The sequence below is a fragment of the Lactiplantibacillus paraxiangfangensis genome, assembly GCF_036246185.1.
Taxonomy (GTDB): Bacteria; Bacillota; Bacilli; order Lactobacillales; family Lactobacillaceae; genus Lactiplantibacillus; species Lactiplantibacillus paraxiangfangensis.
This window is the reverse complement of record NZ_BTPW01000019.1, coordinates 1-57,258: the sequence shown is the minus strand read 5'-3', so window position 1 is coordinate 57,258 and position 57,258 is coordinate 1. Positions and strand designations below refer to the sequence as shown.

Sequence of the window (57,258 nt, the reverse complement as noted above, 5' to 3'; positions counted from 1 at the left end):
TAGCCAATTGCGGCATGGTCGTCGGATTATACCAAACGTGTTCGTTGGCACCATCCGTTTGCTTTGCAATCGTTGTGCCAACTTCAATGACTCGCGTACCGGGTTCTTTATTAACGATGAGTTTTTGCATCCAATCATCGTACCCAATGCCATTGTAAATAATCAGCTGCGCTTGGCTAGCTTTTTTTGCCGTTGCAACGGTTGGTTCAAAGCTGTGGGGGTCAAGGCTGGGACGGTCAATGACTGACGTCACGTTGCCGTATTTACCCGCAACTTTTTGTGCCGTTTGTCCGTAAAAGTCGAGACTCGTAATAATGTTGATTTTGCCATCAGTGGTCTTCGGTGCGGCGGTCTTAGACTGACAGCCGGCTAACAAGACGCTGATTCCTAGTAATAGGCCAAGGTAGCCCCATATTCGACGGTAAGCCATATTAAATCCCATCCTTTTTTAAATCGTAACAATTACTATTTACTTTAACGAAAAAACGGGTTGCCGTCAAGTGTTAAGATAACGTTTAGAAGTCGTCGTTAGCGTACCCGTTACCAGGGTAACCTGCTAAAATAGTTATACGACTAAAACAAGGGAGGCGGCGTCGCACATGATTTTTACAATTGTCATTTTAATTTTGTTAGGAACAGCCATTTTTCGGGGCTTTCACCGTGGCTTTGTTATTGAGATCCTTCACCTGATTGGGACCATTGCGGTACTGATTTTTGCCCGGTTACTTTACCAACCGCTTGCCCAAACGATTAGTAGTATCTTGACGAGTCTTCATCTAATTGAAACTTCGATTGCAAGTAACCTGATTATTAATACCATCGCGTTCTTTATTTTAACGTCGCTGGGGTGGGCCGTTGTTCGGCTATTGTCCCGAGTTTCACGGAGCGTCACTTGGTTGCCCGTCATCAAGCAAGTTAACAGCATTGCGGGTGGCATCGTCGCCTTCACGCTTTCCTATCTCATCATCTTTGTTTGCCTATCACTGGCTAATTTATTTAATACCGAATTTATCCAGACTCAAATGGATCAGTCACCGCTCGCAACGTTTATTGTTAAGAAAACGCCGGGATTGACTAGTCACTATTTGGGAAACTTGATCAAGTTTGAAACGGGCACTCAAGACTCATAACTAATTCAAAAGTAAAAGCGGCTGGAAAATAATTCCGGACGCTTTTTTTTATTAAAATTAAAATTTGAAAGCTAAATTAATTCCGGTTGCCACTGATGGCATGCGGTCGTGGAACCGGGCCTAGCCTGAGGAGCGGTCTAGCCCCTCGTCTGAAACAGTTGCAAAATGCGCAACTGTTTCAGACCGTCCGTGGTCTAAGGCCGGAAATTCACCGGTCAAAGGCCACCTTCACGACCGATTCCATCAGTGGCAACCTCCGATTATCCGACAAAAATAACAATAGTAAGATTATTGTTAGTGGAGTCCTTCATAGCACCCAACTCTGTCTGGCGGAGCGGATAATTTAAGAAAGACTATCGTTATATAAGGGTGCGGATCGTGATTTTAGATTTTTCAACCTTCAGATTGGAATCTAAAACGTTTCTGGTATGAGTCGGGGTATTTATCGGCTTACTGGCGCGTTTCATGCTATGATTATAAGTAAAAATGAACTTGAGAGGGATACTTATGGGAATGATTCGAATTAACAACTTACGCTTCCATACGTTTAACGGCGTGTTACCAGAAGAACGGCGGAACGGACAGCAATTAGGCTTGGATATCGCCATTAAATATCCAATTGAAACTAAAGTTTTACATGATGATGTCCACGAAACAATCAATTACGCGGAAGTTCGGAATGTCACCGAACACTTTATTACAACGCATTCGTACAAACTAATCGAGTCGTTGGCTAACCATTTATTGGAGACTTTATTGGCTAGTTTTCCAACGGTTGATTCGATAAATATCAAAATTCGTAAATTTAGTGTGCCAATGCCAGGAATTTTTGATAATGTTGAAATTGAAGTTCAAGGGGCGCCCGATGCCAAGTAACGAAGAACGGGTCTACTTGAGTATTGGCTCCAATATTTATCCACGGGTCGCAAATATCCAGGAAGCCTTAGCGCGTTTACGGGCGCTTAATGCGGTTGACGTGCTGGCAACGTCACACTGGTATGAGACCGAACCGTGGGGTAATCGCGACCAAGCGAACTTCTATAACGTTTCGGTTGCGTTGACGACGACCCTGACACCGGATGAACTACTAGACCAGCTCCATGAGATTGAACAGGCGTTACACCGCCAACGATTGATTCACTGGGGTCCCCGAACGATCGACCTCGATATTATTTTCTGGGGAGCTAGGCAAATACATACGGCAACGTTAACGGTACCGCATGCACAGGCAGCCCACCGGAACTTTGTGTTGCTACCGACCCAAGAAATTGCGGCGGGTGACCCGGTCGTTGGTCCCCAAGTTGACGCGTTGATTGCGCAAAATCAAGATCAGAGTTGGATAAAAAAAGTGAGAAATGTGAGTGAGTTAGATGATTGATGAACAAAATAAAGCAAAGATTGAACACGCTGTCCGTGATATTTTAACGGCGGTAGGGGAAGACCCCGACCGGGCCGGATTAGTTGAAACACCTGAACGGGTGGCACGGATGTACGCGGAAGTTTTCGCTACTAAGACCGCAGCGCCGTTTGATAATTACAAGTTATTTAAAGTAGAAGATCCGACTGAAATGGTCCTATTGAAAGACATTCCGTTCTATTCAATGTGTGAACACCATTTGTTACCGTTCTTTGGGACGGTTCAAGTAGCGTACGTCCCACAGCATGACCAAGTGATCGGGTTAAGTAAGATTCCACGATTAATCGACTACTGTGCCAAACAACCGAATGTTCAAGAACGCTTAACGGTCAACATTGCAAAGGAACTTCAACGGATTTTAGACCCCGCTGGGATTGCGGTCTCAATCACGGCCCGGCACATGTGTATGGAGATGCGTGGTGTTTCTAAACCCGGTGTACATACCGAGAGTAGCTATTACAGTGGTCAATTTAAAACGAATTTAGATTTGAAACGCGAATTTTTACAACGAATTGCAAAGTAGGGTGATCGTGTGGACGCAGCGGCGGTAATGGAACAATACCAAACATTATTAGGACAATTGAATCAAGCCATGTTGGCAGATAATCATCAACGGGTGCCGTTGTTACGGAAAATTATGGTGCATTTAGGCCACCCAGATAATTATTTTCACGTCATTCACATTGCCGGAACGAACGGCAAGGGCTCGACGGGTGCCATGTTAGCCAGTATTTTGCGTGCACAGGGTTACCAAGTCGGGCGCTTCAGCAGTCCGGCCATTAATGATGCTCGTGAGCAACTTCAATTAAACGGGCAGTGGATCAGTCCGGCAGATTTTATTGATACTTACCAAGAGATCGTGCCAGTGTTGACTAACATGGGATTACAAGTGCACGACGTCTCGATTTTTGAATGGTTCTTCCTTATTAGTATGGTCTGGTTTCGAAACCAAGACGTTCAGTGGGCCGTGGTCGAAGCCGGCCTAGGTGGCTTGTACGATGCCACCAATGCTTTAGCTGGGCCCCAGTTGACAGTCTTTACCAAGATTGCGCTGGATCACACCCGAATTTTAGGGCCGACGATTAAAGCAATTGCCCAGAATAAGTCCAAGATCATCAAACCGCATACGACGGTCGTGACGTTAGCGGACCAGCATCCGGATGCCCTAGCCGTCTTAAAGACGGAAGCTTTGAATCAAGGGGTGCCGCTGGTAACCGCTGAACAATTGAAAATGACGACGACGGAAGAATCAATTGACGGCATGGTGGTAACGGCCCACAGCCAACTGTTCGACTGGTCGGATTTACACGTTAACTTATCAGGGACGTATCAGCTTCAAAATCTCAGCTTAGTTTTGACCGCGGTGGCCGTCTTAACTCGTCAGCACGTGACTATTACCCAGACTGCCGTGCGGACGGGGCTGCAGCACGTGACGTTACCGGGCCGATTGACGGTATTGCAACGCACGCCGTTAGTCATTGCGGACGGCGCACATAACCCGGATGGGATGGCGGCACTGGTCAAAAGTGTGCAGCGCCTACTACCGAATAGGGAGTTAATTTACGTGGTCGGCGTTTTGCGTGATAAGGCGTACCCTAAGATGCTCCAAAGTCTGTTACCAACTGCCAAACTTGTGATAACGAATACGCCGGCCAATCCTGAACGGGCCATGCCGGCGGACGAACTGGCGCAAGCCGCAACGAGTTTGGTGGGCGCACACGGACCAGAAATTATCGTCCAGCCGACCATTGTTGCGGCCTTAGACCTTGCGCAACAACGTGCCACGGAACACAGTGCCATTATCGTGACCGGGTCATTTTATGTCATGCGCGAATTACAACAAGCTGGCTGGAAGGGACTGAGCCAATGACGTGGTTAATTGCATCGAATAATGGTGGGAAGAGTCGGGATTTAGCAGCCTGTTTAGCCTATTACGGGTTGTCAGCCGAACCGTATTTTCAGACGCAACCCCGCTTAGAATTTCCAAGCGAAACAACCACCAGTTACGTGGATAACGCCGTGACGAAAGCGCAGTTTGCCGCGAACCGGTTAGGAGTTGCGGTGATTGCGGATGACAGTGGTCTGGAAGTTCCCGCTATGCCGGATTTTTTAGGGGTGACAACGGCTCGTGACCTTGGCGTTCGGGTAAGTGGCTTTGACCGTAATCAGGAGATTATTCGGGCAATGACCGCTTTACCAAACTCACAACGACGGGCCATCATGCGGGCAACGTTGGCCGTTGCGTGGCCCGACGGACGGGTCATCACGTCTCAAGCGACGATTACGGGCTACATCACATCCCATCAAATTGGCCGGTATTCGGGTGGCTTTGATTGGCTATTCTGGTTACCCCAGTATGGTCGAACCTTAGCCGAGTTACCTGATGCATGGCGGATTCCGCTAACGCATCGGGGCCAAGCCGCTCGCAACTTAATTCAACAACTGAACGAGATGAAAGGATCGGTGGAATAACATGCAAGTACAAGACATCACCAGTTCATTAGCACAAGCGAAGGATTTTACTAACGTGGCACTTAACGCTCAAGTTCAGCGCCAACAAAAAGTAATTTTACGTTTCAGTGACTACAACCGTGAGCAACAAATGCGGTTGGTTCAGCTTTGTCACCAGTTGGACGGGACCGTTCAAGCGAGTCCGGAACAACTGACCGTTTTGTTGGATCAAGCGGCGGGGCGGTTACTAGCTAAACGCTGGGCCGATTTCTTTGACGACCAACCAACCGTTCAAATTCAGTTGACCCAAATTATGAAGCAATATGATATTTTTTGGCAGGCGGGCGAGCACCGGTTTAATTTGACGAAGCGGCCAATGATTTATGGCATCATGAACATTACCCCGGATTCGTTTTACGACGGCGGTCAATATAAAACGATGGATGACGTGTTGAACCACGTTGGTGATATGCTTCAGGCCGGAGCGGATGTGATCGAAGTTAACGGTCAAACGACCCGGCCGGGTTTTAAAGAAGTGACCCCGGAAGTTGAATTGGAACGGACGTTGCCATACGTTCAAGCAATTAAGCAACGTTTTCCGGATGCGGTCTTAGCCGTGGATACTTATAAATACCCCGTCATGGAAAAACTGATGGCGGCGGGTGTTAGCATCATTAATGACGTTAACGCGTTTACTGATGATCCCCGTAAGCTGAGTTTGATGGCCGACAGTCACGTGGGCTTATTAACGATGCACAGTAGTCGGGACCGTGAATACCCCGATTTAACCAGTGGGATGCGTGCGTTTTTTGAACATAACTTAGCGACTTTGACGGCTGCCGGAATCGATATTGAGCGGATTGCCTTGGATCAAGGCATCGGCTACTCACAAGTCGCCCACGGGACCCAAGATTACGTGATGATGCGCAACATCGATGAGTTCAACTACTTACGGCGACCAATGATGGTGGCTATTTCACGGAAGGGCTACCTAGGATTACTCTTAGGATTAAAGAAGGAAGACCGGTTGCCAATGACCTTAGTGACCGAAACCGCGATGATGTTAAAGGGCGGCCGCATCATTCGGGTGCACGACATTGCTGAAACCAAGCAGATGGTGACCTTATTGGATCGCATCGAGAACGGTTACTGGTTGGTTAGCGACCATGATTAGTCCCACCGATTTTGATGATATTATGGCAAACGGCGCTAAGGACTACGACGCCTATTTCGGCACACCCACGTATGATGATCATGTCTTATTCGAACTGTTGATCATCGGTATTTTGCAAGTGGGACTAGGTTGGCAAGTTGCTGCGAGTCAGCTCCCAGTCTTACGGCAGCACATGGACGGTTTGCGCGTTGAGAAAGTGGCTGGTTATGAGGAACCGGAATGGGAACGGCTGATGGCGACACCGAAAGTGATGCACAATGGACGCAAACTGCGTGCCATCATCACGGACGCACGCGGCATCATGATGATTCAGCGGGGATTTGGTCACTTTAGCGACTATCTCTGGCAGTTTGTTGATGCCACGCCGTTATTAATGTCCGCACCGGATGACGAATTACCGCACCAGTCACCGCTCGGCACGCGGGTTGCCAAGGATTTACATCGGCGGGGCTTTACGTTTGTTGGCCCCGTGGTGACCCACATGTTTCTGCTGGCTGCGGGAATAATTAAGGTAAATTAAAAAAGAGGATGCGCTTGCACCTCTTTTTTTGTGGGAAAGTTAGGATTGCGTTGTAAGCGATGATAAGGCTTGTGGTACCCTAATAGAAGGAATGACAGGGGGTAGGACGGATGAAAAATGAAACGTGGGCGGTTCAACGAACGTTTATTTGGAACCTAATTAAGGCGGGAATCTTGGCGCTATTTATCGGTCAGTTTAGCGCCGCACCAATCATGATTTTCTTTACTTGGTACCACTGGTGGACGGTGCTACTGGGGTTCTTGGTCTATGCGCTCGAAGCCTGGGCGCTTTACGCGATTTATCGTCGTTATGCGCACACGCGGCGGTTAAAGTTACCAGCTTTAACGGCGAAACTCGCCCCACGCACCATTATGATGATTGGCGTTGCACTAATGATTTTAGTGCTGCTAGCATTGGGCAACGCGGCGTTAACGCACTGGTTACACCTGCCCGTTGCGGAGAATCAAGTCGCTATCGATCGCATGGTGAAAGTGCACCCGCTCCCCCTAATCATTGGGGCTTCGTTCTTTGGCCCGATGTGTGAGGAACTAAATTTTCGGGGGATTTTTGCGAACTATACCGTGTTTGGACGTTATCAACAGCGGACTTACACGGTGGTGGTGTACCTTGTTAGCAGCGTCTTATTTGGGTTCACACATACAGGGTTCAGTAATTTTCCTCAGTTTATTTATTACACCTTGTTTGGGATGGTCGTCGGGAGTACGTACTGGCTGTCAGGGCGCGACATTCGGGTCAATACCGTGACGCACATGCTCGGCAACTTGATTCTTACCCTGATTTGATAGTCGGTAATGGTTTGAATTAGCCGCTTGGTCGGGCAGAATCGGTTCACGACTTATCGAAAAAATTAGTGTTTTTCGGCGCTTCGCCGGCAGAATCAGTGGGCCATGGGGTCGGCTACAGACCGCACTTTGGCTGGGACTGTCCCCCCTAGCACATCAACACTACCCGACGGAGCGGATAATTTAGGAATGACTATCGCTACTGTTACGGTGTTGATAGCGGTTTTAGATTTTTCAACCTTTAGGATAGCAGTCAAAAAAGGCACAGGACAATAACAGCATTGATTGCTGCAATTGCCTGTGCCTTTTTAATTGGGTATAACTGACTAAATCGAGTCATCGGTAGTTTCAAAGTCCACCTTACCCAGCTCAACCTGGATCGTGATGTGGGTTAATGGAAATTGTGAGCTTAAATCTTTATTGAGTTTTTCCAGAAATTCGTTGTTACCATCGAGCGTCGAGCGGCAGAGGTGAACGGTCATGGCCGTTTCGGTCGTGCTCATGCCCCAGATGTGCAAGTCGTGAACTTGGTTGACCGTCGGCTGTGAAACTAAGTAGTCGTGAATCGCCTGCTGATCAACGTTGCTCGGTACCGCTTCGAGGGAGTAGTTCATGGCGTCACGCAATAAGCCCCACGTCCCAATCAAGATGACGATGGCAATTAACAGTGAAACAACTGGGTCAAGCCAGTACCAACCGGTTTGTAAAATAATGAAACCCGCAATCACAACGCCGACCGAAACGCCGGCATCCGCTGCCATGTGTAAAAAGGCGCCCTTGATATTGAGATCGTGTTTTTGCCCCTTCATAAAGAGGAAGGCGGTAAACCCGTTGATTAGAACCCCTACGGCAGCCACGATAATGACGTCCCATTCAGCGACGGGGCCGGGATGCGATAGGCGTTGCAGCGCTTCAACGGAGATGGCGCCAATGGCCACTAACAGAAAGACCGCGTTGAAGAGGGCGGCCAAGATCGAAGAACTCTTATAGCCGTACGTGTATTTTGCGTTAGCACTTTTTTGGCCGAGCCACAGTGCTAACCAAGAAATAAGTAAGCCTAAAACGTCGCTGAGGTTGTGGCCGGCATCGGCGACGAGGGCTAGCGAACCGCTAGCAAAGCCGTAACCAGCTTCCAGTACGATAAATGCTGAGTTTAATAAGACGCCAATTTTAAAGGCGTTCGTTTGTTGTTGGATTTGATGACTGTGCGCCATACTTAACACCCGTTTCTTAAGTGAGTCTAACAATCAGGACTCATGATTGTTTTTTTATATATGAGTAGATAAACATATGAATGATTGCTCATGTGTATTGTAACACGCTAATTAGCGGATAACAACCTGAACTGGGACCTCCAAATGGCATGAAAATAAGGGTTTGTTTTTCATCAACGGGATACCTAGTTTTAATGACTAGATGTATTGATATCAACACGATATGATGGTATGCTAATTACAATAAAAACATGAGGTGATTAACATGAAGCAATCCTCGCGACGTTATCAAATTACAAATGAAGTTTTAAACTCAGTCACTCACGGGATTGGATTGGCGTTAAGTATTGTTGGGTTTGTCTTTTTAATGTTAAAAGCTTATACGGATGGTAGTTCCATGGAGTGGGCGGCATTCATTATTTATGGTTGTTCGTTATTCGTACTGTATACCTGCTCGATGTTATTTCACGGGTTGTATTTTACCCGGGCACGAGAAGTTTTTCGAATCTTTGATCACAGCGGCGTTTACATCCTCATTGCTGGGACGTATACCCCGTACAGTTTGTTAGCGATTAAGGGCTGGTTAGGATGGACAATCTTAATCACCATCTGGGTCCTAGCAATTACCGGGATCGTCGTTAATGCCGTGTGGCCCGGCCGGTTGCGTAAGATTGAAACGGTGATTTACGTGCTGATGGGCTGGATGTGTTTAGCTGGGGGTAAACAGTTATGGACCAACCTTGGGGTAACCGGTTTTTGGCTACTAGTTGCTGGTGGGGTTGCCTTTACCTTGGGTGCACTGCTCTACAGCTTCCCGCACATTAAATACTTACACGTGATTTGGCACTTGTTTGTCATGCTCGGGACAACGTTAATGTATTTTTCGATTTATTTCTATATTTGATTAAAGGCTACAAAGCGATTTTTAAATAACCAATAAGCTATGTTTTGTGAAGACATCGAGTAATAACACTTGGTATCTTCACTTTTTTTAACCGATAAACTGGCCATTTGAGCTTGTAACAAAACTGTAATCAGCCAGGCGTCTCTTTTTGATTGTATTTTTGATAAAACTTCCGTAGAATGGTAGGACAACTGAAATTTTAGCGAGGTGATCAAAATGGCATACGGTTTATTATTTGGTGGCATTTTTATGGAAGTAGTCGGGAGCTTTTTCTTGAAGCGCGCGAATGGTTTTCGGAATTTGATACCCACGGTGATGGTGTTAGTCGGGTATTTTAGTTCGTTAGTCTTAGTAACTTTGGCGATGCAGCACTTACCACTCGGGGTGACGTATGCCATGTGGGCCGGTTTGGGGACTTTCGCAACCGTTGTTTTAGCGGTTGTCGTTTACCGCGAACGGCTCAACCTAGCACGGATTAGCGGATTAGTCGCAATCGTGCTGGGTGCAATCTTGTTAAACGTATAGGGGGAATTAAAAATGCGAGCATGGGTACAATTGATTTTTGCAATTGGCGTTGAAATTGCGGGCACGAGTTTGTTGAAGTTGTCCGCGGGGTTCAGTCACCCGTTTATCGGGATGGCGGGCATGTTGTTATACGGCTTAGCCATTTTTAGTTTCTCACGTGCGTTGAGTCAAATTCCGTTAAGCGTTGGTTATGCCATCTGGGCCGGCGTCGGGACGGCAATCACGGGACTAATCGGCATTGTTGTTTTCGGCGAATTGATGACCGCGATTAAGATTGTTGGCTTTTCAGCAATTATCGTTGGCGTTATTCTCCTGAATGCACCGGTTAAAGCCCCAACTGATGAGGCCACTGTGAGGCAATCTCGGTGGCGCACGCGGATTAACCGTTAGATTTTAAAACAATTAAATTTAAATCACAAACGCTTCTCAGAAATTTTTAGATTTCTGGGGAGTGTTTTTTCTTTGGTAAATTGCTGGTGACAAACGGGGCCAAATCAGATAAGCTGATTAAAAATAGTTGAAGAAGATGATCGAATGCAAAAACCAATGGCGCTTCGGCGCGGGGATCAAGTTGCCATCGTTAGTCTATCCAGTGGAATTTTAGGTGAACCTAGTAGTGCGCACCAACTTAAACGTGGTTTGATGCGGCTCAAACAGATGGGACTAGTTCCTAAAATGAGGCCAAATACTTTGCGGGGCTTAACCTACATTAAGGCCCATCCGGAAGCGCGGGCGGCGGATTTAAAGCGGGCTTTTTTGGACAAAGCAATCAAAGGGATTATTTGCGTTATTGGTGGCGATGATACGTACCGAATCGTCCCTGAGTTAATGACTGATCCTGAATTTGTGGCGGCCGTCCGCGCTCACCCGAAGTTGGTGACGGGGTTCTCTGATACGACCGTTGACCACTTAATGTTTTATCAATTAGGATTGCAGACCTTTTATGGGCCTAACTTCCTAAATGATTTGGCGGAGTTGGATACGGCGTTACTACCTTATACTGCGCAGACGTTGGCACACTATTTTGAGAATCCGGCTACGACGGCTATTAAAAGTAGTCCCGTCTGGTATGAAGAACGCACGGATTATAGTGCAGCGAGCTTAAATCAGCCACGGGTTAGCCATCCTGAACGCAGACACTATGAGGTATTGCGTGGCACGGGACAAATCAGTGGTCGACTGCTGGGCGGCTGCTTGGACAGCTTATATGAATTATTAACGGATTCCCGGTATCCAGATGAAGCTAGTGTTGCAAAGAAGTACGGTTTAATCCCGGCTCAAGCCGATTGGGTAGGAAAAATTCTTTTCATTGAGACGAGTAACGAGCGGCCGACACCGACAAAGTTCACTAAAATGTTGGTTAAATTGCGGTCGGTGGGGATTTTGGGATCAGTAGCCGCCATCGTTGTGGGCAAGCCACAAAACGAACAGTTTTATGAGGCGTATCGTGAAGCGCTACTCACCGAGACGGCTGGTGCGCAAACGCCCATTTTGATGAACGTTAATTTTGGCCACGCGTACCCCAGAACGGCCCTGCCTTACGGTGCATTGGCAACGCTAGATTTCGATGCCGGTACTTTTACGATCGACGAACCTTTCTTTGATGGTCCGGTGATGACGAATTAATGGCTGAAATCTGAAAATAAAGTAACTAAAGATTGAAAGTGCTAGAACCAGTTCAATCGTTGGCATGGCACGAACTAGCGCAAAAAAATTGTCAATCTTCGGCGCTTCGCCGGCAGAACCAGTGGGCCATGGGGTCGGCTACAGACAAAGAACGGTCTTCCGCCTCGCTTGAAAGCCTCAAAGAACGAGTCTTTCAAGTCGCCCCGCACTGTAACCTGGCAAAAAACGCCAGCAAACAGTGCCGACACGGCCCGCTGGTTCTGCCGGCTACGCTAAGATTGTTTTAAAACAAGCCGGTTAAGTTTGATAGTACCCTCAACATAGCTGGAGGTCGTCCGTGATGAATCTGGCGTGAATGTGGCGTTAACCGGTGATTTTCCGTTTTACACCACCGACATCTTGAGAGACGCGGTTTTTCGGCTCTCAAGTGAGGTTCATGACCGGTTTTTGGCTTGAACCGGTCGTCACGGCAGATGAAATCACGGACGACCGGAAGCGGGAAGCTTAACCAATTCTATTGGTGCTAACGTTGCTATATCAGTTAATTAGTAATTGTTTTTGCTTTTTAACTTTTAGTAAAGTAATTAAAAACAGGCTCGAATTACTGTGGTTGACAGTAGTTCGAGCCCGTTCTATAAGGACCTGACTTAAGCTTCTGGCCAGACGGTTTTAGCTGTATCGATGACGAGTTTTAATTTGGCCCATTGTTGCGCTTCACTCAGCTGATTGCCTTCTTCAGTTGATGCAAAGCCACACTGAGTGGATAACGCTAAGTTTGCTAGGGGAACCTTCTTGCTGGCCGCTTGGATGCGCGCCTGAATATCTGCAGGATTTTCCAGTTCGGGGAACTTAGACGTCACAAGGCCCAAAACGATTCGTTTGTGATCGTCGTGGTTCCAGATTTGGTCTAAAATTTCGAAACCACCAGCCCGTTGGTTATCATATTCGAGGAACAGGCCGTCATAGTTCAACTGGCCAAGGTACGGTGCAACGACGTCGTAACTTCCAGAGAAAAGGTAGGTAGATTTGAAGTTACCACGACAAATATGGGTGGTGACCGTCAAATCTTTTGGTAAACCGGCTAACGCTGCGTTAATAACGGTGACGGCATCGGCGGCCATCTTGGTGTATTGGGTGTGATCGGTTTGGTCATCGTTTAACTTGCTGATTAGAAATGCCCAAGTCGTGTCGTCCAACTGAATATAGTGACAGCCGAGGTCGTAAAAGTGTTGGATAGTTTCGTGATAAGCTTGCGCTAAGTCGGTCAAATAGTCTTCCCAGCGGTCGTAAAATTTGTTCCAGTTATCGCTACGGTTATCGCGGAAGAGCATCGTTGGTGATGGAATCGTCTGCTTGGCTAGGACGCCATCGGGAACGAGTGACTGTAAGTATTTGAAAGCGGCGAAGAACGGGTGATCTGGATTGTAGGCGATTTTACCAGTGAGTTCAGCATTGTCCGTTCTGGTATGGTCGCCTTTAAATTTATAACTCTTATGATAGTCATATTTACCAACGCCGGTTAACCCCCAGAGAAAGTCTAAGTGCCACCAGCTTCGGGAAAATTCGCCATCAGTGACGGCTTTTAAGCCTAACTTAACTTGTTCAGCGACGATCCGTTTGATTTCAGTTTGTTGAATGGCTAATTCTTGATCACGGGTGATTTCACCCGCGGCTAATTGTGCGTGGGCTTGTTTCAAACTTGCTGGTCGTAAGAGACTACCAACGACGTCGTAACGAAAGGGTGCTTGGATTGTAGTTGTCATAAATATCAAACTCCTTATTTTTAAATAGATTGAGAACGAAAAAAAGCGTCGTCCTAAATGATGTGATTCATCATTCAGGACGACGCTTGGCCGTGGTACCACCTGGTTTTAAGTAGCGCTAACTACTTACTCAAAGCGACTGTCAGAGTTCCAATCGCCAACTAGGTTAACGGGTAGTTAAACCGGCTTTGACTAACCATCGGCTCATCAAAGCGAACTGTTACCGAGACCATCTTCATTGGTTGCTCCGGTATCGTTCCACCAACCCGATACTCGCTGTACGGTTACACCAATTACTCATCTTTTAATCGTTCTCTAATTATTGATATTTATCTTACTGGTATTTTAATTGAAAGTCAAATTAAAGTTAAGGAAACGGGTAATCGTACCCGGTAAACTTATCATCATGCTATAATGCAACTAATATAACAGATGGGGGCTCACGATGGATCGAATTATTCGTTTTTTTAAGCGGGACGACGTCGATATGTATTTAACATTGGCGTTTCTTATTATCGTTATTTACTTAATGCGGGGCTTTGCGACCGTCATTTTACTGACAACGATCTTTGCATTCTTAGGGATTAAAGTTAGCCGGTGGTTGAATTTAAAAACGCACTTACCTTATTGGATTGCGGTCATTGTCACGTATTTACTAGTTATCGGAATTTTTGTTGGGGCGTTATCCTACGCGGCACCGACGCTAATCACGCAACTAAAAGTGATTCCGAATATGCTAACTAAGGCCATCACGAATCATCCGGTGTGGAATGCCAACATTGATAAATGGGTGAACCAAGCCATTCACAGTAGTGAACTGATTCAAAATGGTAAGTCACTGCTCATGACTGGGATTAAGGAGTTAGGGCACGTTGGGACTGGCTTTACCCACGTGATTATTGCGATCTTTTTGAGCTTCATCTTTTCCGTTTCGCGTGGTCGAATGATGGCGTTTGGCCGTCAATTTACGCATTCAAAGTTTAAAACCTTTTTTGGGAACGTCTACTACCTTGTCCATAAATTCGTTATGATTTTGGGCCGGATTATTGAAACGCAGTTAGTCATCTGCACGATTAACACAATTTTAATGACGATTGGGTTCATCATTATTGGGATGCCAAGTATCATGGTGCTGGCCATTATCGTCTTTATCTTAGGCCTGATTCCGGTTGCCGGGGTCTTGCTCTCGATGATTCCGTTGACCTTACTGGCATTTGCTTCTGGTGGGATCATGCGGGTCGTCTGGGTGGTTATCTTGGTCATCCTGATCCACGCGTTTGAATCATACTTCTTACACCCACGTTTGATGGCGGACCGGACGGATTTACCCGTCTTTGTCACCTTCATTACGTTAATCATCATGGAAAGTTTGCTGGGCGCATGGGGATTAATGATTGGGATTCCAATCGTGTCCTTCTTCCTCGACGTTTTAGGTGTCCAGGATTCGGAGCCGCACCGGGTGACGTCCGCGAATAAAACGAATAGTAAAGTGGAATAAACTGCCTTTGGGTATAAGTTTCGACTAGAATATTAAAAAAGTCGTTCAGGATTAGTTCTGAACGACCTTTTTGGTATTATTGAAATTATTTGTGATTAGTCTTGTAGCGTTTCACCGGCACTAGTAATCACCTTTTGGTACCAGTAATAACTGTCTTTAGGGTAACGTGCGAGTGACTTAGCATCCGTATCGTTACGGTCAACGTAGACGAAGCCGTAGCGTTTATCGTAGCCGTTTAACCAACTCAATAAGTCGGTAAATGACCAAGCACAGTAGCCGATAACGGGCACGCCGTCGTCCAATGCACCTTTAAGGGCCAGTAAATGTTGTTGCAAGTATTTGATACGGTAATCATCGTGGACTTGATGCTTTTCCGTCAGTTGGTCAAACGCGCCCAGACCATTTTCAGTTACGAAGATGGGGAGTTGGTACTTCTCGTAAATTTGACGAAAGGCCACTTGAAATCCGACTGGATCAATTTCCCAGCCAAAGGACGTCTTTTCCAAGTGCGGATTTTCAACTGAATGGAAGAGGAGCTTTTCAGGCGTAATTCCAGTTTCCGCGTCGCCAGCCATCAAGTAAGGGTCGATGTTGGTCAACTGCTTCGTGTGTGCGGGGGTCGCCATGGTTGGTGCCTCGACCGTCCCGCCGTGGTAGTAGTTAAGCCCGATGAAGTCGGGGTGCGCTGATTTCAATAGTTTGTCGTCAGCGGCCGTGACTTCGGGGGCAATACCGAGTGTTTGTAAGGTCTTCATAATTTTAACCGGATAAGTCCCCCGGCAGTAAACGTCCATCCACCAGTCGTTATTGAATTGGTTGGCGTTTACAGCTGCCAAGACATCGTTAGGGTCACTCGTTGCGGGGTAAACTTCCCCGTAGCCAAAGCTAGGCCCAATCAAGCCATTGGGAACCAGCTCGTGAAAGAGGTTGATGGCAGTGGCGTTAGCGAGGTTAACGACGTGATTGGCTGCGTACATCCGTTTAATGTCTTTGATATTAGGCGGATGGGAAGCCCATCGATAGCCCAGTGCGGTAAAGACGTTTTGTTCGTTGAAGGTGACCCAGTACTTAACATCGGCACCCAACCGTTCAAAAACGACCCGGCAGTACTTGGCGAAGGCCGTAACGACCTGACGCGATTCCCAACCACCGTATTTATCTTGTAAGGCTTGGGGCAGATCCCAGTGGTAGAGGGTGACAACGGGCTCGACACCGTGTGCCTTGAGGTCGGCGACCAGGTCGACGTAAAATTGAAGGCCGGCTTGATTGATCACACCATCACCATCTGGGATGATCCGACTCCAAGCGATACTAAAGCGATAGGCCTTTAAACCCATTTTTTGCATTAATTCAACGTCTTCGTGATAACGGTGATAATGATCAACGGCGATGTCGCCATTGGTGCCGTTTTTGGTTTTTCCTGGGATTTTAGCAAAGGTATCCCAGATTGAAGGGCCCTTACCGTCCGCGGTCGGGGCGCCTTCGATCTGGTAAGCCGCGGATGCGGCCCCCCAGAGAAAATCTTTAGGAAACTTAGTAGAAGATTCCATGGTAAAAATGCCTCCTTGAATGACTTGTTAACCCTAACTTAGCATAGCCATTCGACAAAGTAATTACCGAGATATACGTAAAAATATAACAAAATGAAACTAGCCTGATTTTAGAAATAGAAGTGCCGGAACTTTCCGGGAGTCACCCGTTCAGCACGTTTGAACATCATGATGAAGTAACTGTAAGTGTTAAAGCCGACCATTCTACCAATTTCCTCAACTGAAAGGGTGGGTCTGTTCAATAGTAACTCTTTAGCTTTTCGAATTCGAAGATCAATTAAAATTTGGTGGGGCGTATTGCCGTAATAGGTTCGAAAAGTTTCTAAGATATACTGGGTGCTGTAGTGGGTTACCCGTTGGAAATCCGTATTATCAAGGTTCTCGGTATAATGTTCTTGGATCAGTTCCAGGATCGGGGCGATAATCTTTTGGTAGCTTTGCTGATTGCGCGGATTATCCAACATATATTTTTTGAGCATCAGTAGGAAGCTGTAGACGAGTTCGGAAGAGCCGTAGATTCGAAACGGATCGTGGTTCTCGATTTCATCGTAGTGATTTTTGATAAAGTCTTTGATTTTCTCATCGGGTTGGGCCAAGTATAAGTAGTCATGAAAGCCCAGCGTCGTTGTAATCTCACTAACCAGGGCGCCACCAAACGTGAAGTAGCCGGTCCGCCATTCGGTGGTTTCATCAGAATTTTCACTATGGTAACGGTGCGCGATTCCTTGATTGATGAGGATGCCCTGACCCGGAGCTAACTTGAGAGTTTGATTTTCAATTTCTACAATCCCATTACTGCTGTAAGTCTGGAGCCAATGAACATATGGATAGCCTTGGGGACGGTTAACCGCCTCTTGACGCCAATCGTAGCCGATACTATCTAAGTAAAGAGGCAACGAACGGTCCTTATCTTTAAAACTATAGCGCATAGTTTCACCTTCAACTTGTGTTATTTAGTGAGCAATTTCTTTAATTACAATACCACAGGCCTATGGTATTGTGAATGTGTTGAAAGAAATTAGGAGTTGATGGAAATGAAAACGCTAACTAATTGGTTCCAGAATAAATTTACGCCAGCTTTGGCCAAATTCGGGAACATGAAATACCTCGTTGCTTTGCGGGACGGGATGATTATTACGGTGCCGTTCACGGTGTTTGGGAGTATCTTTATGATTATTGCCAACCTACCGATCAACGGCTGGGCTAACTTTATTAAGCCGATTCAGCCGATGCTTCAAGCGCCTGTTACCATGACGTTTGGAATCTTGGCTTTGATCGTTGCCGTTGGGATGAGTTACCAAACCTCTAAAGCGAACCATATTGATACGCTATCCGGGACGGCGATTGGGACGGTTGCCTTCTTACTAGCGATGTTGAATAGTAAGGGGACCATTGATCTCGCCGACCTCGGTTCTAGTGGGATGTTTACAGCCATTGTTATTGCAATTCTATCTTCTGAAATTATGCGCTTCTTCATTAAGCGTAACATTGTTATTAAGATGCCCGATGCCGTTCCACCGGCCGTTGCTAGTTCGTTTGCATCGTTGCTACCTGGTAGTGCTGCTTTACTAGTTGTTTGGATTATTCGGGTCGTCTTAAACATTCAAATTAACAGTGTTATCCAGACAATCTTCTCACCATTAGTTGTTGGTTTGAACAGCTTCTGGGGTGTTGAATTTATCCTCTTCTTAACGTTACTCATGTGGACCGTTGGGATTCACGGCAACAACGTTATTGGGGCGGTTGCTTCACCCGTTTACTTACAATTCTTAACGGCAAACATTAACGCGGTCTCAAACGGCCACGCTGCCACCCACATTACCGCCGATGGTTTCTTGAACTTCGGGATGAACATTGGTGGTACCGGTGCGATTTTAGGATTAGTCATTTGTATGTTATTTGCTAAAAGTCAGCGTTACAAGCAATTGGGTCGCTTGGGCTTCTTGCCAGCCATTTTTCAAATCAGTGAACCCATCATGTTTGGTTTCCCAGTGGTCTTGAACCCTGCGTTGATGATTCCATTTATTACCGTACCAATGGTCTTACAAGGAATCAGTTACTTCTTGATCAAATACGGTGTTATCGGCATGGTGATCGCACAAGTGCCATGGACAACGCCAACCATGATCAACGGTTACCTCATTACAGGGGGCGACTGGCGCGCACCAGTTTGGCAATTGATTCAATTAATCGTGAGTGTTGCTTGTTACTGGCCATTCTTTAAGCTCAGTGACCGCAAAGCTTACGCTGAAGAACAACAGTCAGCTGCAGATGCCGAAGCCATCGATGGTGTAAAGAATCCAGCTTAGTCAATAACTGATAAATTACAGTGCTTATCATAATCAAAAGTGGTATTACGGGAATAATTCCCGTAATACCACTTTTTTAATGTGTAAACGTCGGCAAAGACAGTTCTCTCAATCATTGGTCGTTATCGGAGGGTTCGGCGTGATAAGGTTTGCCTTTTTGGGGATGCATCGTGTGCCGAACGGTCAGACTAGTTAACGTTGGGTCCGTTGCCGGGGTTGTAAATAGCGGCGTCGTTTCTTCCAAGACGTCGCTGAATTCCAAACCGTACCAGATAGCCGGTGACGGCGTGATGTTTTGTAGGAGAACGCGCCCGCCGATTAAAAAGCGGTCCAGTTGTGGCATCGCCGGGTAACTTGCGAGATCCATCATCTGCTGATTTTGCACGACAAATTTGAAATCACCAACTAACCGGGGATGAATTGTTCCGTAAGCGGAGCGCTGGGCGTCAATGCTGTGATTATTAATTAAAGTCGTTACGATTTGGCGGAGGTAGAGGTTCACGTGTTGGGATTTACGAAACCCTAAGTTTAAGCGGACTTCAACAATGTTGCGGGTTCCTAACATGTCCACGCTGTAGTTACAGTCGTAGGGGCGGTTAGTTTCGTTAATTGTGATGAACCAGTAAACTTTAGCCCGCTTGGGACGCTTATCTAAAATGGAGTATAAAATGGACCGCTTGACCCGGTGCTGACGGTCGATTTTTGCTAAATAGACCAGGTTCGTGGCAAAGATTGGGATGCGGTCGTCGTGACTAAGTTGAATCAGTTGTTGGCGGTAGTTTAGAAGGGAAATTTGCTCATTAGCCTGGTTGTACTGAAGCCGTCTGCGGTTACCAAAGAACCAAATCACCATGATTAAGAAGATGGCTAGTGTCAGTCCGAGCGTCAAATAACCACCGTGAATGAATTTTGTTAAACTGGCCGTCAGAAAGACCGTCTCAAGTAGCCCAAAGCCCACTAGGAGGGTTAGCGACAAGTTACGGTGACCCCGCATGTGAATCCACTGGCTGAGCAGGATTGTTGTCATTAACATCGTAATGGTAATGGCTAATCCGTAGGCGGCTTCCATCCGCGCTGAAGTTTGAAAAATCCAAACGATGCCCAGCGTAACGGCACATAGGAGCCAGTTAATGGCGCCGATGTAGATTTGACTACGCACGTTGCTGGGATGCCGAATGAGCATGCGGGGCAAAAATTTGAGCCCGACCGCTTCATCCACGAGGGTGTATGAGCCGGTAATTAGGGCTTGCGAAGCAATAATGGCAGCTAGCGTTGCGACTACGATCATGGCAATCCGGAGGTTTACTGGAATCATTTCGTAAAATGGATTGAGGTTGGTGGCACTTTGCCACGCCGCACGGTTGTAGTGGCCGATAATCCAGGCGCCTTGACCTAAATAGTTTAAGGTCAGCGTCAGGTAAACAAAGGGCCAGGTCGCATCAATGTTGGCTTTGCCAACGTGGCCCATGTCGGAGTACAGGGCCTCCGCACCGGTCGTTGCAAGGAAGACGCTCCCGAGAATGAAAATACCCATTTTATTAGTCGGGCTAAACAGAACTTGCAAGGCGTATAGGGGTGAGAAGGCCTTAAGGATTTCAGGTGCTTGCCCGATGTTGAGTGCGCCGAAAACGCCGATTATGGTAAACCAGAGAAACATGATGGGGCCAAAGGAACGCCCGATGACGGCCGTGCCAAAGCCTTGAATCATGAATAGGATCAGTAAAATCACACTAACGGTTATTGGGACGAGTCGCGGGTGCTGACTGAATACGGCGAAACTGGCGATACCCCGCAACCCTTCAACGGCAGAAGTAACCGTCACGGCAGGGGTCAGCGTGCCGTCAGCCAACAGCGCAGCCCCACCGATTAACGCAATGAAAATCAACCATTTGGCCCGGTGACGAACGAGGGCGTATAACGCAAAAATACCGCCTTCGTGGTGGTTATCCGCACGTAAGGCGATTAAAACGTACTTGATTGTCGTAATTAACATTAAGGCCCAAAAAATAAGGGAGACGCAACCAATCACGTATTCGGGCGTGGCTTTCCCCAACGGGCCGTTATCGTTAATAATGGCGTTCATAACGTATAGTGGCGATGTTCCGATGTCGCCGTAAACGACACCGAGGGTAATCAACATGCCAAAGATTGACCGCTGTTGAACTTTTTGACTCTTCATCAGTTTACGACCTCCGCTGTTTCCCAATCAATAAGTGCCTCATACTATACTAGTCTTTAGTCGGGATTGAACAGTTAGCCACTTATAAACGGCAGTTTTTAACCAACTTTATGATGGGATTTGTAAGCTGAATGAAGTTTCAAAAAACATCAATTTTAGGATTTAAACCAATAAATGGCGGGGGGCCAAATCAGTGTGATAGCTGGTTTGGTCCCCCGTCGAAAGGTTGAATATTTAAGTGGATTACAAGGCGTTACTTAACGCCCTTAGTCTCGTTCTTAGTAAGTACCGTAGTCTTCTTGGCCATGATACCGTTAAGCTTAGAATGCTTGATTGAGTAGCCAAAGTAAACGCACATGCCGATTGCTAACCAGATAACGAAGCGTAACCACGTAACGGGCTTCAAGTTGATCAGCAGGAAGACGCAGCTGATGATTGACATGATGGGTACGAATGGGACCCATGGGGTGCGGAATGGCCGCCGTAAGTTAGGTTGAGTCTTACGAAGGTGTAGAACGGAAAATGAAACCAAAACGAAGGCGGTCAGCGTCCCGATGTTAACTAATTCGGCTAAGGCTGCGAGGGGAATAAAGCCACCCATGATAGCGGCGATAAAACCGAATAAGACGGTTGATTTAACGGGTGCGTCCGATTTCTTGCTGATGTCGCTGAATAAGTGAGGGAGCAAGCCGTCTCTAGACATTGAGAAGGAAATCCGAGTTTGACCATATAAGCAGACCAACATAACGGTGGTCATTCCGAGAATGGCACCAATGTCGACGATCCCGGCAATCCAGTTTTGGCCGGAGTAGATCAAGACGGCGGAAATGGGATGGTCGATGTACTTAGCAAACATCCGGAAAGGCACAACGCCAGTCATGATAGCGGAAACGGCAACGTAGAGAATGGTGCAAATGCCGAGTGACGTTAACATGGCGCGTGGCAAGGTCTTGGAAGGTTCCAACGTTTCTTCAACACTTGATGAGATGGCATCGAAACCAATGAAAGCAAAGAAGACACTGGAAGCGGCGGTAAAGACGCCTTTCATTCCGAAGGGAAGTAGTGGTGACCAGTTGGCGGGTTTGATGAAACGAGCAGCGGTGAAGATAAAGAGGACAACGATGGCAAGTTTGATGACCACCATGATGTTGTTGACCCGTTTCGTTTCTTTAACGCCCACGGATAATAGTGCGGTGATCAATAGAATGATGGTAAATGCTGGTAAGTTGAAATAGCTGGTGACACCTGGTGTGGAGCCCATTGCGGCGCTCAACGCTGCGGGGAGCTTTAAACCAAATCCGGCAATAAATGATTGAAAATACCCGGACCAGCCAGCGGAAACGGTTGAGACGGCGAAAAGGTATTCGAGCATCAGGTCCCAGCCAATAATGAAGGCGATGATTTCGCCCAACGTCGTGTATGAGTATGTGTAAGCTGACCCGCTTTCGGGAACCATTGCGGCGAATTCAGCGTAACATAACGAGGCAAAGAGGCAGGCAATCGCAGCGATAACGAATGAAATCATTAACCCGGGTCCGGCGGTCAGTGCCCCGGTCCCCGTTAAAACGAAGATCCCGGTTCCGATAATGGCACCAATTCCGAGCATGGTGAGGTCAAAAGTTTTCATTTCCTTGTGAAGGGGACTGTGATAGTTGGCGAGCATCTCATTAATATCTTTTTTACGAAGTAATCGGTTGTGTGATAAGTCCATAAACATCGCCCCAATTCGTTTTAGTGGTGCCTATTTTAGGCGGGTTCCGATAATATGTAATGGCTAATTGGTCTAAAGTCAAAATTTCTTTTAGGTGATTTCACTAAAGCGCCATTTAGCTCCGGAACAGCCGGGTCGGTAAAAGCGCGTGAAATTAAGCTTTGTAAACGGTGTCAAGTTCGTCATGCTAAATATAAAAAAATAGATTCCGACGGTTGTCGGAACCTATTAATAGAATGTTTTTTAACGATGCTTACGAAAATAATTGTAGGCAACTGCTAGTAGAATAATGATTAATAACAGGCCAACTGCGGCCCGGGGACCAGCCACTCGTTCCGTCATGTGAAACATCCGGATGGGGCCAAGTCCGTGAACGCCAAAGATTGCTAACATTGCTAGTCCTCCCTAATAAACAAGATTATTACTGTTTTTATATGGAAATGCAAAAATTACATTCGCAAAAGATTATTATTGCTATGGGTTCTGCGGTAAAATGAATTTATTATTAGAATAGGTGGGTGCCTTCATTGCAATATATTTTGCCAATTTTTAACGTCATCGTGATTATTAACGCGGTGGCAGCAGTTATCACGGTCTTTCGCGACCGGCGTGATATTGCGGCGACGTGGGCTTGGCTGTTAGTGTTGATCATGATTCCGGTCGCCGGCTTCGTTGCGTACGCGTTTATTGGCCGGAAGCTACCAAAGAACCGAATCTTCCGGTTGAAAAAAGAAACCCAGATTCGATTAGACCAGATGATCCAACGCCAGCGCGAGGAACTAGGGGCCGAATTAATGCCGGCCGATGCGGTGACGAGCTCGGTTCGCGGGATGGTCAGCCTGTTTCTGAATTCTGACGGGGCACTGTTAAGTCGTAAGAACCGGGTTAAAATCTTTACGGATGGTCACGAAAAGTTTCACGCTATGTTTCAAGATATTGAAGCGGCGCAAAAACATATTCATATTGAATATTATACGTTTTACAATGATAAAATTGGAAACGAATTATTACATTTACTTGAGCGTAAGGCGGCTCAGGGTGTGGACGTACGGGTACTCTATGATCCATGGGGTTCAATGGGGACGTTCCGGAGCTTTTTCAAGCATTTAGAAGAACTCGGCGGCCACGCACGGCCATTCTTGGGTGCGCATTCCGCAGTACTCGACTTCCGATTAAACTTCCGTGATCACCGTAAGATTGTGGTGACAGATGGTCGGGTCGGCTACGTCGGCGGGTTTAACGTTGGCGATCAGTACCTTGGTCGTGACAAGAAGTTCGGTTATTGGCGCGATACGCATTTGCGGATTGTCGGTTCCGGCGTATTCGAACTGCAGGAACGGTTTATTCGTGATTGGAACGCAACGGATGCGGAACACCGAATTGTCCCAACTTCTGAGATGTTTCCTGTAATCAAAGTGAAAGGGAACACGTCACTCCAAATCGTTTCGAGTGGTCCCGATAATGACGGCCAACAGATTAAAATGGGGTACATTAAGATGATCATGACCGCGCAACACCGGTTATGGATTCAATCCCCGTATTTAATTCCAGATGATTCCGTATTGGATGCTATTCGAATTGCAGCAATGTCCGGTGTCGATGTCCGGATCATGGTTCCGGACAAGCCGGACCACGCGTTTGTTTACCGGGCAACGCAATATTATGCGCGGGAACTCGCCGAAGCCGGCGTGAAGATTTACTATTACAATAATGGTTTCATTCACGCCAAGACCATCGTCATTGACGGTCAGGTCGCCTCGGTCGGTTCAGCTAATATGGATTTCCGGAGCTTCAAGTTGAACTTTGAAGTGAACGCCTTCTTGTACGATACGGATCTTGCCAAAGAATTAGAGGGCATCTTCTTACGTGATCAAGCGCTCAGTAGTCTAGTGACGGTTCAAGATTTCAAAGATCAGCCATTCTGGTTGAAGTTTAAGCAGACCTTTTCACGGTTGTTATCGCCGATTCTTTAGGTGCGTTAGTCAAATGGTCAAACTTTTAACCGGCCGCTTCCGGCTGCCAGCGCCGTCATCTGCCGTGGGACCAGCCTGAGCCAAAGTGCGGTCTCAGGCTTCACTTTGATGCTTCGAAAATACCGCAAATCATTAAAGCTGTCCGCGCCGTAAACCGGGAAATTCACCCGGTCAACAGCGCCTTCACGGCTGATAACGTCACTGGCAGCCTGCAGCTAGACAGCAGTTCTAAATTAAGATAGTCAAAGTTTAAGCGCCCTACTATCAGTAACAGTCCGTTACTGATAGTAGGGCGCTTTTTTGATGAATTGTTAGAGGTTTCAGACCACGTTTGGACTGGCTATGCTTCCAAATAAAGTGTCTTTAAGTCGTTGATATCAGCAATTGATAGGCCGAGGACGTTGTGCAAGTAGCCCATGCCACCGCCGTAGAGGTCGTCGAATACCTGAAAAACCATTTTTAAGTTGTCCGCTTCAACGGACATCGCCACGTTGAACTGACTTGCAAGGTCACCCGCGTTAGCCTTGGTAATGATCGTATCGGTATCCATACTGTCAGCGGCCATGAAGACGGCGTTAGTGAGCAGGTAGTCTTGCATGATGGTTTCACGTGGCACGTCCAGCGCCGTCATGATGAGGGCGCCCGCTACGCCAGTTCGGTCCTTGCCAGCTGCGCAGTGGAACAGGACGGATTGGTCCGGTTCGGTGTTGGCTAGTAAAGTGGCGAACAGTCGCTGCCAGACTTTCACGGGATGGCTATCGGTGACCATCTGAGCATAAGTTTGCGCGTTAAAGGAATCGTCGACCACGAGCCGCTTTATTAAGCGTTTGACGCGCCGGTCGAACCGCCGATTGTCGGCGAACGGGTAGACGGAGGTATTGAGGTACTTAGTGTGTTTAGGATAACGGTCCGGCGACATTTGCGCTTCGGCTTCTTGACGCAAATCGATATCGTAGCGAAGACCGTATTGGTCCAAATAAGCTAAATCTGATTTGGTTAAGAGGGACATGCCGCCGCAGCGGAGCAACTTCTGCCACTTGAGGGTCTTGCCGGCTGCATTCTCGTAACCACCCAGCTCACGGAAATTAATGCCGTGTTCCAGGCGTAAAACTCGATTATGTTCCATAAGTGCTTACCTCGATTAGTGATATAGCCTAATTATAACCGCTTTCATTGCGATTGTCAGGGAAAACAGGAGGCTTGGTCTAATTTACGAAACACAATGATAGAAAAAATACCGGATCAGAAATATTGGCTATTTCTGATCCGGTATTTTAATTTTTAAATTAAAGTGAGTCGCCGTTATAAATTGAGTTTCTAACGATGACGTAATCACACTTCGTAATCGCCTTGAGATCCCGACCACCGGCGTATGAAATGGCGGACTGTAAGTCTTCTTGCATTTCATTTAACGTGTCTGCCAAGTGTCCACGGTAAGGAACTAACATTTGTTTACCTTCAACGTTTTTGTGTTCCCCTTTTTGGGTCTCACTCGCTGAACCGTAATACTGTTTGTAAGTCTTACCGTCAATCTTAATGACGTTACCGGGTGATTCTTGATGACCGGCTAACATTGAGCCAATCATCACCATGGTCGCACCAAACCGAATGGACTTCGCAATGTCGCCGTTAGTCCGGACACCGCCATCCGCGATGATGGGTTTTCTGGCCGCCTTGGCGCACCAACGTACGGCGGCTAACTGCCAGCCCCCGGTACCAAAACCGGTTTTGATCTTCGTGATGCAGGCCTTACCAGGACCGACACCGACCTTAGTCGCATCGGCACCGGCATTTTCTAAGTCACGCACGGCGGCCGGCGTCGCAACGTTACCAGCAATAACGAAACTAGCGGGTAACACTTTTTTAATGTGCTTGATCATTTCAATCACACTGTCGGCGTGACCGTGAGCGATGTCAATCGTGATGTATTCAGGAACGGCATCGTGCATAGCCAGTTCATCGATAAAATCATATTCGGACGGTTTGACCCCGACGGAAATCGAAGCAAATAAGTTGTCCGCGTGCATGCTTTCCACAAAGGCCCGGCGAGTTTCAGGGGCGAAGCGGTGCATGGTGTAGAAGTAATCGTGACTAGCCAGCCATTTCGCGAGGTCTTCGTTAATAACGGTCGCCATGTTAGCGGGAACCACCGGAATTTTAAAGTTCCGGTCGCCCAATTTGACCGTTGTATCGGCTTCCGAACGACTATTAATCACACACTTATTCGGAATTAATTGAATATCATCGTAATCAAAAATTTCCATTGCCATAAGACGAGCACTCCCTTAATTAGTTCCAGATATCGTGGTCGATCACGTTAGTTTGTTCACGGTCAGGGCCGACTGAGAAGGTCGCAATCTTAACGCCAACGAGCTCTTCGATCCGCTTTAAGTAGTTACGCGCATTTTCTGGTAATTCGGCTAACGTCTTCACACCAGTAATGTCTTCGTCCCAACCAGGTAGTTCGTCGTAAACCGGTTTGCAAGCTTCTAATTCTTTCAAGCTAGCAGGGTAGTGGTAAATGGTTTCGCCGTTTAAATCGTAGGCGGTACAAATCTTGATCGTCTTTAAGCCGGTTAAAACGTCTAGGCAGTTTAAGCTTAGGTGCGTTAATCCTGAAACCCGTTTGGCGTGGCGGAGCACAACGCTGTCAAACCAACCAATCCGACGAGGACGCTTCGTAACGGTCCCGTATTCATGGGCAGTTTCACGAATGAAATTACCGACTTCGTCAAATAATTCAGTTGGGAAAGGACCGTCACCAACTCGAGAGGTGTAGGCTTTTAAGACGCCGACACAGTTGTCGATCTTAGAAGGGCCAACGCCACTCCCGATAGTCACGCCACCGGCAACGGGGTTCGAGGAAGTGACGTAAGGGTAAGTCCCTTGGTCGATATCGAGCATGACACCTTGGGCACCTTCGAAGAGGACGCGTTTGCCATTATCGAGAGCATCGTTAATGACAACGGAAGTATCGGTAACGAATGGTTTCAAAGTTTGGCCGTATTCGTAGTATTCTTCAAAAATATCATCAAATTTAAGTGGTTCCAGATCGTAAAGTTTGGTAATAATCTGGTTCTTTTCTGCTAAGTTCCGCTTCAAGAGTGCGGCAAAGGTATCCTTATCTAATAGGTCTGCGATACGAATCCCAATCCGTTCAGCCTTGTCCATGTAAGCTGGGCCGATCCCTTTGTTGGTCGTCCCAATCTTGCCGCTAGCTTTAGACTTTTCTTGGGCACCATCTAAAACGATATGGTAAGGCAAGATGACGTGCGCACGGTTAGAAATCCGGAGATTATCCGGGTTAACATCGTTGTCGCGAAGATATTGTAATTCTTCAACTAATGATTTAGGGTTTAAAACGACGCCGTTACCAATTACGGCAAGCTTGTCGTGGAAGAAGATCCCCGATGGAATCAGCCGTAATTTAAAAGTCTTACCATTAAATACGATGGTGTGGCCAGCGTTGTCGCCGCCTTGGTAACGTGATACCACATCTGCTTCCTGACTTAAAAAGTCCGTGATCTTTCCTTTACCTTCATCGCCCCATTGGCTACCTACTACTACGACTGATGCCATGTTTTCCACCTCATTAAAATAGTTTAATTATGAATGTTCAATAGCAAGAAGTAGTGAAACGTTCACCACTCCAACAGGAATGAGTATAGCAATTTTTATATCAAAGTGCAACTTTAAAACCGAATGTTCTTGTTTAGGGTTCTTTTTAATGTTCATAGTTAAGACGGGTTTGCTGAAATATAAGCGGTTTTATGACGTGGCTAACGAAAAATAAGTAAATGTTTTCATTGTTCGTCCCTACCAATAACTAAAGGAGTGTGATATAATAATGTTCGTGTTTTGTTAGTGAATAAGTGAATAGAAATGAGGATTTGCAATGATTGATCGTTATACGCGTCCTGAGATGGACAAAGTATGGTCGCTAGAAAACCAGTATCAAGCTTGGTTAGAAGTAGAAATTGCTGCGGATGAAGCTTGGGCAGCCTTAGGAAAGATTCCGGCCGAAGATGTTGCAAAAATTCGGGACAACGCTAAGTTTGACGTTGACCGGATCGCCGAAATTGAATCCGTGACGCATCACGATGTCGTGGCGTTTACTCGGGACGTTTCCGAATCACTAGGGGATGAACGTAAATGGGTCCACTACGGCTTAACTAGTACCGATGTGGTTGACACGGCGCAAGGCTACCGTTTAAAGCAGGCAAACGCAATTATTCGTCAGGACTTACAGGATTTACGCGCAACACTAGCACAACAGGCTAAAAAATATAAATATACCGTTGAAATGGGCCGGACCCACGGGGTTCATGCGGAACCAACGACCTTTGGGCTTAAACTAGCGCGTTGGTACTCTGAAATTAATCGTAATATTGAACGGTTTGACCACGCGGCAGCGGGCGTTGAAGCGGGCAAAATTAGTGGTGCGGTTGGGACTTTCGCCAATATTCCACCATTTGTTGAACAATTTGTCTGTGACAAGTTAGGGATTCGCGCACAAGAAATTTCAACGCAAGTGTTACCACGTGATTTACACGCGGAATACATTGCTACCATCGCTTTGATGGCGACGAGCGTTGAAGTGATTGCGACCGAAATTCGGGGATTACAAAAATCCGAAACGCACGAAGTTGAAGAATTCTTCAACAAGGGTCAAAAGGGTTCCTCCGCAATGCCACATAAGCGTAACCCAATTGGTTCAGAAAACGTGACTGGGTTGGCACGGGTTTTACGGGGCCACATGATGACCGCGTATGAAGACGTTCCGTTATGGCATGAACGTGATATTTCACATTCTTCCGCTGAACGAATTATCTTGCCAGATTCCACCATTTTAATTGATTACATTTTGACACGTATTAATAAAATTGTTTCAACGTTGACGGTATTCCCAGAACGAATGAAGCAAAATATGGATGCAACGTACGGCTTAATTTACAGCCAACGGGTGCTTTTGAAGTTGATCGATACGGGCATGTCCCGTGAATCAGCGTACGACTTGGTTCAACCATTGACTGCGAAGGCGTGGGATGAACAGCTTCACTTCAAGCCGTTAGTCGAAGGCAACGAAGAGATTCGCAAGCACTTAGACCAAGCGGCAATCGATGACGCGTTTGATTACCACTACCATTTGCGTCACGTGGACGATATCTTTAAGCGTTTGGGCTTAGATGATTAAGTCATAACATAAAAGAATTAAAAACCGGAGTACTAACTGCCAAGCAATGGCCGTTAGTACTCCGGTTTTGTGTTAATAGGTGTTAAGTCACTTATTTAATAATTTCTTTTTGAATCCGATCATCCGGGAGATCCCGTGGTGTGAATGTTTCGGTCGTTTGACCAAGGGTGAGGACGATCAATGGCTTGAATCCGGCTGGTAAAATGTCAGCTGGAATTGAACCGAGGCTAGCCATGTTGTAGTTAGCGCCCAAGCCCAGGTCTTCGGCAGCGAGTTCCATGTTATGCACAATGACCCCGGCAGAGACGGCTTCCATGGTGGAAGCGGCACTGGCTGCGACGATGATGGCCGTTGGTGCGCCGTGCAGACCGTTTAATTGTGAAATGATTGCTGGTTTTTGGACGGCAATGATGCGGTAGTTTTCAAACTGGCTCATTCCTACGGCACCGGCATTCCCAGCCTTTAAAATCGTTTGTAATTGCTCGTCAGAAATCTGACCACTGTATTCCCGAACGGCCTTACGGGATTGAATCATTTTAAGTGTTTCCATGTAAAAATACCCCCACTTGATTTGAGATTACTTTAATCATAACTGTTTTTGTATCCGTTTGCACGACCGTTTTTACTTTGTGCGGTGGCGGCGCTTAGGTTGACGTTCGTATTTACGTTGTAACTTTTTCGATAGCGTATGTTCCTTAGCCTGGTTCTGCTTTTGTTTTTCAAACGGGCGTTTTTCAGCGTAGAACACGTAGTACCCGTTTAGCTCAGTGACTAGGACGTTCCCAAAGGTACTCTTGAGCTTATTCTCATACCAAGTGCGCCGTTTAGTCACCATGTACATGTGGCCGCCCATGCTTAATTGATGCTGAGCATTTTCGATGAAGCCCCTTGCGACCGCAAAATCGGTGTGATAGGGCGGGTTTGACAGGATTAGGTCAAAGGTCTCACCAGCAAGCTTTTCAAAACCGTTACTTTGTAAAATCGTTGGGGTGACGTGGTTACGTTGGGCGTTCATCTTGGACAATCCGACGGCGTTTTGATCAACGTCGACCATGGTTACCCGGTCGTGGGGATACTGAGTGGCAAGGTAGATGCCGACAAAGCCGAATCCGCAACCGAGGTCCAAAACGCGTAGCCCGTCCTTAGTGTGGAGCTGTTCCATCATGGATTCGGTACCAAGGTCTAAGCCGCTTGGGGAAAAGACCTCTGGATCAGTTTCAAATTGGAGTGATGTTGCTTGGTAATTAATTGTTAACATTTTTTTCTCCTTAATAAGTGTCTTCTCGACAAGCATACGTGTTCTAAGGGCGTGAGTAAAGCATGGCGCGGATTGTGTCGGTGATTATAGACGCTTATACTGAAAATAACTAAGGTTTAAAGACAAAAGACTTTTAACTAATCGTCTTAATAAATAAAGAAGGTATTGGCATGCACGCATTAATTGCAATTGATTCGTTTAAAAATTCTATGACCAGTATGGTTGCTAATCAGACCGTGGCGGACCAGTTGGCTAAGTACGGCATTACTGCTAGTCAGGTCGCAATCGCTGACGGCGGTGAAGGAACGGTGGCGGCCTTCTTGGCAAACCAACCGGGTGGACAAGCCGTTGACGTCGAAACGGTTGATTTGGCCCAGCGCCCAATCAAAGCGACTTACGGTTATTTTGCAGCCCAACAGCTCGCCGTGATTGAGGTGGCGGCGGCCTCGGGAATTCAATTTTTAACGTCGGGGTTGAATCCGGCTAACACGAATACTTACGGGACCGGATTGTTGATCAAAGCTGCCGTCGAACGCGGCGCGACCAAAGTGATCCTGGGCCTGGGTGGTAGTGGAACGGTCGACGGGGGTGCCGGAATTTTGCGTGCATTAGGCGTGCGTTTCTTCGATGCGACGGACCAACCATTGGCGATGGTTGGCGCCGACCTTGGCCGTGTGAGCCGCGTAGATACGAGTCAAATGTTACCAGCTTTGCGGCAAGTAACGTTTGTAAGCGCTGCTGATGTGACCAATCCACTGACCGGTGAATTAGGGGCAACCCGAATTTTTGGTCCTCAAAAGGGGTTGGCCACAGACCAAATTGCCGCCTATGATCAGGCGATGGCACATTATATGCGCACCGCGACTGGCACCGTCAGTGAGCATCCAGCGGACGGGGCTGCCGGCGGAATTGGGTTTGCGCTCCGGTACTTCTTACACGCCCAAGTCCAATCGGGGTTTGAATTGATTGCTGAGCTGAGTCAACTGGAAACGCTGGTACAACAAGCAGATTTCGTGATTTCCGGTGAGGGTCAGGTCGATGACCAGAGCTTTATGGGAAAAGTGCCAATTCAAATCAGCCACCTAGCGCAAGCCGCGGGGAAAAACTGTTACTTGTTAGTTGGTCGTCAAAAAGGGGCGGGGGCAACCTTTGCCAAACAAGGGGTGACCGCGGTGTTACCGATTGTGGATCAAGTGATGACGCTAGAAACAGCGCTGAAACGGGGTCTGGAAAACTTAGCCCGGACGGCCGAACGGTTAGCACGCCTGATCACGCATCCAGTTTAAAAATTAGCATGACCGTTTTTGTCTAATATAATTGACAATACAGCCTAAATAGCTTAATTTAGTCAGTAAGCGATGTCATATATAGTTTACATTGAGAGGAACTGGGCTGAATGAATCGGGTTAAAGAATATCGCCAACGGGCCCATTTATCACAAATGGGGCTGGCAGAAGCCATCGGGGTGGCGCGGCAGACGATTAACATGATTGAAAATGATAAGTATAATCCGTCGTTAGCCTTATGCTTGAACTTGGCTCACGTACTAAATACGGACCTAAACACGTTATTTTGGCTGGAAGATGACTCAAAGGAATAGACGGGGGTAGTAACGATGGGAAAAAATACGTGGTCGCAACGACTGATAAAATGGTTTTATGGGCTCGACCGAACGCTTGATGAGTATGAGCAACACGTTCTTGACCGTGCGGGGCATAATATCACGGTTGGTCTCATTGCTTATTTATTATTAAGTGGCCTTGGGATGTCCTTTTTGGCGGGAATGGTTGGTGTTAACACGAGCCTGATTATTTGGCAGTTCACCAATTTAGGCGTCTGCTTAGTGGCATGGGGCTACCTGAGCTGGGCCATCTATAAACTGCATTTAAGTGATATTGAAGTCACTTCTAAACAGTATCAGGGTGCGATTAAGGCCGTTTTAAAGAAATCACAACGACAAACGTTAGTGACGGTCGTGCTATTTCAGGTGATCGATTCCTTAAGCAACGCTTGGTTAGATTCCGCTTCGTATTGGCAAACGTTTTTCAGTTGGCCACAGTTACGGACGTTACTAATCTTTGCAGTTGTGATGGGTGGTGCTAGCGTACTAATCGGTATGGCCCGCGTTAAAGTGGTTTACTAAAATCAATGATCATTAAATAAACATACTAAGACAAAACTCAAAAAGCTATCCAGAAATATCAACTATTTCTGAATGGCTTTCCTTATTACTATGGTCGAAACGTGTGACAAAAGGCAATTTGTTCCGCTTAACCCAAAATCAGCGACCATTCCAAACCCAGGAATAATCGCTGATTTTACGTTAATGCTCACAAACTGACCGCCTTTTGTCACACTCTCGCAGATAAATATTGGTCGAGAAAAGCCGTAACGTGTTTTTGATAGGTTGCGGGATCGATCCAAAAACTCTCCGCGTGGGTGGCATCCGGCACTTGCCACATAGTTTTGGGACCACCAGCCGCCTGATAGTTCTTTTTCAGCATCCAGCTAGGGACGTAGACGTCCTTTTCACCATGGATGAAGAAGATTGGCCGGTCGTTATGGCGAAGCTGTTCGACGGAACTCACGTCGCTTAAAAAGTAACCCATTCGGTGGCGATTAATAAAACTAACGATCGGGACAAACGGATACTTCGGTAAGTGGAACTGCCGCTTAAGCAAGTAGGCGAGTTCCTCTTCAACGCTAGTATAACCGCAGTCGGCGATGATGGCTTTAACTTGTTCAGGTAACTGTTCACCACTCATCATTTCGACGGTGGCGCCACCCATGCTGACCCCGAAGAGGACGATTTGGGTCCGTGGACCGCTGTGCTGAATAACGCGGTCAATCCAACCAAGGTAGTCGCGGCGGTCCTGCCAACCGAAGCTGATGTACTTGCCGGCACTTTGACCATGCCCACGGTCGTCAGGTAGTAAGACGTTGTAGCCCATCTGGGAAAACATGTAGGCGTAGTTGGCCATCGTTTCCCCGTCACCCTTATAGCCGTGGGAGACGATGACCGTTTTATGGCTAGCCGTCTTTGCGGGAACGTATGTGGCTACTAACCGGTTTGCCTCATCCGCGATGTTTAATTGCCAAGTCTGAGTTGGTTGGCGGTGCAGCCAGTTGACGTAAGACCAGTAAGCGTCTGCGTACTTTTGCTTGTCGGCTGACGTTTCGGGAACGTAGTCGACCCGTTTAAATGCAAAATTATATAATTTTTCACTCGCTAGTAAAGTCGCTGAAAATAGGGCTAAAGGTGCCCCTAACGCGGCGAGTACGTGGCGTTTTTTCAAAATAATCACTCCTCAATCTCTTACTTCATTATGATAATCCTAATTTAGCAATTGGGGCAAGCGTGAGCATGGCAACTAATAAAAGTTAAATTTAGGGATTGATTACTGTTGTGTGAATATTTAGACTAATCAAAATTAGCCACCTGTGAGTAGTTATTCCGGTTGCCACTGATGACATGCGGTCGTGGGACCGGGCCTAGCCAAAGAAGCGGTCTAGTCCCTCGTCCGGAATAATTGCAAAGACCACAATTGTCCCGGACCGTCCGTGGTCTAAGCCCGGAAAGCTCACCGGACTAAAACCACTTTCACGACCGATGCCATCAGTGACAGCCTCCGATTATCCGACAATAATAACGATAGTAAAACTGGTTTAGCGAAGGTGGACAGAATTGATGTGCTGTGTCGACAAGATTAGCGGGCGAATTTCACGCTAATCTTGTGGGGCGATTCAAAGACGTGGGCTGGCGGCTTTGAATCGAGGTTCCAGACCGCACCATGGCTGGAACCGTCCCTCTATAGCACATCGGTTCTGTCCGCCGAAGCGGATAATTTAGCAATAATTATCGCTACTGTTGCGGTATTGATAGTAGTTTTAGATTTAACAGGGTACTAAAAAAACCACCGCGAAGGCGATGGTAGGAGTAGTTCATTTCGCCAGGTGATGTGCCCAGCGAGACTGATTTTCATTAACTTTGGAGGAGTAAATGAAAAAGGTTCCGGCAACTGGGCGCAAAACTCAGTTACCATATTATTAGTATAGTCCATTGACCGTTAAAAGATAAATTAAAGTGCCGTTATCGACGAAAGATTACGTTAACGGGTTAAATATTGCGGCCAGCTGACGGTTAAATTGACGTTCGGGACGTGGATGCCAATTTGTTATGATGAAAAGTCAGCGTGACGTTGGCCTGGGGCTGATTTTCGATATTGTTATAAGTCACGGTTTGAACGTTTTCAGTGGGCGTGGCCCAATTGGAGACCGTATTAGGAATACCTAAGGTTGCGGTTACCTGATTGTAGGGTGTCCCGGGTGTTAGTTGGTCCAACATGGTGCCAGTGACCTTTGAGTTTGGGCTCAGTTGGGCGCCCCGGTAGTTTTTAGCGACCGCAATACCGTCATGAAAACTCACGCTGATGATGGCGCCTTCTAAACTAGTATCCGGGTGTTTCCAGACGTAGGTTTTAAGTGAACGCTGTGCGACGGTGGTCACGTTATTAGTTTGGTTCGGTTGACCAAGGAGCGCATGGACTTGCTCGATGGTGCTTGCATAGTCGTTGGGTTCAATTGCTAATTGAATCCGATCAAAGTTCGTTCGTGTGACACCGGGAACCCGTTTGCGAGTTGCGGTGCGCGCAGTGGGTGCGTCGTCGTGGTGATGGGCGGGATGCGTTGAAGCGGTGTTCCCACACGCCGTTAACGTGATAAGTGCCCAGCCCGAAAGCACCACGATGATGGTTCTTAACATGGTAAAATCCTCCGTGAAATGTAAATAATACTGGTTGTTTTCAATAACGATACCATTTATTCGCAGTAATGTACATAACCGCCGTGAAAATGAGAATGTAAAAAACCACCGTATCGGGGAATACGGTGGAAAAAGGAGTAGGGTAGACATGTGACGGGGAATCACATGCCACTATGAATTTCATTACTTTGGAGGAGTAAATGAAAAATTTTAGGTTGTGTTATAGCTGATTGAGTTAACCTCAATTGCTATGATGCTATCATACCGAGGTCGTGTGAAGAATGTGTGAACGAATCGGTTCAATGTAATGAAAAAAGTGATAAGTAAAAATTAAGCATCTTCATCAGTGCGGTTAATTATCATCGCGGTTTCCACCAAAGAGCAGGATTAACCGTAGTAATTGTAAGAACGTTGACAACGCAACAGCGACGTAGGTGAGGGCCGCTGCAACGAGTACTTTGCGCACCATCGGAACTTCATCGCGAGTGAGCACTTGGCCGTCAGATAGAATCTGCAAGGCTCGGCGGGACGCGTTAAATTCAACGGGTAACGTGACTAATTGGAACAGTAGCGCTAATGAAAATAGGAAGATCCCGATGTGAATAATGGTCTGATTGTAACTTAAAAGTACCCCGACGATGATGATTGGTAATGAAAGGGTCGAGCCAAAGTTAGCGACTGGAACGATGGCGGAACGTAACCGCATTGGCCAATAGTTAACGTGATCTTGAACGGCGTGCCCACATTCGTGAGCGGCGACCCCAATAGCGGCAACGGACGTGGAATCAGCGGTCGCTTCAGATAGGCTGAGGACCTTTGTCTGGCCGTTGTAGTTGTCGGTTAGATCACCGCTGATCTTTTGGACGCCGACGTTGTTAATGCCGGACTGCGCCAAAATAAAGCGAGCGGCGTCACTACCAGAGTAGTTGGACTTGCTACGATAGCTGTCAAAATGCCGGAACGTGCGGTTAACGTAACCGGATGCTGCCATGGAAATGAGCAGTCCGATAATCACTAAAAAGTAAGTTGGATCAAAAAATGAATAGAACAAATGAATTCCTCCCGTGTCGTTTAATTGTTAATCGATATTTTATCAGATTTGATTTGCAGTTACCAAGCCTAGGAAGTCAAAAGTGTTTTTTCTGTTAACTAACGAATTGGCTCGGTATAATGCGATTGTCTAGAAGTGACACGCATTTAAAGTTAGGGGTAAGCACGAATGGAAAAAACTTATCGGACGCTAACGTATGGGAACATGCCGTTAAAGTTAGATTCTGGCAGTAGCTGGATCTTTCCGAAGGGTGTGGAAGTGAAGGCGAAGGTTGATTTGGAAACCGGACAAGTGACGTTCTTTGTGGATGCTAAGGATTTAGAATTATTGCGATCTGTTGATAAATAATAAAAGTGGGGCCCCAAGATAGCTTGAGGGGCCTGCAAAAAAGCCATTCAGAAATGTTTCTGAGTGGCTTTTCCTAGTGTTATGGTCGAAACGTGGACCAAAAGGCAATTTGTTCCGCTTAACCTGAAATCAGCGACTATTCCAAACCCAGGAATAATCGCTGATTTCACGTTAATGCTCACAAACTAATCGCCTTTTGGCACAGACTTTGCATTTTAGAACTTAGTTTCATCCGCACGCCGTTGATGGGGTTGCGGATCGTTGGTCGGTAGGGTATTAGTTGGACTATAGTTGTTGCTGACTAAGAAGCGTTGTAATTTGAAGCTCGAGGCCAGTTTGAAGCAAGTCTCCGCGTCGTGCAGGTCGCAGCCGGTGAGCGCTGTGATATGGCTCAAGCGGTTGCGTAACGTATTCGGGTGGATGTACAAATTTTTAGCCGTTTGCGTCAGGTTGCAAGTAGCACATAAATAACCATCCAGGGTAGCAACTAAAGCGGTGTTGTTTTTAGCGTCGTAGGCGAGCAATTCTTGTAACGCCGGATTAATAAAGAAGGGCAGGATTTCAATGTGGTTCACCCGGTCAAAGGCAAGGTTGTAAAATTGGTCTTCACAAAAGACGAGCCGGCCTCGGTACGTCTTCAGCCGGTCGGTCCGGTTACAAACGGTGTAAGCGGCGAAGGTGTCCTCCGGGTTAACGTAGTGTTGCGAAACGATGAGGCGACAGTCAGCTTGCTCGGTAATCTGGTGTAACGTGGTCTTAAATTTGGGACTGTTATAATTCACCAAGCTGATGGAAATTAGGGCGAAACACTGCTGTTTAAACGTTGAAACGAGCACTTGCTTGAAGTGGGGTACTAGTAAATATTGCAGGCGCTGCTGGAGAATGTGCGCGGACTGGTTGGTCAGTGGGTCACATTTAACGAGGACCATTGCATCCGGTAAAACGGCCCGTTGTTCTTCAAATTGCGCGGCAAAGGTGGTGCTCTGGCGTTCGGTTAGTAGCATGTTTAAGAGTTGGTCGCGCTGAGATTCCGAGGTCGGCATGATTTGATTCTTAACGACGGAGCCGGCAATTACCTGACCAATTTGGTTGATCAATAGGGCTTGGACGTCGTTTAACGGTGTCTTCATGGTGGTCATGACCAAATAGCCGATGGGTTCATGCGCATTGGCTAACGGGGTAATCAACATGGGTCCCGCGGCGAGGTCGTCGTTAACCATGTAGACCTGAGTCAAAAAGTTAGGGTTGTCCGGTGCAAAGCCGTGTTCTAGTAACCAGCGCGCAATCTTATTGTTTTCAATTGCGGCGTGGATACTGGGACCGTTAATATTCGTGGTGTGTGAACGAGATAAAATCTGGCCATTCAAGTCAATGATGGCCACTGGATTTTGCAATAGGTTGACCACGGCCTGTAGCGTGGTATCAAAGTCGGCGGTGATCGCGTTGATTGCTAACGTATTGATATCAGCCTGCAGTTTATCCGTTGGCCCTAGCGACTGGCCGATTTGGATTAATAGTTTTAACAGCTGACTCTGAAGGGCAATCGTGGTGGTTGAGTGTGCGCCAAGTTCGATGGTCCCAATAACGATCTCCTGTTGGTGCTCCCAACAACTCAGCTGAACATCGTAGTCGTCGTTAGGATGCAAATATAAGCAGTTTGATTTGTGGCCAAACTGGGGACCAGAAAAGGCGGCCCGTTTAATGTCTGGGTTATGGTGATCCAATGATGCGGTGGTCGATAGTTCAAATTTAAGTGCAATTTTTTTAAGCAATGATTTTAATTTCATGACGACGTATCCCCCATATGTCAGTCTATAAGTCCAACTTAATGATAAGGAATGAAAGCGCTTTTGTAAAGGCTGGTAGGTTGCGTAGAAGAGACAAAAGGCCTGCTGAACAGCATTGTTCAGCAGGTGCTTTTGTTAAGACTAGGAATTAAAATTTAAAGGAAGTCCGTCTGAGTTTTAGAATCGTAACGCGTTGTGTGGAGTGGTTCTTTAGCAGATTTCCCAATCGCAACCCCCATAACGGGAACGTAGCGCTTTGGATCTAGGCCTAGGGTTGGAATCATCTTTTCGAAGTCAATCCCAGAGAAGGCGTTAGCGTCGTAACCGTGGGCCCGTGCAACTAAGAGTAATTGCATTCCGACGGTTGAGCAGTCAATCGTTGCGTCAAACTTTAAGAAGTCTGGAGTGGCATTTTCATAAAGTGGTAAGAACGTGCCAAGAATTTGATCCAAACGTTCCTTAGTGATGTTACCAGCCTTGTAAACTTTGTTCCAAACATCGCGGTAAACCAAGTGTGACTGGGTATCACCGGCGATGAAGACAATGGCTGAAGCGCTGTCCACTTGTGGATAGTTGAATTTCATCACAGCTTTTTTGAATTTTTCTTTAGCTTCAGGGGTGTCGATGACGACGAAGTGCCATGATTGCAAATTGCATGCGGATGGTGCGGTGGCTGCTTCCGAAATCATCTTTTGTAATTCATCGCGGTTGATTTTAACACTAGGATCAAAGGCTCGAACCGAGTGACGGTTAAACATCACGTCGGATAAGTCGTTATTTACTAATTCTTTAGTGGTTTCTGACATAGTTGAACCTTCCTTTCAAAAAGTTAATCGTTAAATGATATAAGTCGTGTCTTTCTGGTTAAAGAAGCCCCGGTCGTAGCGGCCCGTTAATAGTTTTGGCATGGTGACGTCGGCATCCACCGTGTCGAGTTTCAACGTATTGAACATAACGGATGTGTCCATGTGGAACCAAGCGGCACCTAATGGCTTCAAGACTTTTAATTCGCCCAATGGATCGTCTGGAGTTGAGTGCATTTCAATGTCTAAGTGGCCTGGTTCAACTTGGTCACAGAGCGAACGCAGTTGGGTGGCAACGAGTTGGACATTTTCAAAGTGGTTAGTCCCGTCGTCGTGTTGGTCGATATCATACTTGTAGAAGAAACTGTTCATTTCAGCTTCTTTGCCTAAAGCTAACTGGCCAGCAAACTGCTTCATGATTGACGGATCGTTAAGTTCGCCCGCGTCCCATGAAACTTTCATCAAGGTCTTGCCGTGACGGTCAACGGTTGCGTAAGCACCATCGTCGGTCCGGCGTAATTCAATGGCGTCGGCGAGTTTCTTAGGGATACCAGCGCCTTCGCGGCCGGCAATAACACCACTTTCAGCACCAGGGCCGTGGAGCAATAAGGTCAGTGGGTAAGCACCCATCATCTTATCTTTATAGCTAACTAATGCGAACAAGCTTTGTTCGAGGTATGGGCCGCCAAAAGTTGGTTTGCCCATGTGAACAACGTAGCCACAAACAACGGGCGCAACTAATTTGAGCGGTGCGGGAATGAGGCTAGCTAACATTGCTGGGTCGGTTGCGTATGCGAAGCCAATCCCTTCTTGATCATTCATGCTAGGTGATTTTAAGAAGTTCTTTACATCATCGTTACTTACTACAAATGCCATAATAAACACTCCTTTGAATGACTACGTTACATGATGCCGTCCATAATGTGGACGTCTGGTTTGCCATCGTTGACGATCCGGTTGACCCGGTCGCTAATTAATGGGTTGAATTCTGGGTGGGTCAAAATGTAGAAGCGGTTATCTTCCAAGGCTTTAAAGACGGTCTCTTCGATCGTGTCGATTGGTTTACCGTTGGTGATAACGTACTTCGCAAATTGTTGTCCCTTTAAGTAAGCTTCGCTTTGATAGTATGGATCACTTGGGTCGCTGTATTGTGCTGGCCGGTGATTTTCGGTATGGTACAAATCAGTTTGAACGAAGCCAGGGCACATGACGTGCATGTCGATGTCGGCCTTGATCCGTTGCAAGTCGTAAGCGGTCGCTTCAGTCATCCCAACTGAGGCAAACTTGCTAGCGTGATATGACGGCATCCCGGGGGTGTCGACTAAGCCGGCGATGGAGGCAACGTTTAAGATGTCGCCATGGGTCTTTTGTTTTAACATGATTGGAATAACGCGCTTCATGGCGTAAACCTGGCTCATCAAGTTAATATGCATGATCCATTCCCAATCACGGCTTGGTAATTCCCAAATCCGGCCGGGAAGGGCGATGCCGGCGTTGTTGATTAATAAATCAATCTGGCCGAACTTGTCCATGGTTTGTTGAATCGCGTCGTCCACGTTATCTTCAACCGTGACGTCGGCGGTCACCATAATCGCTTCAGCGCCTAAATCATCGGTAATGGTTTTGTAGGTTTTCTCCAGGGCGGGACCGTCAATATCAACGAGGGCTAAGCGCATGCCACGCTTGGCACCACCTTCTGCGATCACTTGGCCAAAGCCGTGGGCCGCACCCGTAATGAACATTACTTTGTTTTTAAAATCTTTCATCGTAATAAAACCTCCTCCAAAATTAGTTGTGATAGTTTTATAAAAGTCGACTCTTATGGGCGGGAATCATTTCACCCTCCCTAACAAGGTCTATCATAACTTAAAATTGGAAGCGCTTTAACGGTGAAAAGCACCAAAGTTACCACCGGGACACTGTGGACTATCTACATGTAAATAATTTCACAATTAAATGCTTGGTTGAGAAAAATAACGACAAAAAACCTCCGTACGGGGAATACGGAGGAAAAGGGAAAGTAAATATTTAAGTATACACACACATCTATTCATCGCTTGGGGAGGTAATGAATATTTGAAGTTAGGGGTCGTTAAGGAATGGGAAGTTCCTTAATGACTATGAATACAGTATAACGAGCGGTCGTGAAGAAAATGTGATGTTGAAATAGTAAAAACGTGATTTTCATTTGAAAAAAGATTCTAGTTGCGGGGCACACGCTTTTACAAAGTTTATAATCGATTTGCGACATACAGGCAACTAATGTTGGCTCAGAATATTGATTTATCAAGGATCTAAGCTTCTAAAGAATTGGCGATGCTATAATAAGTCTCAAATTCGTTGAAAGCGAGATTCCTTATGAGCATAAAAATCGTTACCGATTCTGCGGTGCGCCTGACCGCAGCTGAAATTGAACAATATAACATTGCAGTCGTACCACTATTAGTAGGGTTTGGGAGCGATTTGATTGCTGATACGGCCGTTGACCCCGCCCAATTTGACCAACAAATGCGGGTTAGTCCTAGTTTGCCGACAACGAGCCAACCACCGATTGGTAACTTTGTCAGCATTTACGATTCGTTAACCGCGGATGGCAGCCAGGTCTTATCGTTACATTTGACGGAGACGTTGAGTGGGACCGTTAACGCGGCCCGGCAAGCGGCTGAGCTATGTGACGGGGACGTGACGGTAATCGATACGCAGAGCGCGGATCGCGGGATGGCCTTTCAGGTTCTGACGGCGGCACGAATGGCGCACGGGGGTGCCACCTTAGACACGATCTTAGCTAAACTCACGGTTATTCGTGAGCACACTAAGACCTACTTATTTGTCGATACCCTGGATAATTTGGTCAAGGGTGGTCGGGTGCCGAAGTTAGCTGGCGTTGTGACTAACTTGATTAAGCTGAAGTTCGTTTTTGAATTGGCTGAAGGTAAGTTGAAACTTTATACCCGCGGCCGTGGGAAGAAAGCCTTGATTAAAGCGCAAGAACGAATCTTGGCTGAGCTACAAGATGCAACGCGGGTCGAAGCGGCCGGAATTTCCTACGTGGGTGATCCTAGTGTGGCGGATGAGCCGGAAGCCCTGTTGAAAAAGGTGGCACCACAAGCTGACTTAATGGTTGCGAGAACTAGTGCGGTGATTGCAACGCATGCGGGAATTGGCGCATACGCTTTGATGCTTTATACTATAGATTAAATTAAGGGTGTCATTGTACTATTAAAATAATCTTTAGTATGCTATAATTAAAAGATAATAATTTAGAGCCGTGTTGGCGCACTGTTCTGAGCCTAACCACCATGAAAATGATGACTAGACCCGGATGGGGCGTCTTTTTTGTTACTACTAGACACTTAAAGAAAGTAGGAAAATGTGTGAATTATCTTCTCAATAATCCGTTTTTTGGGATTGGACTATCGGTCCTGGTTTATGGGATTGGCGAGTATTTGTATCACAAAACAAATCGCTTCGTACTATTCCAACCGTTATTTTTTGGAATGTTGCTCGGGATTGGTTTATTGGTATTGATGGCGTCGATTCTACGGACACCTGTACAAAAAGTTTACGAAGCGTACCAGATTGGTGGCGACTGGTTGTTCTGGTTTGTTGCACCGGCAACGGTCTCGTTTGCCGTACCGTTATATAAGCGCAATGATATCTTCAAAAAACACTGGGACGTCATTTTAGTTGCCCTGTTTATAGGCTTGCTGCTATCCCTGTTTGGGATTTATGGCGTTTCACGATTATTAGGCTTAACCGATGCGGCTTTGGGCGCGATGTTAGTTCAAGCGGCGACGACCGCGATTGCCTTACCCGTAGCGGAGTCAGTTGGTGGTGATCAGGCGATTGCAGCCTTTGCGGTTATTTTGAATTCGGTCCTGATTTATGCCCTGGGAGATCACTTTATTCGCTGGTTTAAGTTGCATAAGAATCCACTCGGCGCAGGCTTAGGGTTCGGAATCGCGGGTAACGCGGTGGGTGCTACGAAGGCCATTGAAGTGAGCGAAGCAGCGGGCGCGACCGGCGCCATCGCCTTCGTTATCGCGGGGATTTTAGTTAACTTCATGGTACCGGGATTTGCTAGTTTCGTTGGTTTAGGTTAGGAGGAATTTGATGAAAAAGGGAATGTTTATCCGTCAGATTATGATTTACGGTGTGATTTTATTTGCCAGTAGTTTGCTGTCAAACTTATCCAGTCAGTTATGGCCAGCTTTTCCAATGCCGACTGCGTTGATTGGGATGATTATGTTGTACCTCCTCCTAACCTTTAAAGTGGTCAAGCTGGAACACGTCTCCGGTGTGAGCAACTTCTTTGTCCAGATTATTAGTTTAATTTTCATTCCATCTGGAATTGCCCTAGTGACGAAGTTGGACGTGTTAAAAGCAGAAGGGTTACAAATCATTGTCGTCATCATGATTTCAACGTTGATGTTATTGCTATTTACCGCTGGAATTGCGTGGGTGCTGATTCAAGTTAAGGAATGGCTGCAAGCACGAGTTGGTCGTTCGGCTGGAGAAATTGAAGAGGATTAAATCTTGGTGGCATTACATTTACTAAGCGGTAGATGTTGTACCAGTTAGATCTAGTCAATCATGAAACGTTGAGGGGAAAAGCGGTGGGGTCGTTGCTTTTTCCTTTTTTATTACCCGCTCCGTCGGGTAGCCCTGGCGTGCTATGGGGGACGGTCGCAGCCATAGTGCGGTCTGCAACCTCGATGCAAAGCCGACAGCCCACGTCTTTGCATCGCCCCGCAAGATTAGCAACTAAAACCCACTTGCTAATCTTGCCGACACAGCACACCAAGACTACCCGACTGCGCTAAAAACAGACTTACTATTGTGATTCGGATAACCGGACTAACTCAGTTGTATTAGTCTAAATACTGATACAACAGTAATCAATCCCTAAATTTAACTTTCAACCTTTAGTTAGAAAATAAAAAAGCCACTACATCAAGGATGCAGTGGTCAAGGAGTAGGAAACATCAAAGTGGGGGCTTTGATGAACCCCATTCATAAGACTTGGGGGAGTCCATGAATGAAAATAATCACTAGTCGACGTTATGGCAGCAACGCCACTAATAATCTAAAAACTAAAGAATATTAAGGATTGACAGTCAGTTGGTCACTTACTATCAATCTGCGACTATTATAAGTGCAAACCCTAGCGGCTGCAACTAATTGAGCTGATTAATTATTTTAAGGTGACGCGTGGTTGAAAATCGGCTGCGAATAATCCCATGTGGTATAAATCGTAGCGATGCCCGTCCCGCATGACGGCCCGCACGTTGGTTCCTTCGAATTCAAAGCCGCTATTTTGATAAACGGCGATGGCGGATTGGTTTGTTGCGATGACGTCCAAACAGACCTTATAAAGGTTCAATTCGTTGAAACCATAATTAAGCATAAGATTTAACGTCTCGGTACCATAACCTTGACCACGATCATTGGGGTCGCCAATTGCGATGGCTAACTGTGCAATTTGGTTCGTCCATTCGATATTGTATAACGTGACAAAGCCTAACAAGCGATTGTCGTCTGAACTGTGGACGTGAAAGTAAAACTCGGTGTTTCGATCCAAATTGCGGTAAGTTCGTTCCAAGTCTTCACCGGAGAGGGGGCGTGCGGGCGCAGTATCCATCCGCCGCATAAAGTCGGCGTCGGTGTACCAGTCGCTAATTTCGTCAAAGTCTTCGGGTTGAGGCACGGCCAAGGTGACGCGCGGTCCTACTAAAATGTTTTTCAAATAAGGTCCCTCGTTTACTAAATTAATTTTCTGAAAAGAAGTTTGATTCCATCATAAGCCACTTTAGCGTAAAGGGCTACTATCAAGAAATTTACAATTTTTTTATATGATGGGTTGGTTAAACTTTACGTTTGCTAGTTATATTATAGGTAGCCGTTTGGTGAATCTGCAAGGTAGAGAAGTGATTAGTATGCAGCGCTTACACGTGATTCAAATTTCTGATCCACATTTGACGCCCCATGGCCAAGTATCGGTGCACCACCAACAAATCGATCCTTGGGTCAAATTGGCAACGATTATTGACGACATCCGACAACTGCCGTTTCAACCTGATTTGATTGTATTTACCGGTGACTTAATTCATAACGGTGGTGCGGACGATTATCAGCGTCTGCACGCCGTTATTCACACGATGAAGTCAGAATTTAACTGTCACGTCCGGGTGATCTTGGGCAACCACGATTGTCGGGAGGCCTTCTACGAAGGCTATTTACCGGCTGATCCGGGGCCCTATTACGCGAACCGGATGCGGTTGGGTAACAATGATTTTTACTTTTTAGATTCGAAAGTAAGTGGGTATGAAGCTGGGTGGTTAGCTCCCGAACAGCTCCAATGGTTAGGCAAGCATTTGCGGCAAGCGCCGACGAAGCGGGCTTTTTTGTTTTTGCATCATCCGTTAGACGGGCCAACGATGGCGAACATGCACTACGCCATTTTACAAAATACCCCCGCATTACTCTCGGTCTTGCGGGGGCATAACGTGGGTGGGGTGTTTACCGGTCACGTTCATTTTTCGACGAGTTACGTTATCGGTGATCACGTCCTAAACGTCGTCGCCGGCTCGGCTTCCTACGACGTCAATTGTATTAATCCGCACCAACATCGTATCCGGGAGAGTAGTCGCTATCAAATTATTACGATTGACCACGGGCAAGTCGGGATTGTTGAGCGACAATTACTGCAAGGGTCAGCAATCATTGATCAGCTGGCCATTGGCAGTACCCGCTTTATCGGCAAACGTCCGACCGGTTACTGAATTGGATAGCGCTTACATGAATTTGGGCGTATACTGGGTGCAATTAATATAAGGGGGCTTGCACGATGTTTAAACGTTGTTGTCAACACCACTCATCACGAAAACCACTTTCACGCCACGTCGTTCAACGGATTTTACCGCTAGCGGCGCTAGAAGTGACGGCAAGTGCGATTGTGATTACCGATATTTTACAAGCGAAGTCCGTGCGCCGTGGGCATAAACTGGGTTGGTTACTACTAGCCTTTGTACAGCCAATCGGCCCGTGGCTCTATTTTGCTTTTGGTCAGAAACGTTAATTGAAATAAAGAAACGTGGATCGGGTCATCATACCTGTCAGGGGTACGATGATCGGTCCACGTTTTAACTAAAATACGATATCTAACCGTTTTAGCGTTTCATTAAGCTTCATTACGGGTTAAGTTCAATCGTCTTAAATCCGCAGTTTTCGTAACTTGTAAAAGTTTTTGACAGTCGGGGCACAGCCCGTAAACTTCCATGTTATGTCCCGTAACGAGGTAACCCGATAATTCGGCTGCCTTAGTTTCAACACCGGAGAGGTCGGGCTCAAAAACGTCGGTAATTTTACCGCAATTTTCACAAACGACGTGGTAATGGGGCCGCCCGAAGAAGTCATAGTGGGTACCGGCATCACCATTTTGTAATTCGATGACAATTCCTAGGTCCACAAAGAGCTTTAGAGTATTGTAAACCGTCGCCAAGCTTAGGTTCGGCAGTTGGGTATCTAAAGCCTGATAAATCGTTTCAACTGAAGGGTGATTGTGGTGCGTGACTAAGTAGGTCAGAATGATTTGCCGTTGAGGTGTTACCCTGATTTTGTGGTCTTTTAATTGTTGCAAGGCTTGTGCTAACATATCTTCTGCCATGACGCGGTTCCTCCTTTATAAGATTCAACCTTATTAAACCACACTTATTAGAAGGATTCCAATTTAGAAACGTTACTAAATGAAACTTTTGACAAAATTAAGCAATGAAATGGCGCTGGCCGGTTTACGTTGGCCCAATTGCTCGTTACACTAACGATAATAAAGTCTTGGTGTTGAATGTGATGGGAGGAACGATCATGAAGCAATACATTGTACCCGCCTTACCAACGGAACGTGCGCAATATGAACGGTGTTACCAACTTGGTTTAGAATCATTAGTCGCAACTGAACGGCAGTTACGCATTCAGCAATCCCAGTGTGCGGGCGAGCCAGTTAGCTGGTTTCCCCAGTTCACCGTCCGCTGTCAGGCGTTTCACGCCGATCAGCGGTTAGACGAAGTGCGCCAAGTACTGAGTGAATTACAAATTAAGCCGACGAGCATTACGGTCACGTCCGCGTGGGTCGAATTGACTTTTGAACTGGCACTCGGGTTGGAGGGACAACCCGTATGGCAGGCCACGGATGGCGGTCTGTGTCGGTTATACGACGGTCTCCTCAATAACTTCATTCAGACCAATGTTCAACCACTAACGCAAATCCGAGTGGGACTATCTGATTTTGAAGCGGCTCCTGACGTTACGCCCCAGCTGATTCGGCCAAACTTCAAGCAGTATTCGGCAGCGACGTCCCGGTTGACGGTGATGGCGTTGCCAGAAGCCGTGGTCAATGAACCAGGACAGCATACGGTACGAAAGCTTTATCAACTGAAATAATAAATATGAAAACTCATTTAAATCAGCAAAATAGCCATTATCATTAGAGAGTTACACTTTAATGATAATGGCTATTTTGATGGCTAATCTGATTATCCGTTGGCGGGCACACTTCATCACCCGTTGCTGGGGATGGCAGACTGGTCTGTGCCCAGACCAGTAATTGGGCTTGGATATTTTCTAGAATTTTCATTGATAATTGGTAATCGCGCTCGGAACCGCTGCTATTAAAGCTGAGCGTGCAGGTCCCCGCGAAGGTACTGGCTGCGATCTCCATAGCTGGGGTTGTCCGAAAGGCCCCGGAAAAGACGCAGTTAACGACGGTTAAACCGTGGAACTTCAAGCGTTGCTGATCAATGACGCCAAAATTCGTATAGGTCAGTGGCCGTTGCGCCAACCAGTGCTTAGTCATTTTACGCATTAGGCTGACCGGCATCGTGTGATTCATTTTTTGTAAATTCGTCAGACGATACAAGAAGGCGGCGCGTTCACGTTCGGTCTTTAAAAGATCGTGGACTTGTTTGACCAAAGTGCTAAAGGGCGCATCGGCGTCAATTTTGATCGTTAAAAAGACGTTGCTAGTTAAGTTCGCAATGCGGGTCGTCTTTTCAGCTTCTGGTGCGAAACGCCGAAAGTTGATGGGACACGGCAACGTAATCGTCGTGTGGCCCGTTAAAACCTGAAGCGCTTTAGCGTAGGCAGCTAGGATCGCCTCGCTAATGCCAACGTCTTGCGCCTTTGCCACGCGCCGCACGCGCATGAACTGTTTGCTACTCAACATCACGTGACCACCGTGGCGTAAAGTGATGCCAGGGTAGTGCGGTAGTTTAACGGCGGTGGTGACCAAGTTAGCGTGTGGCCGTGGCCGGGAAAACTTGCGTTGCAATTGGGTCATGACTGGCCGGAGTCGGCGTTCGTTTTGATAATCCGTTAAGTCGTCGTAGTTGTAAGCCTGAGTTAATAAGTAGAGGTATTCTTTGAAACCAGTACTATCGGTTAACAAATGGCTCATAAAGGCTTGTAAGACGTCGTACTGATCATGATGCACAACGAAAAGTTGGAGTTGCGGACCGTCGTTGAGGTCAAACGCCGTATTTTCAGGGCTATAGGGGCTCTGAACTTCGTGAACGATCTCATCTATTGATTGATCATCTGCGACTATGAAGCGGTTATGATCAGCTTGATAGCCGCCAAATACTTCGGGGACAATTTGTGCCGAGGCGAGTACCGCGGCCTTCAATCGTTCGATATCGATTTTGCCTGAAAAGACGATTCGCAACCGCATTAGCGGCGCGTCATCATCCGTGAGTAACTGATTTAAAAAGTCGAGTACTTCACCACGATAATACAATGTTAATCCCCCCAATCAATTGAGTTAACTAAATATAAAAAACCGTTTAATGGCCGTAAATATTTTATGGCAAACATGATTGTCACCACAAATTGACTAACCATTTCTTAATCTAACAATCAGTATAACAGACTCCAATCAGTGGGGTCAGATGGTAAAGGGTATTTTGAAAAAAGTTAATAAACGCTTATGAATAATCAGCATTCTTTATTGAATACTTAAGGGTTGAAAGGAAAAATCTGTGCATTGAGGTTGTGCTACGGGACAGGGAGTTTTCGACCTGGTTAAATGTCACAATATGAAAATAATTATTGCAAAAGTGAAACCGGTTCCGGGTTTTGGTGAAAAACTGGTATACTAAAGTTAATCACATCTTAATTGCGGCGATACTAGTTAACTAGCATCGCCGCAATTAGGGACGCCGTTAATTAGCCACAGTCGACTAATTCGGGATTAAATCATAGTAAGGGGCTTTTTCGTATGAACAAGGAACGTAAGTTAGTTTATGTCATTTTAAATGATGAAGATGTCGAATATGATCTAGAAGAATTACCAGATCAATACGTCGTTTACATCCGGCAACAAAAGGGCGATTCACGAGACTTAGCGTTAGTGAATACTGAAATTCAGAACTTATTTAAAGATGCCGGGTTAGACTTTGAGGAAAAGGTTAAACCAGCCAACCACAAAGCCGACATTGTATTAGCCGTTAAGCGCACAAGCGTTGATGACGACTAGTTAGTGGGTTAATAAAGAGAATCAGTTCGCAACTGAATTGGTTCTCTTTTTTGTCAGCCATTGAATAAGAGCCATAGTTGTAGTAGCATCTTTGGCGTTGAAGAGGTTGAACTGATAGTTTAGTTTCGATCACAAAAAGGGAGTCTTATTTTATGCGTTTCTCAAAGGTAATTATTTCTGTCATGTCAATGGCCGCGGTAGTCACTGTCGCTGGGCCATTGAACGTTAACGCCGCAACGACGCAAGCATCAAAAGTAACGGCGGTTAAGACCAGTTATAACAGTAAGAAACACGCTGTTACCATCAAAGGTCGGGCAAATGTAGCTAAATTGGCCTTGCAGTATAAGGGCAAGAAGGTTGCCAATGTTAAAGTAAAGTCCGGTAAATTTTCCGTGACAAAGGCCTTTAAGGGCTACGGCGCCTTCAAACTGGTTCACGGTACTAAAAATTTAAAGACAATTTCATCAGCCAAATATGCGACACCAAGAATCAACTTAGTCAGTGCAGAACGGACGACCAAGGGGATGCACTATAAAATCACCGGTCCCAAGAATGCTAAGTTAGTGATTGCTAGAAAAGGTAAAACGATCAAGACCGTCAAAACGGCCAAAACGACGACTAAGGTGTACTTGAAAAATGCCTTAATCAAGAATAGTAGCAAGCATTTAACTATGACTCAACGGACTAGCAACAAGAAAACGAGTCGGGCGTACACGTTGCCAGCACTCAAAGTTGGGGTTAAACAAGTGATTAATACTGATGACGTTTTATTAAATTAAAGTGATTTATCAGAGGTATTAAACATTATAATTTTTAGAATCTGGAAAGGCTGTGGCCATCGCCACGGTCTTTTTACTGTCCTTACGATCTTTTATGGCATAATGGGCGAGTAACTTGAAATTTGAGGGGATATATTGATGACGATCGAAGATTTATACCAAACGATGCTAACTGAAATGGGACCACAACACTGGCTGGAACCTGGCGTACCACCCGCCGAAACTCCGTGGGAAATCTTATGGGGCGGTATTCTGGTTCAAAATACGAATTGGCGCAACGTTGACTACGCCTTAGCGAACCTTAAAGCGGCCACCGGGTTTGAGCCACAGCGCTTATTAGCTTTATCAGCTGAGCAATTGACCGCACTCGTTAAGCCCGCGGGATTTTATACCCGGAAAGTGCCAACACTACAAGGCTTGGCGGCTTGGTGTGGTCAGTATGATTTTGACTTGGGCCGGATGCGGGCGTTACCAACCGACCAGTTACGCCGGGAGCTTAAAGCGTTACGTGGTGTTGGCGACGAAACGGCCGATTACTTTAGTATGTACGTTTTTAACCAGCCAACCATTATCGTTGATACCTATTTACGACGCTTGTTCGGCTGGTTGGGTCAAACGTTACCGAGTGGCTACTTAAAAGCGCAAGCACAGATTCAAGCAAACTGGTCCCCAGACTTTGCGCGGGCCCGTGAGTTTCATGCCCTGATCGTCGAATTTGGGAAGCAGTTTAAGACGAGCGCGGCATTTGAGACGTCCTTTTTAGGCACATGCCAGTTAGTTTTTAGTTCGGAAGGTAGGAAAACTAATTAAGTCGTTTGTTTAATGACTATATAAACGAACATATTAAGTTAACTTGTTTGACCATTAATTCGTGGCCAGTTATGCTTAATGGCGAAAAGTGAAAGCGCTTTCTGAATCAAAGGTCAATTGAGGTGGGGGATGTAATGCAACTTTGGTAACTAGCGACGTTGGGATAATTCACCGGTTCACAATGATGGCAGTTACGGAACTGACGAATTAAACCAGCTAATGGATTAGCCGGGTGCTTTAGAACTTGGCAGCTGTGATTAGAAACAGAAGGGGGAGAATCACAATGAAACAAGTGCAATTATTAACACCGGTAGCGGGACGCTTGATTCCGCTGAGTGCCATTCAAGATCCAGTTTTCTCACAGGGGATGATGGGACAAGGATTTGGGATTGAACCGTCTGTGGGCAAAATCGTTGCACCGGTTAGCGGGGAAGTAACGATGGTTGCGGACACGCTACACGCGATCGGATTTAAAGCCGATAACGGGTTAGAAGTATTAGTTCATTTAGGAATCGATACGGTTGAAATGGGTAACCAGCCACCATTCAAAATTCAGATTAAAACTGGTGACCACGTTGAAGCCGGCGACCCAATCGGTACCATGGACATTCAAGCTGTTGCGGCGGCTGGTAAACGAACGACCGTCATTATTGCCGTAACTAATTCAGCGGATATGGTTGAAAAGCTGGATGCACACGAAGGCGAGATTAAGGCGGGCGTTGTGGGTGCCGTCGTTGACTTGAAAAAAGAAGTCATGCCAGCGGCTACTGCTAAACCCGCAAAGAAGTCGGGCAACAAGTACGATGACTTAGCGGTAGAGATTCTTGAAAATGTTGGTGGCGCGGCCAATGTTAAGAGCGTCATTCATTGTATTACCCGGGTGCGTTTTTACCTGAAAGATGAACAGCAAGCCAACGATGACGTGATTCGCAATTTACAGGGGGTCATCGACGTGGCTAAGGCTGGGGGCCAGTACCAAGTTGTCATTGGGCCCGCCGTCAATGATGTGTATGATGCAATTATTAACCAACTAGGCCCTGGATTTGGCGATGATGAAGCATCCACCGCCGCGATGGAAAAAGAAGCCAACCGCGCCGCTTGGAAAAAGATGACGCCGTGGCAAAAAGTAAAGCACTCGTTCAGTAGTTTGATTGGGGTCATCACGGGTGCGATGATTCCAGTGATTGGTTTGTTAGCTGCTTCTGGGATTCTAAAAGGGGTCTTGGCCTTACTAACGACCTTCAACGTTGTTTCAGACAAGGCGCCAACCTACATTATCATCAACGCGATGGGGGATTCGGTGTTCTACTTCCTACCAATCTTCGTCGGGTTTACAGCTGCCAAGAAATTAGGGGCTGATCCGGTTATTATGGGGATCGTTGGTGGGGTACTGACGTATCCATCCATTATCGCACTCGCTACGGGTGGCAAGGTGACGAGTCACCTGTTAGGAATGGCCATCAACGCCGACTTCTTTGGGCTACCGGTTCACATGGCTTCATACACGTACTCGATTTTTCCAATGATTGCGGGGGCGTGGTTAGCAAGCAAATTAGAACCATGGCTGAAACGGGTTATTCCAGTCGTATTACGGATGATCTTTGTACCATTGATTGAAGTTGTTTTGATTTCTGGGGTCATTATTTTATTCATCGGACCTATCATTACAGCATTCTCCGGTGCATTGGCAGCTGGTATCATGGGCATCTATCAATTAAGTCCCGCAATTTCTGGGTTGATTATCGGTGGATTCTACCAAGTTCTGGTTATTTTCGGTCTTCACTGGGCGATTATTCCAATCGTGGTCAACGATATTACGACGACCGGACACAGTTACATCAACGCGATTATTTCCGCAACGATGGTTGCCCAAGGTGGGGCCGTTCTCGCCATTGCCTTAAAGACCAAAGTTGCTAGTGTTAAAGAGTTGGCTTGGCCAGCAACCATTTCTGCCTTTTGTGGTGTTACGGAACCCGCAATGTACGGGATTAACTTAAAGTACGGTCGGGCATTCGTTACTGCCAGCATTGGTGGGGCCGTTGGGGGCTTCCTAACTGGTCTATTGAACGTTAATATGTGGGGCTTTGCCGGTTCCATTATTGGTGTGACCTCCTTTATTAATCCAAAGGGCGTTGACTTCAGTCTGTTTGGTTTCCTCATTGCTTCAGTCGCAACGATCGTTGTTTCCTTCACATTAACGTACCTATTCGGCTTTGCTGATGCCGACGTTAAAAATGTTAAGGTGGCACCTGAAAAGAAGCATTTGGGCGAACAAACGGCTTAACAACTAATAGCGTGTGATAAAAGGCGATTAGTTTGTGAGCATTAACGTGGAACAAACTGCCTTTTAGAATACGTTTCGACTAAAAAGATAGCACGAAAAAAATAGTGATTCAGAAATGCGCAACTGATTTCTGGATTGCTATTTTTGTCGTTAAATTAAAGGTGGCGATATCGAAATAGTTGACAATTTCATCCAAAACGGTTTAAATGTAACTTATAAAGTTACAAGAGAGGCGGAATTAAAATGAAATATACGATTACGGGTGCAACGGGTCATTTGGGCCAACAGGTGGTAGAAGCAATGGCTGAGTTAGTCTCTGCCAACGAACTGAATTTAGGCGTGCACACGCCTAGCAAGGCGGCCGCGTTTAAACAACGTGGGATGACCGTTAGTGCGATTGATTATCAAAATATCGATAGTTTAAAAGCAGTGGGTCAAGATAGTGACGTCTTTATTTATATTCCTAGTAAAAGTCATGACAGTTTTAGCCGGGTCACTGAGTTTGAAAACGTCCTTCAGGCAGTGACAGCTGCGCACGTTAAACATTTACTAGTTATGGGCTTTATCGCCGATCAAGTTGATAATCCGTTTGCACTATCCGCATTTTACGGCTACGTGCCACGTCGGTTAGCTGGTAGCGGCGTCAACTATACGATTATTCGAAACGCCTTGTACGCTGACCCGTTGGTGCCATATTTACCAGAATTGATTGAACGCCACAATGTGATTTATCCAATGGCGGATAAGGCGCTTAGCTTTATTACTCAAACGGATAGTGCGGCAGCGTTTGCGAAGGTCGCGACCACTCCGGAACTGTTAGTTAATAGCCACATCTATACGTTGACGCAGTCGCAAAATTATACGATGCCAGAACTGGCACAAGTCCTGAGTACAGTTAGTGGTCAGCCCATTGGTTATCAGCCCATCAGTTTGCAAGCTTTTAGTGATCTGTATAACCAAGGCGGCGAAGGCCCCATGCTTGCTTCAATGTATGCTGGCGGGGCCCGTGGATTGCTGGAGGCGGTAAGTTCAGATTTCGAAACAATTATGGGCCGTCCTGCCCAATCGTTAATTGATTTTTTAAAAGCAAACTACCATAACTAAAGTTATCAGTAAAAATTCAAACTGGTTGCACGGTAGCGTCAAAATTCCATGCTATAATTTAACGTAGTAAAACGGATGGAAGGAGGCGCCAGGAAATGACTAACGGCACGCGGTCAGATTTTCAGGAAATGTTTCATAAGGGGCAACTGACTATTGGTATTAGTGAACTTAGTAAAATGACTGGTGTCTCGCCACGTCAGCTACGTTACTGGCAAAAAAAGGGGTACATTATTCCAAAGAACCAGGATGAACCGGGGCGCGCACGGATTTATAACATGCGCATGGTGATCAAAGCGGCCGCAATGAGTAACTTATTGCAGACCGGCTATACCTTGAAGGCGGCGGCCGCTCAGGTGGATGAGCGAATGCAACCGGCCCAAACGATGTACCACGTCTTATTTGATCGGTACCAAGGGTTTGAAGTGGCGGACAACGGGGAGATTTTAGTGGATTTAGGGCCATTTGATCCGGATCCAACGCAAGAATTATACGCAAAATTAGTGGATAATCAGGCCAAGTTTGAGCTGAAATCCAAAGAATAGGTATTGAAGAGAGTGGGCCAAAAGGCGGTTAATTTGCGAGCATTAACGTGAAAGCAGTGATTATTCCTGGGTTTTGGAATAGTCACTGCTTTCACGTTAAGCGGAACAAATTGCCTTTTGGACCACGTTTTGACCATAACAATAGGAAAAACCAACCAGCCATTTTTCTGATTGGCTTTTTGAGTTTTGACCCAAACTCTTTTTTGCTAGTTTTCAGAAGTCTAATGGAAAATTTTTGTATGTAGAGGAGTAATCAAATGACAGCGATTAAATTAATTGTGAGCGATATCGACGGGACTTTGGTTGATGACCAGGGAAAGTTACTTTCCCAAACGATTAGCGGGGTCCAGGCTGCGGTGCAGTGTGGGGCAAAGATGGTGTTGGCGTCAGCGCGGCCACCGAAGGGGATGTTCCAGATTGCACAACAACTGGATATCGATTCTACGATGATTGCTTATAATGGCGCTTTAACGGCTAAAACGGATGCCAACGACCAGCTACAGGTGTTTGCGGAACAGCCGATTCCACTGACGCTAGCGCAAAAGGTCCAGCGGATGGTCGCTGAGCAGTGGCCAGTTGCGTCGATTAATCTGTACGCTAATAACGACTGGTTTGTAGCGAATGCGGGGCCGTGGGAACAACAGGAAGCAGCGGGAATTGGATTTGATCCTCAGGTGACGGATCTGGCGGCGTGGTTGCGGGTAGGCAGTGAACCGGTACATAAGATGTTAATTATGGCGGACCCGAGCGTTGTCAGTGCGGTTGAAAAGACCTTACAGGAACCAGAATTTGGAGAACTAACGGCTTACCGGTCAAAGGAGACCTATTTGGAAATCGTTGCAAATGGCGTCACGAAGGCGGCTGCGCTAACAACGTTGTTAAAAGAAGACCAATTATCACCGCAAGCGGCCATTGCATTTGGCGATAATTTTAATGATGTGGACATGTTAAAGACGGCGGGCGTGGGGGTCGCAATGGGAAACGCGCCCGCAGCAGTCAAGGCGGCTGCTGACCTTGTCACCACGGCTAATAACCAGCCGGGAATCCAGCAGGTGTTGGACAAGTATTTCAACTGATTCTGCTAATAAGAGCGACTAATACAGTTTATCAAGTGAAAAAGCACCTCTGAAATCGTCTGTACTAGTCCCTGTCAAGTTGACAGGTGAAATAATATAATTTTCGAGTTCTGTCTAAGCGGCTTTGCCGCGGTATTCTACCGCGGTGAAGCCGCTTCTTTGTGTTGTCCGGTCAATGTAATTGA

57 protein-coding genes and 1 other annotated feature (1 of these 58 only partly in view) are annotated in these 57,258 nt (G+C 46.5%); of the genes, 34 read left to right on the top strand and 23 right to left on the bottom strand.

The annotated features are described in order from the left end of the window. A protein-coding gene (locus AAA939_RS11070) for a metal ABC transporter solute-binding protein, Zn/Mn family (RefSeq protein WP_338230881.1) crosses the window boundary here: on the bottom strand, positions 1-430 show its 5' portion. It extends 479 nt beyond the left edge of the window; the window shows 430 of its 909 coding nt (coding positions 1-430); its start codon is at positions 428-430; its stop codon lies beyond the left edge, outside the window. 169 nt (positions 431-599) lie between these two features. Here AAA939_RS11070 and AAA939_RS11065 point away from each other — a divergent pair, with 169 nt between their 5' ends. The 9 genes from AAA939_RS11065 (at position 600) to AAA939_RS11025 (ending at position 7,495) form a co-directional block, all read left to right on the top strand. Beyond that, positions 600-1,130 (top strand): CvpA family protein, encoded by a 531-nt coding sequence (locus AAA939_RS11065; RefSeq protein WP_338210605.1) that lies wholly within the window; start codon positions 600-602, stop codon positions 1,128-1,130. Between the two features lie 507 nt (positions 1,131-1,637). Beyond that, the gene (gene folB, locus AAA939_RS11060; protein WP_057705334.1) at positions 1,638-2,006 is read left to right on the top strand and encodes a dihydroneopterin aldolase; all 369 of its coding nucleotides are present in this window, start codon (positions 1,638-1,640) and stop codon (positions 2,004-2,006) included. Beyond that, positions 1,996-2,508: a 2-amino-4-hydroxy-6-hydroxymethyldihydropteridine diphosphokinase gene (folK, locus tag AAA939_RS11055; RefSeq protein WP_338210623.1), complete on the top strand. Its 513-nt coding sequence runs from the start codon at positions 1,996-1,998 to the stop codon at positions 2,506-2,508. Before folB ends, folK begins: the two co-directional genes overlap by 11 nt. Next, positions 2,501-3,070, top strand: a complete 570-nt coding sequence (folE, locus tag AAA939_RS11050) for a GTP cyclohydrolase I FolE (RefSeq protein WP_338210602.1) — start codon at positions 2,501-2,503, stop codon at positions 3,068-3,070. The genes folK and folE overlap by 8 nt, the downstream gene beginning before the upstream one ends. Positions 3,071-3,097: 27 nt before the next feature. Further along, on the top strand, positions 3,098-4,417 hold the full coding sequence (locus AAA939_RS11045) for a bifunctional folylpolyglutamate synthase/dihydrofolate synthase (protein WP_338210600.1): 1,320 nt from the start codon (positions 3,098-3,100) through the stop codon (positions 4,415-4,417). Then, positions 4,414-5,019 (top strand): non-canonical purine NTP pyrophosphatase, encoded by a 606-nt coding sequence (locus tag AAA939_RS11040; RefSeq protein WP_338210598.1) that lies wholly within the window; start codon positions 4,414-4,416, stop codon positions 5,017-5,019. Before AAA939_RS11045 ends, AAA939_RS11040 begins: the two co-directional genes overlap by 4 nt. Before the next feature lies 1 nt (position 5,020). After that, the gene (folP, locus tag AAA939_RS11035) at positions 5,021-6,172 is read left to right on the top strand and encodes a dihydropteroate synthase (RefSeq protein WP_338210596.1); all 1,152 of its coding nucleotides are present in this window, start codon (positions 5,021-5,023) and stop codon (positions 6,170-6,172) included. Next, the gene (locus AAA939_RS11030; protein WP_338210594.1) at positions 6,165-6,692 is read left to right on the top strand and encodes a DNA-3-methyladenine glycosylase I; all 528 of its coding nucleotides are present in this window, start codon (positions 6,165-6,167) and stop codon (positions 6,690-6,692) included. The genes folP and AAA939_RS11030 overlap by 8 nt, the downstream gene beginning before the upstream one ends. A gap of 110 nt (positions 6,693-6,802) precedes the next feature. Then, a complete protein-coding gene (locus AAA939_RS11025; RefSeq protein WP_338210592.1) occupies positions 6,803-7,495 on the top strand; it encodes a CPBP family intramembrane glutamic endopeptidase in 693 nt (230 codons plus the stop codon). A gap of 326 nt (positions 7,496-7,821) precedes the next feature. Here AAA939_RS11025 and AAA939_RS11020 read toward each other — a convergent pair whose 3' ends face one another. Beyond that, entirely contained in the window at positions 7,822-8,709 is an 888-nt protein-coding gene (locus AAA939_RS11020) for a cation diffusion facilitator family transporter (RefSeq protein ID WP_338210590.1), read from the bottom strand. Positions 8,710-8,974: 265 nt separating this feature from the next. Here AAA939_RS11020 and trhA point away from each other — a divergent pair, with 265 nt between their 5' ends. From trhA to AAA939_RS11000, 4 genes are all read left to right on the top strand, one after another. Further along, on the top strand, positions 8,975-9,613 hold the full coding sequence (gene trhA, locus AAA939_RS11015) for a PAQR family membrane homeostasis protein TrhA (protein ID WP_338210588.1): 639 nt from the start codon (positions 8,975-8,977) through the stop codon (positions 9,611-9,613). 216 nt (positions 9,614-9,829) lie between these two features. Beyond that, a complete protein-coding gene (locus AAA939_RS11010) occupies positions 9,830-10,138 on the top strand; it encodes a DMT family transporter (RefSeq protein WP_057705345.1) in 309 nt (102 codons plus the stop codon). 12 nt (positions 10,139-10,150) lie between these two features. After that, the gene (locus AAA939_RS11005; RefSeq protein WP_338210587.1) at positions 10,151-10,528 is read left to right on the top strand and encodes a DMT family transporter; all 378 of its coding nucleotides are present in this window, start codon (positions 10,151-10,153) and stop codon (positions 10,526-10,528) included. A 144-nt stretch (positions 10,529-10,672) separates the two neighbouring features. After that, positions 10,673-11,764, top strand: coding sequence for a S66 family peptidase (locus AAA939_RS11000; RefSeq protein ID WP_338210585.1), 1,092 nt, complete (start codon positions 10,673-10,675; stop codon positions 11,762-11,764). Positions 11,765-12,411: 647 nt separating this feature from the next. On the opposite strand, the gene AAA939_RS10995 is transcribed toward AAA939_RS11000, so the two are convergent. Continuing rightward, positions 12,412-13,527, bottom strand: coding sequence for a vitamin B12 independent methionine synthase (locus AAA939_RS10995; RefSeq protein ID WP_338210583.1), 1,116 nt, complete (start codon positions 13,525-13,527; stop codon positions 12,412-12,414). A 72-nt stretch (positions 13,528-13,599) separates the two neighbouring features. After that, positions 13,600-13,845 (bottom strand) — a binding site (T-box leader). Positions 13,846-13,972: 127 nt separating this feature from the next. Here AAA939_RS10995 and AAA939_RS10990 point away from each other — a divergent pair. After that, complete coding sequence (locus AAA939_RS10990; RefSeq protein WP_338210581.1) at positions 13,973-15,025, top strand: AI-2E family transporter; 1,053 nt, start codon at positions 13,973-13,975, stop codon at positions 15,023-15,025. Between the two features lie 95 nt (positions 15,026-15,120). Here the strand turns inward: AAA939_RS10990 and AAA939_RS10985 are convergent, their stop codons facing one another. Both AAA939_RS10985 and AAA939_RS10980 read right to left on the bottom strand, forming a co-directional pair. After that, positions 15,121-16,575, bottom strand: a complete 1,455-nt coding sequence (locus tag AAA939_RS10985; protein WP_338210579.1) for a glycoside hydrolase family 1 protein — start codon at positions 16,573-16,575, stop codon at positions 15,121-15,123. Between the two features lie 110 nt (positions 16,576-16,685). Beyond that, positions 16,686-17,504 (bottom strand): AraC family transcriptional regulator, encoded by an 819-nt coding sequence (locus AAA939_RS10980; protein ID WP_338230880.1) that lies wholly within the window; start codon positions 17,502-17,504, stop codon positions 16,686-16,688. A gap of 105 nt (positions 17,505-17,609) precedes the next feature. On the opposite strand from AAA939_RS10980, the gene AAA939_RS10975 reads away from it, so the two are divergent. Then, entirely contained in the window at positions 17,610-18,884 is a 1,275-nt protein-coding gene (locus AAA939_RS10975; protein ID WP_338210575.1) for a PTS sugar transporter subunit IIC, read from the top strand. Positions 18,885-18,996: 112 nt separating this feature from the next. Here the strand turns inward: AAA939_RS10975 and AAA939_RS10970 are convergent, their stop codons facing one another. The 3 genes from AAA939_RS10970 to AAA939_RS10960 form a co-directional block, all read right to left on the bottom strand. Continuing rightward, on the bottom strand, positions 18,997-21,063 hold the full coding sequence (locus AAA939_RS10970; RefSeq protein ID WP_338210573.1) for a KUP/HAK/KT family potassium transporter: 2,067 nt from the start codon (positions 21,061-21,063) through the stop codon (positions 18,997-18,999). 253 nt (positions 21,064-21,316) lie between these two features. Next, entirely contained in the window at positions 21,317-22,774 is a 1,458-nt protein-coding gene (locus AAA939_RS10965) for a branched-chain amino acid transporter BcaP (protein ID WP_338210571.1), read from the bottom strand. Between the two features lie 243 nt (positions 22,775-23,017). Beyond that, entirely contained in the window at positions 23,018-23,167 is a 150-nt protein-coding gene (locus tag AAA939_RS10960; protein WP_191982882.1) for a hypothetical protein, read from the bottom strand. 134 nt (positions 23,168-23,301) lie between these two features. Here AAA939_RS10960 and cls point away from each other — a divergent pair, with 134 nt between their 5' ends. Further along, a complete protein-coding gene (gene cls, locus AAA939_RS10955) occupies positions 23,302-24,747 on the top strand; it encodes a cardiolipin synthase (RefSeq protein ID WP_338210569.1) in 1,446 nt (481 codons plus the stop codon). A 340-nt stretch (positions 24,748-25,087) separates the two neighbouring features. Here cls and AAA939_RS10950 read toward each other — a convergent pair whose 3' ends face one another. The 3 genes from AAA939_RS10950 to AAA939_RS10940 all read right to left on the bottom strand — a co-directional run bounded on the left by AAA939_RS10950 (position 25,088) and on the right by AAA939_RS10940 (position 28,326). After that, complete coding sequence (locus AAA939_RS10950; protein WP_338210567.1) at positions 25,088-25,873, bottom strand: tyrosine-protein phosphatase; 786 nt, start codon at positions 25,871-25,873, stop codon at positions 25,088-25,090. Between the two features lie 160 nt (positions 25,874-26,033). Then, positions 26,034-27,011, bottom strand: a complete 978-nt coding sequence (locus tag AAA939_RS10945) for a GMP reductase (protein ID WP_338210619.1) — start codon at positions 27,009-27,011, stop codon at positions 26,034-26,036. Positions 27,012-27,036: 25 nt separating this feature from the next. Continuing rightward, positions 27,037-28,326, bottom strand: a complete 1,290-nt coding sequence (locus tag AAA939_RS10940) for an adenylosuccinate synthase (RefSeq protein ID WP_057705357.1) — start codon at positions 28,324-28,326, stop codon at positions 27,037-27,039. A gap of 316 nt (positions 28,327-28,642) precedes the next feature. Here AAA939_RS10940 and purB point away from each other — a divergent pair, with 316 nt between their 5' ends. Continuing rightward, positions 28,643-29,941: an adenylosuccinate lyase gene (gene purB, locus AAA939_RS10935; protein ID WP_057705358.1), complete on the top strand. Its 1,299-nt coding sequence runs from the start codon at positions 28,643-28,645 to the stop codon at positions 29,939-29,941. A gap of 91 nt (positions 29,942-30,032) precedes the next feature. On the opposite strand, the gene AAA939_RS10930 is transcribed toward purB, so the two are convergent. Further along, positions 30,033-30,491 carry a nitroreductase family protein gene (locus AAA939_RS10930; RefSeq protein WP_338210564.1) on the bottom strand — a complete coding sequence of 153 codons (459 nt, stop codon included), beginning with the start codon at positions 30,489-30,491 and terminating at the stop codon, positions 30,033-30,035. 72 nt (positions 30,492-30,563) lie between these two features. After that, on the bottom strand, positions 30,564-31,199 hold the full coding sequence (locus tag AAA939_RS10925; protein WP_338210562.1) for a class I SAM-dependent methyltransferase: 636 nt from the start codon (positions 31,197-31,199) through the stop codon (positions 30,564-30,566). A gap of 170 nt (positions 31,200-31,369) precedes the next feature. On the opposite strand from AAA939_RS10925, the gene AAA939_RS10920 reads away from it, so the two are divergent. The 3 genes from AAA939_RS10920 to AAA939_RS10910 all read left to right on the top strand — a co-directional run bounded on the left by AAA939_RS10920 (position 31,370) and on the right by AAA939_RS10910 (position 33,342). Next, complete coding sequence (locus AAA939_RS10920; protein WP_338210561.1) at positions 31,370-32,485, top strand: glycerate kinase; 1,116 nt, start codon at positions 31,370-31,372, stop codon at positions 32,483-32,485. A gap of 110 nt (positions 32,486-32,595) precedes the next feature. Beyond that, a complete protein-coding gene (locus tag AAA939_RS10915) occupies positions 32,596-32,799 on the top strand; it encodes a helix-turn-helix transcriptional regulator (protein ID WP_338210560.1) in 204 nt (67 codons plus the stop codon). A 15-nt stretch (positions 32,800-32,814) separates the two neighbouring features. After that, the gene (locus AAA939_RS10910) at positions 32,815-33,342 is read left to right on the top strand and encodes a DUF3278 domain-containing protein (RefSeq protein WP_338210558.1); all 528 of its coding nucleotides are present in this window, start codon (positions 32,815-32,817) and stop codon (positions 33,340-33,342) included. A 208-nt stretch (positions 33,343-33,550) separates the two neighbouring features. On the opposite strand, the gene AAA939_RS10905 is transcribed toward AAA939_RS10910, so the two are convergent. The 3 genes from AAA939_RS10905 to AAA939_RS10895 form a co-directional block, all read right to left on the bottom strand. After that, a complete protein-coding gene (locus tag AAA939_RS10905) occupies positions 33,551-34,495 on the bottom strand; it encodes an alpha/beta hydrolase (RefSeq protein WP_338210556.1) in 945 nt (314 codons plus the stop codon). Positions 34,496-35,340: 845 nt separating this feature from the next. Beyond that, positions 35,341-35,961: a DUF3862 domain-containing protein gene (locus AAA939_RS10900; protein ID WP_338210554.1), complete on the bottom strand. Its 621-nt coding sequence runs from the start codon at positions 35,959-35,961 to the stop codon at positions 35,341-35,343. 352 nt (positions 35,962-36,313) lie between these two features. Then, positions 36,314-37,012 (bottom strand): zinc metallopeptidase, encoded by a 699-nt coding sequence (locus tag AAA939_RS10895; protein WP_338210553.1) that lies wholly within the window; start codon positions 37,010-37,012, stop codon positions 36,314-36,316. A 168-nt stretch (positions 37,013-37,180) separates the two neighbouring features. On the opposite strand from AAA939_RS10895, the gene AAA939_RS10890 reads away from it, so the two are divergent. Continuing rightward, complete coding sequence (locus tag AAA939_RS10890) at positions 37,181-37,360, top strand: hypothetical protein (RefSeq protein WP_057705365.1); 180 nt, start codon at positions 37,181-37,183, stop codon at positions 37,358-37,360. A gap of 215 nt (positions 37,361-37,575) precedes the next feature. Here AAA939_RS10890 and AAA939_RS10885 read toward each other — a convergent pair whose 3' ends face one another. The 4 genes from AAA939_RS10885 to AAA939_RS10870 all read right to left on the bottom strand — a co-directional run bounded on the left by AAA939_RS10885 (position 37,576) and on the right by AAA939_RS10870 (position 41,716). Continuing rightward, a complete protein-coding gene (locus tag AAA939_RS10885; protein ID WP_338210550.1) occupies positions 37,576-39,147 on the bottom strand; it encodes a helix-turn-helix domain-containing protein in 1,572 nt (523 codons plus the stop codon). A 155-nt stretch (positions 39,148-39,302) separates the two neighbouring features. Further along, positions 39,303-39,953 carry a nitroreductase family protein gene (locus tag AAA939_RS10880; RefSeq protein ID WP_338210548.1) on the bottom strand — a complete coding sequence of 217 codons (651 nt, stop codon included), beginning with the start codon at positions 39,951-39,953 and terminating at the stop codon, positions 39,303-39,305. A 30-nt stretch (positions 39,954-39,983) separates the two neighbouring features. After that, entirely contained in the window at positions 39,984-40,829 is an 846-nt protein-coding gene (locus AAA939_RS10875; RefSeq protein WP_338210617.1) for an acetoacetate decarboxylase family protein, read from the bottom strand. Positions 40,830-40,852: 23 nt separating this feature from the next. Further along, positions 40,853-41,716: an SDR family NAD(P)-dependent oxidoreductase gene (locus tag AAA939_RS10870; protein ID WP_338210546.1), complete on the bottom strand. Its 864-nt coding sequence runs from the start codon at positions 41,714-41,716 to the stop codon at positions 40,853-40,855. Positions 41,717-42,308: 592 nt separating this feature from the next. Between AAA939_RS10870 and AAA939_RS10865 the strand changes: the two genes are divergently transcribed. The 3 genes from AAA939_RS10865 (at position 42,309) to AAA939_RS10855 (ending at position 44,483) form a co-directional block, all read left to right on the top strand. Next, positions 42,309-43,148, top strand: a complete 840-nt coding sequence (locus tag AAA939_RS10865; protein WP_338210544.1) for a DegV family protein — start codon at positions 42,309-42,311, stop codon at positions 43,146-43,148. A gap of 176 nt (positions 43,149-43,324) precedes the next feature. Beyond that, complete coding sequence (locus AAA939_RS10860; RefSeq protein WP_338210543.1) at positions 43,325-44,053, top strand: LrgB family protein; 729 nt, start codon at positions 43,325-43,327, stop codon at positions 44,051-44,053. A gap of 10 nt (positions 44,054-44,063) precedes the next feature. Continuing rightward, on the top strand, positions 44,064-44,483 hold the full coding sequence (locus AAA939_RS10855) for a CidA/LrgA family protein (protein ID WP_338210541.1): 420 nt from the start codon (positions 44,064-44,066) through the stop codon (positions 44,481-44,483). A 661-nt stretch (positions 44,484-45,144) separates the two neighbouring features. Here AAA939_RS10855 and AAA939_RS10850 read toward each other — a convergent pair. Continuing rightward, the gene (locus tag AAA939_RS10850; protein ID WP_338210539.1) at positions 45,145-45,696 is read right to left on the bottom strand and encodes a GNAT family N-acetyltransferase; all 552 of its coding nucleotides are present in this window, start codon (positions 45,694-45,696) and stop codon (positions 45,145-45,147) included. 190 nt (positions 45,697-45,886) lie between these two features. On the opposite strand from AAA939_RS10850, the gene AAA939_RS10845 reads away from it, so the two are divergent. Both AAA939_RS10845 and AAA939_RS10840 read left to right on the top strand, forming a co-directional pair. Beyond that, positions 45,887-46,732, top strand: a complete 846-nt coding sequence (locus AAA939_RS10845; RefSeq protein ID WP_338225976.1) for a metallophosphoesterase family protein — start codon at positions 45,887-45,889, stop codon at positions 46,730-46,732. 65 nt (positions 46,733-46,797) lie between these two features. Then, positions 46,798-47,028, top strand: a complete 231-nt coding sequence (locus tag AAA939_RS10840) for a PLDc N-terminal domain-containing protein (protein ID WP_338210536.1) — start codon at positions 46,798-46,800, stop codon at positions 47,026-47,028. Positions 47,029-47,130: 102 nt separating this feature from the next. Here the strand turns inward: AAA939_RS10840 and AAA939_RS10835 are convergent, their stop codons facing one another. Further along, positions 47,131-47,616, bottom strand: coding sequence for a Fur family transcriptional regulator (locus AAA939_RS10835; RefSeq protein ID WP_057705374.1), 486 nt, complete (start codon positions 47,614-47,616; stop codon positions 47,131-47,133). A gap of 197 nt (positions 47,617-47,813) precedes the next feature. On the opposite strand from AAA939_RS10835, the gene AAA939_RS10830 reads away from it, so the two are divergent. Beyond that, complete coding sequence (locus AAA939_RS10830) at positions 47,814-48,389, top strand: hypothetical protein (RefSeq protein ID WP_338230879.1); 576 nt, start codon at positions 47,814-47,816, stop codon at positions 48,387-48,389. A 58-nt stretch (positions 48,390-48,447) separates the two neighbouring features. Here the strand turns inward: AAA939_RS10830 and AAA939_RS10825 are convergent, their stop codons facing one another. Then, the gene (locus AAA939_RS10825; RefSeq protein WP_338230878.1) at positions 48,448-49,740 is read right to left on the bottom strand and encodes a hypothetical protein; all 1,293 of its coding nucleotides are present in this window, start codon (positions 49,738-49,740) and stop codon (positions 48,448-48,450) included. 480 nt (positions 49,741-50,220) lie between these two features. Between AAA939_RS10825 and AAA939_RS10820 the strand changes: the two genes are divergently transcribed. The 7 genes from AAA939_RS10820 (at position 50,221) to AAA939_RS10790 (ending at position 57,073) form a co-directional block, all read left to right on the top strand. After that, on the top strand, positions 50,221-50,478 hold the full coding sequence (locus tag AAA939_RS10820; protein WP_057705377.1) for a hypothetical protein: 258 nt from the start codon (positions 50,221-50,223) through the stop codon (positions 50,476-50,478). Between the two features lie 152 nt (positions 50,479-50,630). Next, positions 50,631-51,257 (top strand): hypothetical protein, encoded by a 627-nt coding sequence (locus tag AAA939_RS10815; protein WP_338230877.1) that lies wholly within the window; start codon positions 50,631-50,633, stop codon positions 51,255-51,257. A 138-nt stretch (positions 51,258-51,395) separates the two neighbouring features. After that, complete coding sequence (locus tag AAA939_RS10810; RefSeq protein WP_338210528.1) at positions 51,396-52,067, top strand: endonuclease III domain-containing protein; 672 nt, start codon at positions 51,396-51,398, stop codon at positions 52,065-52,067. Between the two features lie 283 nt (positions 52,068-52,350). Continuing rightward, a complete protein-coding gene (locus AAA939_RS10805; RefSeq protein ID WP_338210527.1) occupies positions 52,351-54,351 on the top strand; it encodes a PTS sugar transporter subunit IIABC in 2,001 nt (666 codons plus the stop codon). A gap of 243 nt (positions 54,352-54,594) precedes the next feature. Next, positions 54,595-55,455, top strand: coding sequence for an SDR family oxidoreductase (locus AAA939_RS10800; protein ID WP_338210525.1), 861 nt, complete (start codon positions 54,595-54,597; stop codon positions 55,453-55,455). 95 nt (positions 55,456-55,550) lie between these two features. Continuing rightward, positions 55,551-55,997, top strand: a complete 447-nt coding sequence (locus AAA939_RS10795) for a MerR family transcriptional regulator (RefSeq protein WP_338210523.1) — start codon at positions 55,551-55,553, stop codon at positions 55,995-55,997. A gap of 257 nt (positions 55,998-56,254) precedes the next feature. Beyond that, entirely contained in the window at positions 56,255-57,073 is an 819-nt protein-coding gene (locus tag AAA939_RS10790) for a Cof-type HAD-IIB family hydrolase (protein ID WP_338210521.1), read from the top strand. Positions 57,074-57,258: the final 185 nt, after the last annotated feature.

Bases quoted from the DNA above. Each gene is read 5' to 3' on its own strand.
- AAA939_RS11000 (WP_338210585.1), top strand. From the start codon at position 10,673: ATGCAAAAACCAATGGCGCTTCGGCGCGGGGATCAAGTTGCCATCGTT.
- AAA939_RS10790 (WP_338210521.1), top strand. From the start codon at position 56,255: ATGACAGCGATTAAATTAATTGTGAGCGATATCGACGGGACTTTGGTT.
- AAA939_RS11010 (WP_057705345.1), top strand. From the start codon at position 9,830: ATGGCATACGGTTTATTATTTGGTGGCATTTTTATGGAAGTAGTCGGG.
- trhA (WP_338210588.1), top strand. From the start codon at position 8,975: ATGAAGCAATCCTCGCGACGTTATCAAATTACAAATGAAGTTTTAAAC.
- AAA939_RS10915 (WP_338210560.1), top strand. From the start codon at position 32,596: ATGAATCGGGTTAAAGAATATCGCCAACGGGCCCATTTATCACAAATG.
- AAA939_RS10920 (WP_338210561.1), top strand. From the start codon at position 31,370: ATGCACGCATTAATTGCAATTGATTCGTTTAAAAATTCTATGACCAGT.
- AAA939_RS10890 (WP_057705365.1), top strand. From the start codon at position 37,181: ATGGAAAAAACTTATCGGACGCTAACGTATGGGAACATGCCGTTAAAG.
- AAA939_RS10940 (WP_057705357.1), bottom strand. From the start codon at position 28,326: ATGGCATCAGTCGTAGTAGTAGGTAGCCAATGGGGCGATGAAGGTAAA.
- AAA939_RS10930 (WP_338210564.1), bottom strand. From the start codon at position 30,491: ATGGAAACACTTAAAATGATTCAATCCCGTAAGGCCGTTCGGGAATAC.
- AAA939_RS10950 (WP_338210567.1), bottom strand. From the start codon at position 25,873: ATGGAACATAATCGAGTTTTACGCCTGGAACACGGCATTAATTTCCGT.
- AAA939_RS10845 (WP_338225976.1), top strand. From the start codon at position 45,887: ATGCAGCGCTTACACGTGATTCAAATTTCTGATCCACATTTGACGCCC.
- AAA939_RS10820 (WP_057705377.1), top strand. From the start codon at position 50,221: ATGAACAAGGAACGTAAGTTAGTTTATGTCATTTTAAATGATGAAGAT.
- AAA939_RS10830 (WP_338230879.1), top strand. From the start codon at position 47,814: ATGAAGCAATACATTGTACCCGCCTTACCAACGGAACGTGCGCAATAT.
- AAA939_RS10985 (WP_338210579.1), bottom strand. From the start codon at position 16,575: ATGGAATCTTCTACTAAGTTTCCTAAAGATTTTCTCTGGGGGGCCGCA.
- AAA939_RS11065 (WP_338210605.1), top strand. From the start codon at position 600: ATGATTTTTACAATTGTCATTTTAATTTTGTTAGGAACAGCCATTTTT.
- AAA939_RS11025 (WP_338210592.1), top strand. From the start codon at position 6,803: ATGAAAAATGAAACGTGGGCGGTTCAACGAACGTTTATTTGGAACCTA.
- AAA939_RS10870 (WP_338210546.1), bottom strand. From the start codon at position 41,716: ATGAAAGATTTTAAAAACAAAGTAATGTTCATTACGGGTGCGGCCCAC.
- AAA939_RS10795 (WP_338210523.1), top strand. From the start codon at position 55,551: ATGACTAACGGCACGCGGTCAGATTTTCAGGAAATGTTTCATAAGGGG.
- AAA939_RS10995 (WP_338210583.1), bottom strand. From the start codon at position 13,527: ATGACAACTACAATCCAAGCACCCTTTCGTTACGACGTCGTTGGTAGT.
- AAA939_RS10965 (WP_338210571.1), bottom strand. From the start codon at position 22,774: ATGGACTTATCACACAACCGATTACTTCGTAAAAAAGATATTAATGAG.
- AAA939_RS10925 (WP_338210562.1), bottom strand. From the start codon at position 31,199: ATGTTAACAATTAATTACCAAGCAACATCACTCCAATTTGAAACTGAT.
- AAA939_RS10945 (WP_338210619.1), bottom strand. From the start codon at position 27,011: ATGGAAATTTTTGATTACGATGATATTCAATTAATTCCGAATAAGTGT.
- AAA939_RS10885 (WP_338210550.1), bottom strand. From the start codon at position 39,147: ATGAAATTAAAATCATTGCTTAAAAAAATTGCACTTAAATTTGAACTA.
- AAA939_RS11005 (WP_338210587.1), top strand. From the start codon at position 10,151: ATGCGAGCATGGGTACAATTGATTTTTGCAATTGGCGTTGAAATTGCG.
- AAA939_RS10980 (WP_338230880.1), bottom strand. From the start codon at position 17,504: ATGCGCTATAGTTTTAAAGATAAGGACCGTTCGTTGCCTCTTTACTTA.
- AAA939_RS11040 (WP_338210598.1), top strand. From the start codon at position 4,414: ATGACGTGGTTAATTGCATCGAATAATGGTGGGAAGAGTCGGGATTTA.
- AAA939_RS10910 (WP_338210558.1), top strand. From the start codon at position 32,815: ATGGGAAAAAATACGTGGTCGCAACGACTGATAAAATGGTTTTATGGG.
- AAA939_RS11020 (WP_338210590.1), bottom strand. From the start codon at position 8,709: ATGGCGCACAGTCATCAAATCCAACAACAAACGAACGCCTTTAAAATT.
- AAA939_RS10960 (WP_191982882.1), bottom strand. From the start codon at position 23,167: ATGTTAGCAATCTTTGGCGTTCACGGACTTGGCCCCATCCGGATGTTT.
- AAA939_RS10990 (WP_338210581.1), top strand. From the start codon at position 13,973: ATGGATCGAATTATTCGTTTTTTTAAGCGGGACGACGTCGATATGTAT.
- AAA939_RS11045 (WP_338210600.1), top strand. From the start codon at position 3,098: ATGGAACAATACCAAACATTATTAGGACAATTGAATCAAGCCATGTTG.
- AAA939_RS11030 (WP_338210594.1), top strand. From the start codon at position 6,165: ATGATTAGTCCCACCGATTTTGATGATATTATGGCAAACGGCGCTAAG.
- AAA939_RS10840 (WP_338210536.1), top strand. From the start codon at position 46,798: ATGTTTAAACGTTGTTGTCAACACCACTCATCACGAAAACCACTTTCA.
- folB (WP_057705334.1), top strand. From the start codon at position 1,638: ATGGGAATGATTCGAATTAACAACTTACGCTTCCATACGTTTAACGGC.
- purB (WP_057705358.1), top strand. From the start codon at position 28,643: ATGATTGATCGTTATACGCGTCCTGAGATGGACAAAGTATGGTCGCTA.
- AAA939_RS10815 (WP_338230877.1), top strand. From the start codon at position 50,631: ATGCGTTTCTCAAAGGTAATTATTTCTGTCATGTCAATGGCCGCGGTA.
- AAA939_RS10880 (WP_338210548.1), bottom strand. From the start codon at position 39,953: ATGTCAGAAACCACTAAAGAATTAGTAAATAACGACTTATCCGACGTG.
- folP (WP_338210596.1), top strand. From the start codon at position 5,021: ATGCAAGTACAAGACATCACCAGTTCATTAGCACAAGCGAAGGATTTT.
- AAA939_RS10865 (WP_338210544.1), top strand. From the start codon at position 42,309: ATGAGCATAAAAATCGTTACCGATTCTGCGGTGCGCCTGACCGCAGCT.
- AAA939_RS10900 (WP_338210554.1), bottom strand. From the start codon at position 35,961: ATGTTAAGAACCATCATCGTGGTGCTTTCGGGCTGGGCACTTATCACG.
- folE (WP_338210602.1), top strand. From the start codon at position 2,501: ATGATTGATGAACAAAATAAAGCAAAGATTGAACACGCTGTCCGTGAT.
- AAA939_RS10970 (WP_338210573.1), bottom strand. From the start codon at position 21,063: ATGAAGAGTCAAAAAGTTCAACAGCGGTCAATCTTTGGCATGTTGATT.
- folK (WP_338210623.1), top strand. From the start codon at position 1,996: ATGCCAAGTAACGAAGAACGGGTCTACTTGAGTATTGGCTCCAATATT.
- AAA939_RS10805 (WP_338210527.1), top strand. From the start codon at position 52,351: ATGAAACAAGTGCAATTATTAACACCGGTAGCGGGACGCTTGATTCCG.
- AAA939_RS10975 (WP_338210575.1), top strand. From the start codon at position 17,610: ATGAAAACGCTAACTAATTGGTTCCAGAATAAATTTACGCCAGCTTTG.
- AAA939_RS10855 (WP_338210541.1), top strand. From the start codon at position 44,064: ATGAAAAAGGGAATGTTTATCCGTCAGATTATGATTTACGGTGTGATT.
- AAA939_RS10800 (WP_338210525.1), top strand. From the start codon at position 54,595: ATGAAATATACGATTACGGGTGCAACGGGTCATTTGGGCCAACAGGTG.
- AAA939_RS10835 (WP_057705374.1), bottom strand. From the start codon at position 47,616: ATGGCAGAAGATATGTTAGCACAAGCCTTGCAACAATTAAAAGACCAC.
- AAA939_RS10810 (WP_338210528.1), top strand. From the start codon at position 51,396: ATGACGATCGAAGATTTATACCAAACGATGCTAACTGAAATGGGACCA.